Source organism: Rhodococcus cercidiphylli (assembly GCF_033042225.1).
Taxonomy (GTDB): Bacteria; Actinomycetota; Actinomycetes; order Mycobacteriales; family Mycobacteriaceae; genus Rhodococcoides.
In genome coordinates, this window is record NZ_JAWLKE010000002.1 from 173,015 (window position 1) to 230,685 (window position 57,671).

Below are 57,671 nucleotides of genomic sequence, written 5' to 3' on the forward strand. Positions count from 1 at the left end.
CCTGCGGCGTCGACTGCCGCGGCGAGTTCGGCGACGGTCGGTGCGTCGAAGAAGGACCGCACATCCACCGCAGTGCCCAGCTCGGCGTTGACCCGCGCGATCACGCGGGTGGCGTTGAGCGAGTTGCCGCCGAGTGCGAAGAAGTCGTCGTCGACGCCGATACGGTCGATGCCGAGCACGGTCTCGAAGATCGCGACCAATGCCGACTCGGTCTCCGTGCTCGGTGCGCGGTACTCCCGAGCCAGGGACGCGAAATCGGGAGCGGGCAACGCTTTTCGGTCGAGCTTTCCGCTGGCGTTCAGCGGGAACTCGTCCAGGACGACGAACACCGACGGCACCATGTACTCGGGCATGCGGCGTCTCACCGCGTCCGCGAGGCCGTCGTGGTCGAGATCGGAATCGGTACTGACGACGTAGCCGACGAGCTGTTGTTCCGACTGCTCCGACGAATGAAGCAGTACAGCCGCCTGGGTCACCTCAGGCTCGGCGAGCAGGGCCGATTCGATTTCGCCCAGCTCGATACGCAGGCCGCGCAGCTTGACCTGGAAGTCGGTGCGCCCGATGTATTCGATGAGGCCGTCGCCGCGTCGACGCACCAGGTCGCCGGTGCGGTACATGCGGTCACCCGGCTCACCGAACGGGTCGGCCACGAACCGATCGGCTGTCAGGTCGGTGCGTCCGAGGTATCCGCGAGCGAGCTGCACGCCCGCCAGATAGAGCTCGCCCTCGACTCCACGGGGCGATCGCCGCAGTCCTTCGTCGAGCACGTACAGATCGGTGTCGTCGACGGCAGCGCCGATGGGAACCGAGGCTTCTTCCACCTGCTGGGTTCGGTAGTACGTGACGTCGACGGCCGCTTCGGTGGGACCGTACAGGTTGTGCAGTTCCGCGTTCGAGATCTCGTGGAACGCGTTGACGGTGCGCGCCGGGAGAGCCTCGCCGGAGGCGAAGACCATCCGAAGCGAATCGGCTTGCGCAGCAGTGGGTTCGGCGACGTACACCGAGAGCATGGAGGGCACGAAGTGCGTCACGCTCACGCCGCGCTCGCCGATGACGCGGGCGAGGTAGGCGGGGTCGCGGTGGCCCTCGGGCTCGGCGATCACGAGCGTGGCACCGATCTGCAACGGCCAGAAGAACTCCCACACCGATACGTCGAACGTGAACGGAGTCTTCTGCAACACGACGTCGGCAGCACTCATCGAGTACTCCCGCTGACGCCAGGAGATGTTGGCGACGATGGCCCGGTGGCTCACCGCCACGCCCTTCGGGCGTCCCGTCGAACCGGAGGTGAAGATGACGTAGGCGAGGTCGTCCTCGGTCAGGGCGGAGAGCCGATCCGCATCGGTGATCCGTCCTCCCGGCACATCGGTCAGGTCGAGCTCGTCGACGAGAACGGTGGCGGTGCCCTCGGGCAACTGCGGTATGTCGTTCGTGGTCGTCAAAACCAGGACAGGTGTCGCGATGTCGAGAACGTAGCCGAGTCGGTCGACCGGATGATCCGGGTCCAACGGCACGTAGGCTCCGCCTGCTGCGGAGACGGCGTACATGCCCACCAGCAGATCGAAGGATCGGCGGATCGACAGTCCCACCGCTGAATCGGGGCCGACTCCCCGTGCGATCAGCACGCGGGCTAGACGCTCCACCGAGGCGGCGAACTCGGCGTAGGTTCGCGTGTCGTCGCCGAAGACGAGGGCAGGTGCGTCCGGGGTGCGCTCGGCCTGATCGGCGAACAGCGCGTACAGCGTGGCGGCTTCGGGATGGGCGGAGCTCGACGTCGACTCGTCGTCGCCGAGAACCGACACCGCATCCGCGACGACGGTGGACACGACCGCGTCCAGACCACCCTCGGTGGCCTCGATGAGGCCTGCAAGCGTGTTGGACAACACGACCGGAACCAGCGCGTCGGGGCCGAGGACGCCCCCCATGGCCGCATCGAGGGTGGTGATCTCCTCGTCCAGGCGGGCGTAGGTCAGTTCCGTACCGAGGTGCGTGAGAGCTACGCGGTCGGGTTCGACCGCTGCGACGCTCCGAACCAAGCGCGGAAGGTCCTCGACCGTCAGAGCTGCATCGCTTCGACGTCCTACCGCCATCTACCTTTTCCTCCTGATCGATCCACGTGCACAACCGGCGAGCTCGGCATTCGTCACGACGACGCGATCACCGACTCCGCCCGTTCGATCAACGATGCCAGAGCGGTGTTCAGCCCCTCCGCACCGAGGGCGGGCAAGATCCCCGGAACCAGTGCCGACAGAGTGACCGTCACCAGAGCCTGCGGCTTCATCGCCGAGCCCATCGTTGCCGACATCTGAGCCAGTTTGGCGTGCAGAGCAGCGAAATCGACCGTCGTCGACTCGTGTTCGAGTGCCACCGCATCGGGTGCGACGGCCGCTGCGCGGGCAACGAGATCGGGCAGATCGTCCACCGTCTTGGGCTTGGTTCGCGGTGCGAACTCCGCCTTCTCCTCGTCGGAGAGGATGTCGATGGACCGCAGCACCACATCAGGATCCGAGACCACGGCGTTCAGAATCCGCAGCAACCGATCTGCGAACGTCGCGATCGACGACTCGTCGAGGATCGCCGTCGCGTAGGTGAACGTCGCCTCGATGTCGCGCAGTGCACCGGTGTCGTCGAATCGTTCGACGGCGGTCAGCTGCAGATCGAACTTGGCCTGGTCGTCGCCCGCGGGCAAGGCCTGCACCTGCAGACCCGGCAACTCGAACGATCCGGTCACGTGGTTCTGGAACGTCAGCATCGCCTGGAACAGCGGAGTGTAGGCACTCGACCGCGCCCGGCCCAGCGCGTCGACGAGCCGCTCGAACGGGACGTCGGCGTGGCCGAACGCTGCCAGATCCTTGTCCTTGGCCTGCTGCAGCAGCTCGACGAACGTGCCGCTCTGATCGAGTCGAGTTCGCAGCACGAGCGTGTTGACGAACATGCCGACGAGCTCGTCGAGTTGCTGTTCACCGCGACCGGCAGTGGGTGTACCGATGCTGATGTCGGAGGAGTTGCTCAGCCTCGAGAGCAGCACGGCGAAGGCACTGTGCACCACCATGAACGTCGTCGCCGAGTGTTCGCGAGCGATCTTCTCGATCGCCGATGCGATGTCGGTGCCGAACGAGAACTCGTACGAGGCACCCTGCATCGTCGGCCGAGGCGGTCGCGGCCGATCCAGCGGGAGCGCCAACTGTTCCGGCGCACCTGCCAACTCGGTCGTCCAATACGCCAGTTGTTTCGCGAGTGGACTCTCGGGATCGTTCTCGCTGCCGAGCACGTCACGCTGCCACAGCGCGAAGTCGGCGTACTGGACCGGCAACGGAGTCCATGCCGGCATCTCCCCCGCAACCCGAGCGGTGTAGGCCACCATGACATCGCGGATCAGCGGACCCATCGAGAAACCGTCGGCAGCGATGTGGTGTGCCACCACGGCGAGCACATGCTCGTTGTCGGCGACCTGCAGCAACGCAGCGCGCACCGGAACCGACTTCGTGACGTCGAACCCGGCACCGAGGGTCTCGGTCAGGCGGGAGATCACTGCATCCGGTTCCACCCGCTCGGGCGTCAGATCGACCCCTACCTCGGCGACGGAAACTATCTGCTGCACCGGCCCGTCCACAGAATCGGGGTACGCCGTGCGCAGAATTTCGTGGCGCCCCAGAACGTCGTCGAATGCCCCACGCAGGGAGTCGATGTCGAGTGCGCCGGTCAGCCGGACCGCGACAGGAATGTTGTACGCCGAGGAACCGGGGTCGATCCGGTTGATCGTCCACATTCTTTCCTGAGAGATCGAGAGTGGAAGCAGATCGGGTCGCTCACGAACGGTCAGTTCTCGGCGCGCACCGCCCCCGACGAGCGGGGCGATGTGGGCGGCCAGGCCTGCGACGGTGGACGCCGCGAACACTGCTCGCACCGGAATCTGGGCGTCGAGAGCCTGGCCCAGCCGCGAAACCAATTGCGTTGCGACCAATGAGTTTCCGCCGAGCGCGAAGAAATCGTCGTCGAGTCCGGCACGGTCCAGACCGAGCAGTTCCGCCACGGTGGCCGCGACGATCTCTTCGACCGGAGTGACCGGGGCGCGGAACTCGGCAACCTCGAACTGCGGTGCCGGAAGTGCCCGTCGATCCAGTTTGCCGTTGGCGTTGAGCGGAAGGGCATCGAGGACGACGAACGCTGCCGGAACCATGTACGACGGCACGGCGCGGGCGAGTTCGGCTTCGACACTCGCCACGTCGAGTACTGCTCCGGACGTACCGACGACGTAGGCGACCAGCTGGTCCCCCATCGATTCGCCGGTGTGCACCACGACGGCGGTGTCGGCCACCGTCGCCTGTGTGCGCAGGGCTGCCTCGATCTCACCGAGCTCGATGCGGAAGCCGCGAATCTTGACCTGGAAATCGGCACGCTCGATGTATTCGAGGCGGGCCGCCGCGCTTGCGCCGTCGACGATCGGAATCCGCCAGCGCACGAGGTCGCCCGTGCGATACATCCGCGTTCCGTTCGCGTCGAACGGATTCGCCACGAACCGTTCGGCGGTGAGGTCCGCACGCCCGAAATATCCTCGCGCCAGCTGTGCACCGGCGAGATACAGCTCTCCCGTGACTCCGGCAGGAACCGGATGAAGGCGCGAATCGAGCACGAACACGGCGGTGTTTGCCTCGGGCACGCCGATAGGCACGGTGACGGTGTCGGCATCGGTGACCGAATGCGAGGTCACCGACACCGCAGCCTCGGTCGGGCCGTAGAGGTTGAACAGCTCGCCGGAACCGTTGTGCCGCCGGAAGTCCTGTGCCACCGCTGCGGGCAGTGCTTCACCGATGGCCAGGACACGTCGCAGATCGGGTGACAGCTCGCCCGCAGCAACGGTGCCGAGCATCGACAACATCGACGGCACCAGATGCAACGTCGTCACCGCGTGCCGACGGATCAGCGTGAGCAGGTAGTCGGGATCGCGATGACCCTCCGGGTTCGCGATGACGAGTCGCCCACCCGAGGTCAGTTGCGACCAGAACTCCCACACCGACAGGTCGAACGTCGCTGCGGTCTTGAGCAGAGACGCATCGGTCTCGTCGAGGCCGTACTCCGCACGCAGCCAGTTCAACTGGTTCACCACTGCGCCGTGCGAGACCGCCACGCCCTTGGGCCGGCCGGTGGAGCCGGACGTGAAGATGACGTAGGCCGTGTTGTCGGCGGAGAGTTCACGGCAGCGCTCGGAGGTCTCGACCGGCGCGGGCGAGTAGCCCTCGAGATCGAGTTGCGCCAGATCGACGACCGTTGCTGCAGAGGAGATCTCCGGGCCGACAGCACCGGATGTCAGTACGCACAGCGGAGCTGCGGTCTCCAACACCAGCGCGTTGCGCTCGGCCGGCTGATCCGGATCGATCGGAACGTACGCACCGCCCGCCACGGAGACGGCGTACATGCCGACGAGCAGATCCACCGATCGCCTGATGGCAAGGCCGACAGGCACTTCGGGTCCGACACCCAGACCGATCAGATGACGGGCCAGACGCGACACCCGCTCGGAGAACTCGCCGTACGTCAGTGTGCCGTCGTCGTGCACGAGTGCAACGGCGTCACCGTTGCGCGCTGCCGAGCCCGCGAACAGATCGGCGAGCGTGGTGCCATCTGCCGAGTCGAACTCACGGTCGGTGTCGTTCCATTCCTCGACGATGGCGGGCAGCTCACCGTCGAGGAACAGATCGAGATCGCCGATCGGGGTCGCCGGCGCCGCTGTGACAGCGTCGAGCACGGCCTCGAACCGGGCTACGAGCGAACGCGCGGTGCGCTCGTCGAACAGGTCGGTCGCGTAGGTCAACAATGCATCGGCCCCGCCCGACGCCTCGTCGCCGCTCGATGCGTCGGAGACGATCAGATGCAGGTCGAACTGCGACGTTCCGGTCTCGGTGTCCAGGGCCGAGATATCCAGTCCGTCGAGCTGGAATTCTCGGCGCGCGAAGTTCTGGAACGAGAAGCCGACCTGGAACAGCGGGTGACGCGCCGTCGACCGGGTGGGGTTGACGACCTCAACGAGCCGCTCGAACGGTATGTCGGAGTTGGCGAAAGCCTGCAGATCGGTTTCCCGAGCCGCGTCGAGGAGGTCCTCGAAGCTCGCTCCGCCCGCCACGTCGAGCCGCAGCACCAACGTGTTCACGAACATCCCGACGAGGTTCTCGATCTCCGCTTCGCCGCGACCCGCGATCGGGGTTCCGACGACGATGTCCGACGATCCCGACATGCGCGAGAGCAGCACGGCGAACGCCGCGTGCACGGCCATGAACACCGTCGCGTTGCGTGCGCGTGCCAGTTCGGTCAGTCGAGCGTGCGCGGCTGCGTCGATCCGGAAGTCGACGCGGCTGCCCCGGAACGTCTGCTCGGCGGGTCGCGGGCGATCGAGCGGTAGTTCGATCTGCTCGGGCAGCTCGGCCAGAGCACTTTCCCAGTACCGAATCTGCTGCGCAGCAATCGATTCCGAATCCTCCTCGGATCCGAGAACCTGGCGTTGCCACAGCGCGTAGTCGGCATACTGCACCGGCAGCGGTGCCCACGCCGGATCGGAACCACGGGTGCGCGCGGCGTATGCGGTCATGACGTCGGTGGACAACGGCATCACCGACAGACCGTCGGCGCTGATGTGGTGGATGACCATGCCGAGTACGAATTCGGTGTTCGAGACTCGGAAGAGTGCGGTCTTCAGCGGAACCTGGGTGGTGACGTCGAACGTCGCCGACAGGAGCTCCAGAACCCGCGCGGTCACCGACTCCGCGTCGGTGTCGATCACCTCGAGAGTGGTGGGCACCTGGGACATCGGCACGATCACCTGATGCGGGCCTTCGGGTGAATCCGGGTAGACCGATCGCAGAGTCTCGTGACGTTCGATCACGTCGGAGACGGCACGCTGCAACGCGTCGACGTCGAGACGCCCGCTGAGCCGAAGCGCGAACGGGATGTTGTACGCCGTGGACTCGGAATCGAAGCGGTTGAGGAACCACATCCGCTGCTGCGCGAGCGAGAGCGGCACTCGGCTCGGTCGCGTCGATGCCACCAGCGCCGGACGCGCGCCTGCGCCCGAACCCTGCTCGACCCGCGCTGCCAGAGCCGCGACGGTCGGGGCCTCGAACAGTGCGCGGACGGGGACAGTGGTGTCCGCTGCGGCTCCCAGCCTGGACACCACCTGCGTTGCCACCAGCGAATTGCCGCCGAGCTCGAAGAAGTCGTCGTCGAGACCGACGCGCTCCACTCCGAGAACCTCGGCGAACACGTCGGCGACCATTTCCTCCACCGGAGTGGTCGGTGGTCGGAACTCACGTGTGCGCACGGCCGGCTCGGGCAGCGCTCGTCGATCCAGCTTTCCGTTGCCGGTCAACGGAATCGCGTCGAGAACCACGAACGCCGAGGGCACCATGTACTCGGGAAGGTGCTCCCCGATCGCTGCCCTGACGACGTCGATGTCGACGGTCGACTCGGCCGCGGGCACGACGTAGGCAACCAGGCGTGCGGCACCGGGCGTGTCCTCGCGCACGATCACCGCGGCCTGCCCGACGGCAGGAGCGGACGCGACGGCGGATTCGACCTCGCCCAGCTCGATTCGGAAACCGCGGATCTTGACCTGATCGTCGGCGCGACCGACGAATTCGAGTTCGCCGTCGGTCGACCACCGTGCCACGTCGCCGGTGCGGTACAGGACCGATCCGTCGCCTGCGAAAGGATCGGCGACGAACCTCGTCGCGCTCAGTCCGGGCCGACCGAGATACCCGCGCGCGACCTGACCACCGGAGACGTACATCTCCCCCGGCACGCCTGCTGGCACCAGCGACAGTCGCGAATCCAGTACGTACACCGAGAGCCCCGAGATGGCGCGTCCCACCAGAGATCCCGAAGCCTGCGCTGCGGACTGCGCGTCCACGACGCGGTGCGAGACGTGGACGGTGGTTTCGGTGATGCCGTACATGTTGACCAGTTGCGGGGATTCGTCGCCGTGACGATCGAACCAACCGGCCAGTCGTCGCAGTTCCAGCGCCTCGCCACCGAACACGATGTACCGCAACGAATAGTCGCCTGTCGAGCCTGCGGTCCGATCGACCTGATCGAGCTGGTAGAACGCCGACGGAGTCTGATTGAGAACGGTGACGTGTTCACGAACGAGCAGCTCTCGCAACGCTTCCGGCGACCTGGAGGTGAAGTAGTCGACCACGACGACGCTGCCGCCGGTGGTGAGCGGGCCCCACAGTTCCCACACCGAGAAGTCGAACGCGAACGAGTGGAACAGCGTCCACACGTCGCCTCGACCGAAGTCGAAGTGCCGCTCGGTGTTCGCCAACAGCCGTACGACGTTGCGATGTGGAACGAGCACGCCCTTGGGCTTGCCCGTCGAGCCCGAGGTGTAGATCACGTACGCCGTCGCAGCCGCGGTCGCCGGAATCGGATCGGCCACCGACACGTCGCCCGGCATCGAGGCGGTGTCGATATCGATCCGGGGAAGCGCGGCGGGTAGCTCCACGTCCACACCGGTCCACGTCAGGACGGCCACCGGACGAGAATCGGTGAGTACGAACTCGATACGGTCGGCCGGGTAGGACGGATCGATCGGAACGTAGGCACCGCCGGCTTTGAGCACCGCGAGCAGTGCCACGACGAGATCGGCGGTACGCGGCAGCACGACGGCCACCAGCGACTCCGGCCCGACTCCCTGGCCGGCGAGAATTCTCGCCAGTGCCGTCGAGGACTCGTCGATCTCTCGGTAACTCCTGGAGGCACCCTCGAACACCACTGCGGGAGCGTCCGGGTCCTCGGCCACCCGAGCGGCGAAGAGATCGACGATCGTGTCGAGCGAATCGGCAACGGCAGGCGCGTCCTGGGCGAGTGCGAGAACACGGCCGCGTTCGGCGTCGTCCATCACAGGGACGTCGCCGATTCGCTGACCAGGATTGCTTGCCACGGACTCGAGGACGCGGATCAGGCGTTCCCCGATCACACGCGCTGTGCTGTCGTCGAACAGGTCGCGAGCAAAGGTGACGTCGACGGTCATGCCGCCGTCGACGTGGTTCTCGGTGAACGTGAACTGAACGTCGAACTTGGCCGTCTCGACGTCGAGATCGACTCCGCGCACGCTCAGTCCGGGGAGCTCGAGCTCGGTCTGCTCCATGTTCTGCACGGTGAGCATCACCTGGACGAGCGGGTGCCGAGCCGCCGACCGCGGTGGGTCGAGTACCTCGACGAGCCGCTCGAACGGCACCTCGGCATGGGCGAACGCCGACAGGTCGGTCTCGCGTGCCCGAGCCAGCAGCTCGGTGAACGCGCCGCCGTGATCGATGTCGGTCCGCAGTACCAGCGTGTTGACGAACATTCCGATGACGTCGTCGAGCGCGGCCTCACCGCGTCCTGCGACCGGAGTACCGATCGCGATGTCGGTCTCACCGGACAGCCGGGCCAACAGCACGGCGAGCGAGGAGTGCAACACCATGAACAGCGAGCTCTGGTTGGCGCGGGCCACGTCGCCGAGTCGTCCGTGCGTGGCTGCGTCGAGGGCCAGCGTGATGTTGCCGCCGCGATACGACGACCTGTCCGGGCGGACGCGATCGCCGGGGAAGGTGACCTCGTCCGGCAGCGAGGCCAATGCCCTCGTCCAGTGCCGAATCTGGTTCGAGACCGGTGACGACGGATCGTCCTCGGAACCCAGAACGGCCTGCTGCCAGAGGGTGTAGTCGACGTAGCGGACGGCGAGCGGAGCCCAACCGGGCTCGGTGCCCGCGCTCCGGGCCGCGTACGCGACCATCAGATCCCGAGTCATGGGGCCGATCGAGAAGCCGTCGGCAGCGATGTGGTGGGTGACGAACGCCAGAACGTGGTGGTCCGAGCCCAGCTCGAACAACGCAGCGCGCAACGGCGGCTCCGCGGTGACGTCGAACCCGCCCATCGCCAGCGCCGCCAGCGCCGACGGCAGTTCCGCCGTGGTGGTCGCAGCCGGTACCAGATCCGGAACCACCCGCTCCGCCGGAACGATCACCTGGGAGGCGACGCCGTCGACCTCCGGGTAGACCGTTCGCAGCGACTCGTGCCGCTCGATCACGTCGGCCACTGCTGCGCGCAGAGCGGGGATGTCGAGACCGCCACTGAGCTCGATGGCGACGGGGAGGTTCTCCGTCGCGGACTCCGGGTCGAACCGGTTGAGGAACCACATCCGGCGCTGCGCGAGCGAGAGCGGTACCAGATCCGGCAAATCGGTACGCACCAGCGGAATTCGACGGCCCGAACCCGAGAGCTCGTCGAGCCTGGCCGCCAGGGCGGACACGGTCGATGCCTCGAATATCGTCCGCACGGTCACCGTGGTGTCGAGTGCAGCGCCGATTCTCGACGCCACTCTCGTGGCGACGAGGGAGTTGCCGCCGAGCGCGAAGAACTCGTCGTCGACACCGACCACATCGATGCCGAGAACATCGCGGAAGACCTCGGCCACAACGGTTTCCGATGTGGTGGTCGGTGCACGGAACACACGCTGCTCGATGTTCGGCTCCGGCAGAGCGCGACGATCGAGCTTGCCGTTGGGCGTCAGTGGCAGCGCGTCGAGCACGACGGTCGCGGCCGGGACCATGTAGCTCGCGAGCGAACGCGACGCGAACTCCGTCAGTTCGGCGACGTCGACGGTCCCGCCGACCGTGGGTACGACGTAGGCGACCAGCTGATCGCCCGCGGCAACGGTCTGCCGAACCAGTACGACGGCGGATTCCACGGACGGATGCTTGCGCAGCACGGTCTCGATCTCGCCGAGTTCGATGCGCAGTCCTCGAAGCTTGACCTGGAAGTCGGTGCGGCCCAGGTACTCCAACCGTCCTGAACCGGGGGACGCCGCGCGCCAGCGCACCAGGTCACCGGTGCGGTACATGCGCGAGCCCGGTTCTCCGAACGGGTCGGGAAGGAATCGATCGGCCGTCAGGTCCGTTCGTCCGAGATATCCGCGGGCCAGTTGAACTCCGGCGAGGTACAGCTCGCCGGCAACCCCAGGAGCGACCGGAGACAGTCGAGCGTCGAGGACATACGTTCTGGTGTTCCACACGGGGACACCGATCGGGACGAGGTCGACGTCCGCCTCCGTCACTGCGTGGTAGGTGACGTCGACGGCCGCCTCGGTGGGGCCGTAGAGGTTGTGCAGAGCCACGCCCGGCAGGACGCGACGGAGCCGATCGCCGACCTCGGCGGGCAGCGCCTCTCCTGATGCGAACAGCGTCCGCAGAGAGCCGGCCGCAGGAGACGGCGCAGCCGCCACGACGGACACGAAGACCTCGAGCAACGACGGTACGAAGTGCGCCGTGGTGACCGACTGTGCCTCGATCGTCTCGAGCAGATACTGAGGGTCGCGATGGCCGTCGGGCTTCGCGATGACCAACGTAGCGCCGATCTGCAACGGCCAGAACAGTTCCCACACCGACACGTCGAACGTGACGGGGGTCTTCTGCAGCACCACGTCGTCGGGACTCAGCTCGTACTCCGACTGCATCCACAGCAGGCGGTTGACGATCGCCTCGTGTGAGACGGCCACGCCCTTGGGCTGCCCGGTCGAACCCGAGGTGAAGATGACGTAGGCGGTGTTGGACGGTGCCAGCGCACTGATTCGGTCCGCGTCGGTGATCGGCGCATCGGAGAAGCCGGACAGATCGAGGGTGTCGATATCGAGCACCTCGTAGCCGTCGGCTTCCACCGCGTCACGTGAGGTGGTCAGCACGCAGACCGGTTCCGCGGTTCCGAGAATGTGTGCGATCCGCTCGGTCGGCTGGTCCGGATCGATCGGTACGTACGCACCGCCGGCGGCGATGATCGCGTGAATGCCGACGAGGAGTTCCACCGAGCGACGGGCAGCGATGCCCACCGCGCTCTCGGGTCCGACACCGCGGGCGATCAGGAACCGCGCCAGACGGGAGACCCGTTCCTGGAATTCGCCGTAGCCGAGCGTGTCGCCCTCGAAAATCAGTGCGGCGGAGGTCGAGTCGACCTGTCCGGCGAGCGAGGCCAACGTCTGTGCCCGGTCGAGCTCGTGCGCGGTGTCGTTCCACTCGACCAGTACCCGGCTGCGTTCGACGGGCTCGAGCAGCTCGATGTCGCCGACCACGGTCGAGAGGTTGTCGGCGACGGCTTCGAGAACAGTGATCAACCGATCGCCAAGCGTGACAACCGTGGCTTCGTCGAAGAGATCGGTGGCGTAGGTGACGTCGACGGTCATGCCCTGCGGAGCACCGCTCGGTCCGATCGACTCGACGAACGTGAACTGCAGATCGAACAGCGCGACCAGCGTCTCGAAATCGACACCCGAGACCGACAGTCCCGGCAGTTCGAGATCCTTCTGTCCCAGGTTCTGGAACGCGAGTACCACCTGCACGAGGGGATGCCGAGCCGTGGATCGGGCGGGGTTGAGAATTTCGACCAGCCGCTCGAAAGGTACGTCCACGTGGGCCAGAGCCGACAGGTCGGTCTCGCGGGTGTCGGCGAGAACCTGGTCGAATCGCCGTGACGTGTCGATCTCGGTGCGCAACACCAGCGTGTTGACGAACATGCCGATCAAGTCGTCGAGGGCGGCCTCACCGCGACCGGCGACCGGGGTGCCGATCGCGATGTCGGCCTCGCCGGACAACCGCGACAGCAGTACGGCCAACGAGGTGTGCACCACCATGAACAGCGAGGCGTTCTCTGCTCTGGCGGCATCGATCAGCGCGCGGTGCAGATCTTCGTCGATGGAGAAGCGTACGAGCGCGCCACGGTTCGACGCCACGACAGGCCTCGGTCGGTCGGACGGCACGTCGAGCTGATCCGGTAGGCCGGCCAGAGTGGCTGTCCAGTAGTCGATCTGCTGCGAGACGACCGACTGCGGGTCGTCCTCGGAACCGAGTACTTCGCGCTGCCAGAGGCTGTAATCGGCGTAGTCGACCGGCAGCGGAGACCAGAAGGGCTCCTGGTTCAGCGAGCGAGCCGCGTACGCGTTCATCACGTCTCGGGTGAGCGGGCCCAGCGAGAACCCGTCGGCCGCGATGTGGTGGACGACGAACACCAGCAGGTGCTCGGTGGGGCTGACCTCGAAGAGCCTGGTTCGGAAGGGCAGGTCCTTCGACAGGTCGAATCCGGTGGTCGCCAGTTCTCGCAACGCATCCGCGACCTCGTGCGCGGCGATGTCGACGGGCGTCAGATCCGGTGTGGCCGTGGCTGCGTCGACGATCACCTGATGTGCGGTTCCGTCGGTCTCCGGGAACACCGTGCGCAGGGACTCCTGCCGAGCCACGACGTCCGCGACCGCGATCTGCATTGCGCGACGGTCCAGCAGACCGGACAGTCGCACGGCGATCGGGATGTTGTTGGCTGCGGATTCGACGTCGAACTTGTTCAGGAACCACATCCGCTGCTGCGCGAGCGACAACGGAATGTGTTTCGGCCGTTGCTGAGGCACCAGCGGCGGACGGCTTCCGGTGGCGACCAGTGTGCCCAACCGCGCGGCCAGATCGGCCACCGTGGAGGTGTCGAACAGCTCTCGAACCGCAATTCGAGTGTCCATGGCGACGCCCAGTCGTGACACCAGTTGTGTTGCGATGAGGGAGTTTCCGCCGAGCTCGAAGAAGTCGTCGTCGAGACCGACGCGCTCGACTCCGAGGACCTGGGCGAAGACCTCCGCAACGGTGCGTTCGATGTCGTTGGTCGGTTCCCGGTACTCGGTCACCTCGAAAGCGGGATCGGGCAGAGCCTTGCGGTCGAGCTTTCCGCTGGCACCGAGCGGAAACTCCTCGAGCACGATCAGCGTCGACGGCACCATGTACTCCGCGAGTCGAGAGCGCAGGGCACCGAGGACGGCTCCGGTCTCCACCGAGGCACCGGACGGTACGACGTACCCGACGAGTTGGTCGTTGCGGACCACGACGACTGCCTGAGAGATGGAGCGTTGTGCCAGCAATGCGGATTCGATCTCGCCGAGTTCGATGCGCAGGCCGCGCAGCTTCACCTGGAAATCCGAACGACCCACGTACTCCAGCTCGCCGTCACGGTTCCACCGCACGACGTCGCCGGTCCGATAGAGGCGCTGCCCGCCCGTTGCGAACGGATGCGCCACGAAGCGATCCGCGGTCAGGTCGGGGCGGCTCACGTAGCCGCGAGCCAGCTGTGTACCTGCGAGGTAGAGCTCACCTGCGACACCGACGGGAGTGGGATTCAGTCGCGAGTCGAGCACGTACACGGCGGTGTTCCACACCGGCGCACCGATCGGCATCACGTCCGAATCCTCGTCCGTGACAGCGTGATAGGTGACGTCGACGGCAGCCTCCGTCGGACCGTACAGGTTGTGCAGCTCGACTCCCTTCACCGCTCGGCGCAGTGCACGAGCCGTGGTGGGAGCCAGTGCCTCGCCGGATGCGAACACGAGCCGCAGTGTGGCACCCGATGCTCGGCGTCGCTCCACCTCGGGGACGAAGACGGACATCATCGACGGTACGAAGTGCACCACCGAGACATGTTCGCGCGCAATGACGTCGAGCAGATACATCGCATCGCGGTGACCGTCCGGAACAGCGATGGCGACCGATGCGCCGTTCTGCAGAGCCCAGAAGAACTCCCACACCGAGACGTCGAAGGTCGACGGAGTCTTCTGCAGCACCACGTCGTCGGCGTTCAATTGATACTCGTGCTGCATCCACAGCAGGCGGTTGACGATCGCCTCGTGCGAGACTCCGACGCCCTTGGGGCGACCTGTCGATCCCGACGTGAAGATCACGTAGGCGATGTTCGAGGGCCGCAGCGGGGCTGCACGGTCGGCGTCGGTCAACGGCGTCGAGGACAGGTCCGACACGTCGAGTGTGTCGATGTCGATCGTCTCGACCCCGGCGAACTCCACGTGATCTCGCGTGGTGGACAGCACTCGGACCGGTGCGGCCGTGGCCACGATGTATTCGTTGCGATCGGCCGGCTGCGTCGGATCGATCGGAACGTACCCGGCTCCGGCCTTGACGATCGCGTACATACCCACGAACAGGTCGAGGCTGCGTCCGATGGCGAGCCCCACGAGGGTGTCGGGCCCGACACCGGTCGACACCAGATGTCGCGCAAGACGATTGGCTCTCGCCGCGAACTCCGCATACGTCAGCCGCTCCCCCTCGAACACCAGAGCCGGTGCATCGGGGGTCCGGTCGACCTGACGATCGAACAGGTCGACCAACGTCACCTGCTTCGGCACGTCGTGTTCGGTCCGGTTCCACGCCGTGACGACGCGCTCGCGCTCGCCGTCGTCGAGAAGGTCGATGTCTCCCACCGACAGCGAGGGATCTGCGACCACGGCAGTGAGCATCCGCACGAAACGTTCGGCAAATCCTCGGACCGTCGCGGCGTCGAAAAGATCGGTCGCGTAGGTCAACTCGGCTGCCATGCCCTGTCCGCGACCGTCCACTCCGATGGACTCGGTGACGGTCAGCTGCAGGTCGAACTTCGCCACCTCGGCATCGAGGGCGACGCTGTCCACCGACAGTCCGGGTAGGTCCACGTGCGTACGGGTGAGGTTCTCGAACGAGAGCATCACCTGGAACAGCGGGTGCCGCGCCTGCGACCGGGACGGGTTCAGCACCTCGACCAAGCGCTCGAACGGCAGATCGGCGTGCCCGAACGCACCGAGCGCGACCTCGCGGGCGCGGCCGATCTGCTCCGAGAACGTGCGACCCGACTCGATGTCGGTGCGCAGCACGAGGGTGTTGACGAACATGCCGACCACGTCGTCCAGGGCTGCGTCGCCGCGGCCTGCGACCGGAGTACCGATCGCGATGTCCTCGGTGCCGGACAAGCGAGCGAGCAGTACCGCCAGAGCGGCGTGCACGACCATGAACAGCGATGCGTTGTGCGTGTGAGCCAGCGAGGACAGGCCTCGGTGGACCTCGGCCGGTACCTCGAATCGGATCGACGATCCCTGGTACGACTGACGATTCGGGCGCGGCCGATCGGTCGGCAGGTCCAGCTGGTCGGGCAGACCGGCAAGCATGTCGGCCCAGTAGTCGACCTGACCGGAGATCAGCGATTGCGGATCGTCCTCGGAGCCGAGAACCGAACGCTGCCACAGGCTGTAGTCGGCGTACTGCACCTCGAGCGGCATCCACGCCGGGTTCTCCCACGCGGTGCGTGAGGCGTACGCGATCATGAGGTCGCGGGCCAGTGGACCCATCGACCAGCCGTCGGCCGAGATGTGGTGCACCACCATGGCGATGACGTGCTCGCGGGGACCGATCTCGAAGAGGCGAGCCTGAATCGGAACGTTGACCGTCACGTCGAACGTCGTCGACGCGAGCGTGAAGACCTGCCGCTGGATATCGGTCGCGGACGTCGGAACGGGCATCAGGTTCGGCACCGTCTGCGCGGCATCGAGGATGGTCTGCTGCGGGCCGGCCGCGGTGTCGGGGTAGACCGTGCGCAGCGATTCGTGACGGTCGATGACGTCCATGATCGCCACCTGCAACGCGGCGACGTCGAGTTCGCCGGTCAGTCTCAGTGCGAACGGAATGTTGTACGCGGTCGAATCGGCGTCGAATCGATTGAGGAACCACATACGCTGCTGCGCGAGCGAGAGCGGAATGCGCTCGGGCCGCACGGTTGCGACGAGCGCGACGCGGCCGCCCTCCCCTGCGGCCTGCTCCACCCGTACCGCGAGCAGCGCTACGGTCGATGCCTCGAACAGCATGCGCACCGGCACGGTCGCATCGAGAGCGACTCCGAGGCGCGAGACCACCTGCGTGGCGATCAGCGAGTTACCGCCGAGCTCGAAGAAGTCGTCGTCGAGACCCACGCGTTCCACGCCGAGAACGTCGGCGAAGACGTCGGCGACGATCTCCTCGATCGGTGTGGTCGGGGCGCGGAACTCGCGCACCTCGAACACCGGAGCCGGCAGTGCCCGGCGATCGAGCTTGCCGTTGACGGTCAGTGGGATCGCCTCGAGCACGACGAAAGCCGACGGCACCATGTACTCGGGAAGTACCTCTGCGATACCGGTTCTGATGTCTTCGATGTCGACGATCGGCCTGCCCTCGACCGCGGCGGACACCACGTAGGCGACCAGTCGAGCTGCACCGGGCGAGTCCTCGCGCACGACCACGGCGGCCTGGGTGACGGTGGGCTGCGCGGACACCGCCGCCTCGACCTCACCCAGTTCGATGCGGAATCCGCGAACCTTGACCTGGTCGTCGGAACGTCCGAGGTACTCGAGTTCGCCTGCGGAGTTCCACTGTGCGAGGTCACCGGTTCGGTACAGCAGCGATGCCTCGTCGGCTCCCGACGCGAACGGGTTCGCCACGAAGCGGACCGACGTCAGTTCCCGGCGACCGAGGTAACCGCGGGCGAGTTGTCCACCGGCGACATACATTTCGCCGGGCACCCCGACCGGAACCGGGTGCAGGCGAGTGTCCAGTACGAATACCCGCAGCCCGGCGATCGGCTTACCGACCACCGACGCACTGGTCTCGACGGACGCGGCATCGAGCGCACGGTAGGACACGTGGACGGTCGTCTCGGTGATGCCGTACATGTTGACGAGCTGGGGCGCACTGTGCCCGTGCCGTTCGAACCAGCCGGTCAGCCGTCGTTGTTCGAGGGCTTCACCGCCGAAGATCACGTACCGCAGCACCAATTCGCCGTGCGCGGTCGCCGTCGTGCGATCGGCCTCGGAGAGCTGATAGAACGCCGACGGCGTCTGGTTGAGCACCGTGACCTGCTCGTCGACGAGCAGTCGGTGGAATGCCTCCGGCGACCGTGAGGTGAAGTAGTCGACGACGACCAACGTGCCGCCGTACAGCAACGGTCCCCACAGCTCCCACACCGAGAAGTCGAATGCGTAGGAGTGGAACATCGTCCAGACGTCGTCGGCACCGAAGCCGTAGACCGAATCGGTGTTGTCGAGCAGCCGAACGACGTTGCGATGCGGAACCATCACGCCCTTGGGACGCCCCGTCGAACCCGAGGTGTAGATGACGTAGGCGACGTTGTCGGGCCGCAGCGGAGCAGTCCGATCCTCGTCGGTGACGGAATCGTCGGACACCGAGGACAGATCGACAGTGTCGATATCGAGCAACGCTGCGCCGGTACGTGATTCGACGTCGGACGGCAGTTCGACTCGGTCCGAGCCGGACAACAGAACGGTGGTGGGCCGAGCATCGTCGAGCATGTACTCGACCCGGTCGAGTGGGTAGCTCGGGTCGACGGGGAGGTATCCACCGCCGGCCTTGATCACCGCGACGAGCGCGACGACCAGTTCCGCCGACCGAGGAAGCGCTACGGCGACCAGACTTTCGGGGCCGACGCCGTGCGAGACGAGAACGCGCGCAAGGCGATTGGACTGCGCATCGAACTGCGCGTAGGTCATCGACGAGCCACCGAACCGCACAGCGACGGCGTCCGGGTGATTCGCGGCAGCTGCATCGAGCAGATCCACCAGGGTCAGCTCTCGTGAGACGTCGTTTCCCGAGACGTTCCATTGCGACACCACGGCACGGTGCTCCGCGGCGTCGACGATCGTGACATCACCGACCGGCACTGTCGCGTCCGTGGTGACCGCGTCCAGAATCGCCAGGAAGCGACGCGCGAAACTCTCGACGAGATCTTCGTCGAACAGATCCGTTGCGTACTCGAACACCGCATCGATACCCGCGGGCGCTCCGTCGTCGAGGTGCTCGGTCAGCCACAGCTGTATGTCGAATTTGGCGATGGGAACATCGAATTCGGCGGCTTCCGCGCGCAGACTGCCGACGGTGAGTTCACGAGACATCGCCGATTCGAGTGAGATCGCGACCTGGAACAGCGGGTGCCGAGACGTCGAGCGGACCGGGTTCAGCACCTCGACGAGGCGCTCGAACGGCACGTCTGCATGCGCGAACGCGGACAGATCCGTGTCACGTACGCGCGAGAGCAGATCCTCGAACGTCAACGCCGGGTCGACCTCGGTACGCAGTACGAGCGTGTTGACGAACATGCCGACCAGGTCGTCGAGTGCGGGTTCTCCCCGACCGGCCACGGGCGCACCGATAGCGATGTCGGTGGTACCACTGAGCCGGGCGAGCAGCAGCGCGTACGCCGATTGCATGACCATGAACAGCGAGGCGTTGTTCGCTCGGGCCAGGTTCGCCAGCGAGGCATGCAGATGCGCCGGAACGTCCACCCGGAGTTTGCTGCCCGCATTCGAGGACACGGCGGGCCGTGGCCTGCTCGACGGCAGCGCCAGTTGATCGGGCAGATCTTCGAGAGTCGCGCTCCAGTAGGCGATTTCGCGAGACGCCAGAGACAGCGGATCGGTCTCGGGACCGAGCACCGCTCGCTGCCACAACGCGTAGTCGGCGTACTGGACCTCGAGAGGGGTCCACTCGGGTGCGCGCCCCTTGACGCGGCTCGAGTACGCCACCAGCACGTCCCGCGCCAGTGGGCCGAACGACGCACCGTCGGCGGCGATGTGGTGGAGCACCATCGCGAGTTCGTGTTCGGTCGGTGAGATCTCGAAGAGTGCGATGCGGAACGGTGTATCGACCGTGACGTCGAATCCCTTGGCGACCAGTTCGTGCAGCCGGCCACCCAGTTCGTCGCGTTCGATGCGGACCGGCAGGATCGTCGCCGGTGTCCGTGCGGCCGTGAGTACGACCTGTTCCGGTGAGCCGTCCACTTCGGGGTAGACGGTGCGCAGCGTTTCGTGTCGATCGACAACGTCGGCGAATGCGGCAGACAGCGCCACCACGTCCAGCGGGCCGGTCAGACGAACGGAGAACGGCAGGTTGTACGCCGCAGTGGTCGGGTCGAAGCGGTTGAGGAACCACATACGCTGTTGCGCAGGTGAGAGCGGAATACGCTCGGGGCGTTCCCGCGACTCCAGAACCGGGGTGTCCGCCCCGAGCCGGGCCGCCGATTCGGCCCTGGCCGCGAGTGCGCCGACCGTGGGAGCCTCGAACAGCTCACGGACACCGAGGCGCACACCGAGAGCGCTGCCGACTCGCGTCACCAACTGCGTGGCAATCAGAGAGTTACCACCGAGCTCGAAGAAGTCCTCGTCCAGACCGACCTTGGAGGCTCCGAGCAGATCCTCGTAGATGCCCGCGACGACGTACTCCGCTCGGCTCTGCGGAGCCCGGTACTTCTTCGCACTGCTGAACACCGGTTCCGGCAACGCTTTTCGGTCGAGCTTGCCGCTGGTGTTCAGCGGCAGGGCGTCGAGGACGACGACCGCTGCAGGCACCATGTACGACGGTAGGGCGTGACCGGCGAACTCGATCGCCGCGGCCGACTCGATGGATCGTCCGGGAGCGGCGACCACATACGCCACCAACTGATCACCGGTGACCGTCTGGACCACCAACACCACTGCCTGCGAGATGGATTCGTTGGAGAGCAGAACCGTTTCGATCTCACCGAGCTCGATGCGTTGGCCGCGGAACTTGACCTGGAAATCGGTTCGTCCGATGTAGTCCAGCACTCCGTCGCTACGCCAGCGCACGAGGTCACCGGTGCGGTACATCCGCTCGCCGCCGGTGCCGAAGGGGTTGGCGACGAAGCGATCCGAGCTCAGATCCGGTCGGCCCACGTAGCCGCGCGCCAACTGGACTCCGGCAAGGTAGAGCTCGCCCGATTCGCCGATCGGGGTGGGCCGCAGCCGACCGTCGAGAACGAAGGCCCTGGTGTTCCACTCGGGGACACCGATCGGAACGGTGCGGGTGTCCTCCGGTCCGCTGGGGTGATAGGTGACCGAGACCGCGGCCTCGGTGGGGCCGTAGAGATTGTGCAGCCCCGCCGAGCACAGCGCGCGGAACGACGCTGCCGTCTCGACCGGCAGTGCCTCACCGATGACGAACACGTGGCGCAGCGAACTGCAGGTGCCCATCGGCGCGTTGGCCACGAACACCGTCAGCATCGACGGCACGAAATCGGTGATCGTGACCCGATGTTCGGCGATCTTGTTGGCCACGTAGACCGAGTCTCGATGCCCGTCGGGGGTGGCGAGCACCATCGTCGCGCCGACGCGCAGCGGCAGGAAGAATCCCCAGAGCGAGACGTCGAAGGTGGTGGCCGTCTTCTGCAGATAGACGTCGGATGCGTCCATCGGATACTCCGAGAGCATCCACTCCATCTGGTTGTGGATGGCCGCGTGTTCGACCGCGACACCCTTCGGCCGTCCGGTGGAACCGGATGTGTAGATCACGTACGCAGTATTCGAAAGTCGAAGTGGCGCAGTGCGTTCGACATCCCGAACGGGTGCCGTGGACCTCGCGGCACAGTCGACGAGATCGACCGCAACCGTCTCGGTTCCCTCGGGCAGCGCCACGTCGTCGCGGGAGGAGATCAGCACGCACCGCGGCTGTGCGGAATCCAGAATGTAGGCCGTGCGATCCGCGGGGTGGTCGGGGTCGATCGGCACCCACGCACCGCCTGCCGCGACGATCGCGTACATGCCGACGACGAGGTCGAAAGAACGGCGAATCGACAGTCCGACGAGCGTCTCGGGACCCACACCCATATCGATCAGGTGGCGAGCGAGGCCGTTCACCCGCGCCGAAAGGTCGCCGTAGGTCAGCGCCTCGCCCTCGTACACCAGGGCTGTCGCATCCGGGTTCGCGGCCGCGGCTGCCTCGAATGCAGAGAGCAGAGTCCGCGGTTCGGTCTCGTGCTCGGTGTCGTTCCACCGGTCCACGACCTGCTCGCGTTCGAGACCGTCCGTCAGTGCCAGATCCCATACCGCGTCCTTCGGTCCCGACGCCACGAAACGGGCGAAGAAATCGACGAAGCGTTCGTGGTTCCGGCCGGCTTGTTCCGGTCCGTACAGATTGGGGTTGGACTCGAAGTCGATGTGCGTGGTGGACCCGGCGACGCTGGTGTAGAGATTGAGCCCGAAATCCTCGATGAGGCCGGTCGAGAGAATGTTGATGCCGCCGACCATCGAACCGAGGCGCACCTCGCCGAAGAACAGCATGATGTTGACCCACGGGCCGAAGAACGAGGCCTGACCACTGGCCGAGCCTGCATCGCGCCGGATGTCCTCGTGCCGGTAACGCTGGTGGCGCAGGGCCCCGGAGACCTCGGCGTTGACGCGCGCGAAGAGCGTCTCGACGGTGGTGTCTCCCGACACGTCGAGCCGCAGGGGAACGACGTTGGAGACCATGCCGCCGGAACGGCGAAGTACAGCGGTGGTGCGTGCGGTGACCGGCAGCGACAGTACGACGTCTTCTCGTCCGGTCATCTGGGCGAGATAGGCGGCGAAGCCGGCGATGACGATGGTTGCCATCGTGGTGTCCGTCTCGGCACGAAGAGCCTCGAGCCGTTCCATCGTCTCGGTGGACAGAGCTGTGCTGTCGATCTGGCTCTTCGCTGCGGGCGGAGCCGTGTGCCCGGCGAGAGTGGTGACTCCGTCGATGCCGTCGATGCGTGACGCCCAGTACTCGCGGTCGGCCTCGAAACGGGTCGAATCACGGTATGCCACGTCGATGTCGTAGACCTTGGTCAGGTCCGATGCCAGGTTCTTGCTCGGCTCGGTGCCCTCCACCGCTGCGGTGTACAGCTCCGCCGCACGGTTCATGAACGTGACGGCACCGAAACCGTCGAGCACCACGTGATGCACGCGCTCGTACCAGAACCACACGTCGTCCTCCAGGCGCAGGACGGTTGCCGCGATGAGTCGGTCGCGGAGAATGTCGATCGGCGCGCTGTAGTCGCCGTGCATCCACGCCAGGGCGGCTGCCCTCGGATCGGCCTCACCGCGCAGATCGAGGTAGTTCAGAGAGTCGTCGAGAGTGGGGTCGACGATCTGACGGGGCTCGGCGTCGACCTCGACGATGCGCACGAATCCGGATTGCAGTTCGAGTGCCGCCTGCGAGGATGCTCGGCGAAGCAGCTCCACGTCGAGGTCGCCGTGAAGTTCGATGTACTGGGCGATGTTCGCGGGTACCGAGGGGTCCACGTGCTGTGCGAACCACATTCCCAATTGGGCCGGTGACAGTGGGAACGACGAATGCTCGGAACTGCCGACTCCGTCGTCGTGTCCAGCACCTTCCACACCTAGCGGGTCCAATCGAAGCCTCTCTTTCCCACAATCACACGCGCCCCCACCGGCTGCCACACGAGCAGCGATCGGCAGGCACCGAACACATCGAGCAAGTTGCTTACTTCGTTCTCTATTTTCTCACCGGAAACAACTCGAAGTTACCTTTCAGTACATATCCGTCCGTATGTACCGGACCGTTACAAGTCGATACCCGATCCGAGCTCACCCGACACACTCCGACTCGATTCGGCACCCGGTCAATCTACAGTGCCGACCGGGCGAAGACCGTCGGTCGTCATGCCGTCATGTCGAAAGCGGCGATCACCTTGTTCGGTGTCACCCGAACGATCAATTCGCCCGGAACACCGTTGCGTGCGCCGAACTCCTCGGCGCGATCGCGGCCCATGTACCGAGCCCCCAGCTCGGTGGCGGTGCGGAGCAACTCGGCGGGATCCTCGTCGACCGACGCGATGCCCTGCACCTGGACGAATCCGTACGGCGGCTCTTCGAGATCGACGGTCAGCACCACGCGGGGATCACGGCGAATCGACTTTCCCTTCGCGGTGTCGGCCCCCGTGTTGAACACGATCTCGTCGCCCTCGACGATGAACCAGACGGGGGCCACCAGGGGCCTGCCGTCGGAGGCCAGGTATCCGAGCTTGCCGGTGCGGGTACCCGTGGACAGAAACTCGCGTACGCGCGGATCGGTGATCGACGTCATCGCAGACACGCTACGCGGGTGATCCGACAGAATCGGCGATCGCGGACACTTCGGCAGGTCCTCGAGATCCATTCACGCTGCTCCGGCCTCACCGGCCGAGAGTCGCTCCGACCAGAAGCAATCTCATGGCTCGCTCCGTGGCGTCGGTCAGGAACTCGGCACCCCGTTCGAGCGCCTCGACCAACTCGACCGGTGAGGGCAGGATGCCGGCGAAGGCGTCGATACCCGAGTCGTAGTTGGCGCGGGCGTCGAGCCCGATGGTTCCCGCGAGCGCCACCACAGGTTTGCCGTGAAGCTTGGCTCGGCGGGCGACCTCCGTCGGGATCTTCCCCTTCGGCGTCTGCTTGTCGATGGACCCCTCGGCGGTCAACACCAGGTCTGCTGTCGCGATGAGGCTGTCGAGGTCGACATGATCGAGCATCACCTCGAAGCGCGGTAGCAGCTCGGCCCGCAGGACCGCTGCCACGCCTGCCCCCATCCCGCCGGATGCGCCGGTACCGGGCCCGGTGCGGAGGTTCAGACCGGCCGGCCGCGTCGATACGTCACGCTCCAACACCTCGGCCCAGCGGTCCATCGCAGCCGACAGGATCTCCACTTGCGTCGCGGTGGCCCCCTTCTGCGGTGCGAAGACCCGGGCGACTCCGCCGGGCCCACAGAGAATGTTGTGTGGGTTGCATGCGACCCTGATCTCCACACCGCTTCCCGGACTCAGCCGTGAATCGAGGCCGGATACATCGATGTGGTCTAGCCGAGTCAACTCGCCTCCGCCGTCGCCCAATTCGAGGCCTTCGGCATCGAGGAGTCGCACTCCGAGCGCCTGCAGGAGCCCCGCACCGCCGTCCGAGGTGCCGGAGTCGCCGCAGCCCAACAGGATTCGTTCGGCACCGTAGTCGAGGGCGGTGCGGATGAGCTCACCGACTCCGCGGCTCGTGGTCACCGTCGGGTCGCGCATGTCTCGCGGAACCAGCGACAGACCGGCCGCTGCTGCCATCTCCACGACCGCGGTGACCGGCCCGTCCGTTCCCAGCAGAGCGAAATGGGAATCGACCGGCTTGCCCACCGGCCCGGTCACGACGGTGTCGATCACCTTGCCCATCGTGGCACCGGCAAGGGCGCGAGCGGACCCCTCACCCCCGTCGACGAGGGGGACCGAGTTGACGATGGCCCCGGGCACCACCCGGCGAATACCAGCGGCAATGGCCGACGCGACCTCGTCGGCACCGAGAGATTCCTTGAACCCGGACGGGGCGACGACGAACCGGAGTGGGGTGGAAGACGGCATGGTGATCGATTCCTTTTCGAGGGTGGGAGATCAGGAGATGGGGGTGCCGAGCAGCGGCCACACGAACACGGCGAAGAACAGCACGGTCCCTGCGGTCAGCGGCGCGAGAAAGGCGGACAGGCGTAGCAGGTCCTTCGGTGAATACGTCTCCACACCTTCGGCTTTGCCGAAGATTGCCACCGGCTTCGCCGAGGACGGCATGGTGTGGCAGAAGCCTGCTGCAGCCGTCGACGCGAAGGCCGCGGCCATGGGGTCGACTCCGAGCGCCGAAGCCGTGGTGACGACGAGCGGAACGAGGACGGACGAACGTGCCGAGCGAGATTGGATGAGAAGGTGCGAGGCCACGGACAGCACGATCACCACCGCGATGAACACCCAGGGCGGTGCCGAGCCGATCGGAACCACCGTGAACAGCCCGTCCGAGAGCCACCCTGCCGCACCGGACGTCGTCAGCGCGGTCCCGAGGGCCAGCGTTGCCGCCATGAACAACAGCAGCGACCACGGCACGGTAGCGAGCGCCTTTCCGAAGTCGGTGGTACCCACCCGCGGTGAGGTGGAGATCAAGGCACCCAGCAGGGCGATGATGGCGGGGTGCACGCCGTGCAACGGTTCGGAGCACCACAGCACGATGACGACGGCCAGCAGCGTCGCGGCCCGGTTCTCCGCGATGGTCAGCGGTCCCGTCACCGGTGTCGGGAGTCGCGATGCCATGTCGGATACGTTCACCGTCAACGGTATTCGGCGATCCTCCCGATCGGTGAACAGCACCAGTACCAGTTCGGCGGCGCAGTGGCTGCTGACCACGGCCAGCGGCACACCGAGCAACAGCCACGCGGTGAAGCTGATCCCGGTACCCGTCGCACTCTCGAGCACCTGGCTGGTGATCAGATGCGCCCCCGCCCCGATGAGCGTCGCCACCGCGGACAGCAGGATGACGGTAGGAAACAGGATTGCCAACGCCCGCACCACCCGCTTGCGCTCGGCGAGCGCCTGCGCCAACGCCAAGAACACCGGCAGCGCAAGGGCGGCGCGACCCGAGGTGGCGGGAATCGCGAAAGCGGTCACGATCAACGCGGCCGTCACCAGATGGGTGAGCTGGCGTACGCTACGCGCGCCACTGACGATGAACACTGCTGCGCGCGTTGCCAAACCGGACTCACGGACTCCCGCGGCGATGATGAATGCCGCGATGAGAAGCCAGATGGTCTCCTCGCCGAGAGTGTCGAACAGTGCGTCGGTGCTCACCACACCGGTCAGTACCAGAGCAAGTGCGGCACCGAGAGCTACGTAGGTGTCGTCGATCTTCGTGAACACCCAGAGCGCGACAGCTGCGGTGAAGACCACGAGCGTGGTCCGCCCGGCGCTGGGCAGCCCTTGCGCCGCGCCCGCGAGTACGGCCAGGAGTACCAGCAGCGCAACCGAACTCATGACGCCCTGGACCAGTCGGCGGGTCAACAGATCGCGAAAGCGCCACGAGCGCATCGGTTCCGGGACAGGAGGTGGCTGCGTTCTGTAGCTGACCGTGTTCATGGTGACCAGTCTCGGTCCGTCCGATGAAACGTCGATGAACGTTCTATGAGCGTTCTTTCATGTGCCGTTCCACTGCCGTGGGTGACGTGGAAACATTTCTGGCAGAACGAAATCGTCGGTCGCTCACCGTGCCGGCAGGTCGAGCCCGAATGTCGCACCGGCACCGGGCCGACTGTCGAGTGTCGCGGCACCGTGATGCCCGTCGGCGATCGCTCGCACGATACTCAGGCCCAGACCCGCTCCGCCGTTGTCCGAGCGAGGCGAAGCACTGGTGCCGCGCGCGAATCGTTCGAAGATGGTCGGCGCGTCCTCGCTGGACACACCGGGACCGGTGTCGCTCACCCACAACAGAACTCGGTCCAGGGCGAGCTCGGAGCCCACGACGATTCGGTCACCGGGGCCGGTGTGCGACACCGCATTCTGCGCCAGCTGAAGCACTGCCTGCGTGACTCGTTGTGGATCGACCCGCACCGAGCCCGTGCCGACGTGCCCCAGTATCCAGTCGCGGTCGGCGAGCGCGCGTACCTTCGCGTCGATGTCGCGCGTGAGGGTCTCGAGATCCACCGGTTGCTTGTGCACGAAATCCGGCCGCTCGGCTTTGGCGAGGAGCAACAGGTCTTCCACGATCCGGTTCATTCGGTCCAACTCGTCGGTGACGAGCCGGACCGTCTCTTCGCGCTCGCGTGGATCATCACCCATCAGTTCGAGATGCCCCAGCACGATCGTGATCGGCGTACGAAGCTCATGGCTCGCGTCGTCGACGAATTGTCGCTGCGCGGCGAACGCGGACTCCAATCGATCGAGCATGTCGTTGAAGGTGTCGGCGAGTTCGGCGACGTCGTCTCGGCCGTCCACTTCGATCCGCCTGGAGAGGTCGTCGGTGGTGATCTGGGCTGCGGTCCGCCGAACCAGACGCACGGGCGCAAGGATCTGCCCGGCCACGACCCAGGCGATGCCGCCGGTGAACAGCAGCGCCATCAGTGACACTCCGATCACCACACGAACGGTGTCGGACACGTCCGCGCGTTCGCGGTCGACGAGGATTCCGATCGCGAAAGTTCCGGCCTGGCGGCCGCCGGAAGGTTCGGCGACCTGTTTCGCCCAGGCGACTTCGCCTTCCGAAGTCTGCGTCGATCCCACACTGTCGGGTGAGTCCACGATCGCCGATACGACGGCCGCGTCGGCGACCAGATCTCCCGGGCCGCTGCGCTCCTGACGCAGCAGTCGGTCGGTGTAGCCGAACAGGATCTCGTCGTCGTCCGGGTATTGGCGCTGCAGGTGCAACTGGAGCAGATCGGCGACATTGCCGAACGGCAACCCGTCGTCCGGATCCCGGCCGGTCGCAGCGAACTCGCTGAACTCGCCGATCTCTTGCTCGAGCGCCACCGCGGTGTCTCTCTCGACATCGGCGAGGAGGATCGTTCGGACGGCAACCCCCACGGCCAGCATGGCCAGTGCCATGACGAACAACAGCCAGCCGAGGATGCGCACCCGCGCCGGAACACGGGTTCCCACCCGGGGACGACGAGGCGCAGGCTCGGGCACAGGGCCCTTCCGAGCGAGCACCTCGGTGCGGGCATCACTGCCGTCGATCAGTTTCTCGGTCGAATTCACCCGTCGTCGTCTTCCACATCGTCGTCGCCATCCGCATCGTCCTGGCCACCGACGTCGTCATCATCGTCATCACCGTCCGGAATGACTTCGACAGGCGGAGGGGCAGGGACGACGATGGACTGCGGTGCTGCCGGCGGCTCCGCTGCAGCAGGAGCCGTACCGCCCACCGGGCCCGTGGCCGCGGGAGGAATTTCAGCCACCGAGGGGGCCGCGGTCGAGGGTGCAGCGGTCGGGGGTACAGCGGTCGGGGGTGCAGCGGTCGAGGAGGCCGATGGGGGCGATGGGGGCGGTGCCTCGCCGGAGGTCTCGGATGCGCTCGGTGCCGCGACTCCGACGGTGACTCGCGGCTCGAAGCTCGGTGGCTGTGGGGTGTCGGCAAGTACGGTGCTCGCCAGTGCCACGCCCACCGGAACGATCACCACGGCCGCCAGGACGGCGATCTTGGGTGCGAACTTCACATCACCACACTGTCTCGAACGAGTGAGACGCCAATGAGGGCAACATGAGTGAGTTCTCATGTCCGGCTATGGACCGAAATCGTCGTCCGCGAACCCGGTGCCTAACCAGCGGACGCGTGGGTCAGCGCGCCGGCGCAGATCGTCGCTCGGATCTCGGTGTCGGCCAGATCGTGTGCCGATCGGTGCACGGGATGCTCGACGAGAACGACGATGTCCGCCGTATCCCCCACGCGGAGTATCCCGCGGCCACCGCACGCCGCCCGCAGTGCCACCTCGAGAGGTACGGCTTCTTCGGGGTGCCACGGGGGTCGGTCGTCGTCGGTACGGAACACCGCCGCGGCGACTCCGGCCAACGGCTCGGGCGGACTGACCGGGGCGTCGGAACCGAACAGCAGCGTCGCCCCGCTGCGGTGCAAGGTTCCGTATCCGTACGCCACCGAGCGCCGTCCGGCCCACAGATCCTCGGCGATCTCGCGATCGGCCATCGCGTGCTGCGGCTGCACCGATGCCGCGACGCCGAGCGCTGCGAAACGCGTGATGTCCTCCGGCAGGATCTGTTGCGCATGTTCGATTCGACCACCGCAACCGGCACGCTCGAACGCATCGAGAGCAATCCCGTTCGCGCGGTCACCGATCGCGTGGATCGCCGGAACGATGCCGCCGCGCGATGCCCGCGACACGAGCTCGAACAGACCCTCGCGGGTCTCGAGCAACAGACCGTACGCGTCGTCACCCTCGATGCCCGGGTATCGGTCGTGGCAGCACGCGGTTCGGGTGTTGAGCGAGCCGTCGAGCATCACCTTGAGTGGTCCCCGCCGGATCAGTTCCGACAGAGCCGAGACGTCTCCGGTCCGCTCGCCGCGCTCGAGTGCTTCGTCGAGCCATTGCGGCCACACGGTCGTGTCGACGCGTACCGCGGGAGAGCCGGCCGTCAGGCGTCGATCCCAGACCGTCTTGTTGTCGGCGAACTCGAAATCCACGACGCCGGTGACTCCGCGGACCGCCAGTGCCGCGGTCGCGTCGAGCACGGCTCGATCGAGTTCGGCCGGGTCCTCCTGCTCTTCGAGAGCCATGACCGCTTCGAGGCCGTCGACGTCACGCAACACACCGGTGGGGTGGTCGATACCCAGGTCGTCGAGCAACGCCGGGCTCAGCCACAGCGTGTGCAGGTCCATGCTCGTCATCGCCACGCGGGCACCGGGCAGCGCATTCTCTAGCAGGTCCTTGTGTGGCTCCTCCGGCCACTGTGCATCGCGGAAACCGTTGGCGCGCACCACGGATTCACCTGCCGTACGCGCGTAGGGGTACACCAGCGCGACGGCGTCGGCCGCCGACATCGCCGGCCCGACGTCGATTCGCCTACGGGCCGCCGCCCACTGCGTCAGATGCACGTGAGAGTCCACGAATCCGGGTAGCGCCACCCCGCCCCCACCGTCGAGCACCTCGTCACCCGCTGCGCGTCGAGTACCTGCGGGGGTGATCGCCGCGATGACCGACCCTGCCAGTTCGATGTCGAAGAGCACGCCGGAACCATCCAGTGCGACATTGGCGATAATCACTCCTGGGACTCTAGAGCGTCGACTTCACGGGCGCGCATGCCATCCTCTAGCAATGAAGACAGAGCCTGTTGCGATGCAGACAGAGCAGACCGGTCCCGTCGGATATCACGCGAGCGTGACGGTGCGCTGGTCCGACATGGACGCCTTTGCGCACATCAACCATGCACGAATGGTCACCCTGCTCGAAGAAGCGCGCATCGAATGGCTGCTGAGCGAGGGCGAGGCCAACGAGTCTCTGATCAAGAGTGCGTTGATCGCCAACGTCACCATCGCGTACAAGAAGCCGCTCCGACATTCGGACGGTCCGCTGGACGTCACGCTGTGGTTCGAGAAGGTGCGCGCTGTCGATTTCACCATCGGATACGAGGTGCGGGCCGCGGGCGCGGCACCCGATTCGCCGCCCGCCGTGGTGGCGACGACTCGGATGGCGATGGTCGACGTCGGTGCCGAGACACTGCGCCGCATCGCGCCGGAGGAGAAGGCCTACCTGGCCCGCTGGACGCGCTGAAACTCGGTCGCCCGATCGACGAACCATGCCAACGCGACCGGATCGTCGACCGCACTGGCATCGAGAGTGCCTGCGGCAGCAGCACCTTGGAAGAGTCGTTTGAGTGGAACCTCCAGCTTCTTCCCGGTGCGCGTGTGGGGTATCGCCGGCGTGGCGATGATGTCGTCGGGAACGTGGCGCGGCGACGCCTCCGTTCTGATGACGGATTCGATACGTGCGCGCAGTTCGTCGGTGAGTTCGTTCGGGACCATGACGAACAGCGGCATCCAATATCCCCCGTCGGGTAGCTCGATGCCAAGGACGAGCGCCTCGGTGACCTCGTCGAGTGATTCGACGGCCTGGTAGATGTCGGCACTTCCCATCCGAATTCCGTTGCGGTTGAGGGTCGAATCGGATCGCCCGTGGACGACGACACTACCGTGGTCGGTCAGGGTGATCCAGTCGCCGTGACGCCAGATTCCCTGGTACGCATCGAAGTAGGCGTCCCGGTAACGAGATCCGTCGGCGTCGTTCCAGAAGTACAGCGGCATCGACGGCATCGGCTCGGTGACGACCAGTTCGCCGACGGTGCCCCGGACTGCCTCGCCGTCCTCGTCGTAGGCGTCGAGCGCGACACCGAGAAAGGGCACCGACAGTTCCCCAGCCCAGACCGGAGCGGTTCGCACTCCCCCGGCGAACGCCGACACCACGTCGGTGCCGCCCGAGATGGAGAAGACCGGCGCGTGTGCTCCGATGTTCTCCGACAACCAGATCGACGACGATGCAGGCATTGCGGACCCGGTGATGCCGACGGCCCGCAGCGCCGACAGATCGTGGTCGGCACCCGGGTGTGTGCCTGCCTTGATGCACGCGAGCACGTAACCCGGACTCGTTCCGAGGTACGTCACCCCCAGCCGACCAGCGATGTCCCACAGCGCATCCGGCGTCGGGAACGCCGGATTGCCATCGGCGCACACGATCGTGGCACCGGTCAGCAGGCCTGCGATCTGGAAGTTCCACATCATCCAGCTGGGGCTGGTGTACCAGAAGAACACGTCCTCGGGACCCAGATCGGACTGCAGTGCAACGGATTTGAGGTGTTCGAGCACTACACCGCCGTGACCGTGCACGATCCCCTTGGGTAGCCCCGTGGTACCGGATGAGAACACGACCCACAGGGGATGATCGAAAGGTACTGCCGCCGGGGTCAGTTCACGACTCTCGGCGGTGGCGTCCGACCAACTCAGTGCGCTTCCCGACGGTTCGCCGATCGTCACGACGACGCGCACGGTCGGCAAAGCGTCGACCAGCGCGGTGACATCACCGGACTTGTCTCTGAACTGCCCTCCGTACACGTATCCGGAGGCAGTGATCAATGCTGTGGGTTCGAGTTGTCCCAGTCGATCACGCGCGGCCGAGGCCGAATAGTCCTGCCCACATGCGGACCACACCGCACCCAGGCTCGCGGTCGCCAGGAACGCGATCACCGCCTCCGGGATGTTCGGTAGATACCCGACGACGCGATCGCCGCGCCGGACTCCATTGTCGGAGAGCGTCCCTGCCAATGCCCCGGCCTGTTCGATCAAGTCGTCCCACGTCACGATCCGCGTCGAACCGTCTTCCCGGGCATGGACGATCGCGGCGCGATCAGGGCGAGCGTGCCTGATCACCTGGTCGACATAGTTCAGCTCGGTCCCCGGAAACCACTGCGCGCCCGGCATGGTGCGACTGTCGAGGACCGTCGTCGGATCGAAGACGGCGCGAATCTCGAAGAAATCCCACACGGCACGCCAGAAGGATTCGAGCTCGATCGTCGACCACCGCCACAGCGCCTCGTAGTCCGGCAGCTCGACGTCGTGACGTTGCTCGACGAATCGCGCGAACTCGGTGACCCTGGCCTCGGCGACGTCGGCATCCGTCGGTGTCCACAACGCACTGATCATGTACGCGAGTATGTCAGCCGAACGGCGATATTCAGATCAATCCCAGTGAGCGTTCGCGCATCTCCACCTTGCGCACCTTGCCGGTCACCGTCATCGGGAACTCGTCGACGACGTGCACGTATCGCGGAATCTTGTAATGCGCGAGCCGTCCGTCGCAGAAGGCGCGCACCGCAGCCGAATCGAGCGGAGCGGCACCGTCTCTCATCCTGATCCACACCATGAGCTCTTCACCGTACTTCGGATCGGGCACACCGATCACCTGGGCGTCGAGGATGTCGGGGTGGGTGTAGAGGAACTCCTCCACTTCGCGGGGATAGACGTTCTCACCGCCGCGAATCACCATGTCCTTGATCCGTCCGGTGATCGCCACGTAGCCGTTCTCGTCCATGACTCCGATGTCGCCGGTGTGCATCCACCCATCGCCGTCGATCGCCTCCGCTGTCTTGTCGGGCTGCTCCCAGTAACCGAGCATCACCGAGTAACCACGAGTGCACAGTTCACCTGCCTGGCCACGTGGCAGCGTCTCACCGAGGACCGGGTCGACGATCTTCACCTCCAGATGAGGGCCGACACGTCCCACGGTGGACACCCGCTGTTCGATGGTGTCGTCGCTGCGAGTCTGCAGGGATACCGGCGAGGTCTCGGTCATGCCGTAGCAGATCGACACCTCCGTCATCCCCATTCGCTCGATGACCTGCTTCATCACCTCGGTCGGACATGGCGATCCGGCCATGATGCCGGTACGCAGACTGCCGAGGTCGAAGTCGTCGAAGTTCTCCAGTGCCAGTTCGGCGATGAACATCGTCGGGACTCCGTACAGCGATGTGCACTTCTCCGCGGCGACGGCCGTCAGCGTCGCCACCGGATCGAACGAGGGACCGGGAATCACCATCGCTGCGCCGTGCGAGGTGCACGCGAGATTGCCCATCACCATGCCGAAGCAGTGATAGAACGGCACCGGAATGCATACGCGGTCGGCGGCGGTGTAGTGGCAGAGCTCGCCGACGAAGAAACCGTTGTTGAGGATATTTCGGTGACTCAGCGTCGCACCCTTCGGGAAACCCGTTGTTCCCGAGGTGTACTGAATGTTGATCGCATCGTCGGCACCGAGTCGCTCCGACACATCGGAGATCATCCGTGGAGTCTTCGCCAACGCTCTGTGACCGCGATCGGTCATCGCTTCCCACTGGATGCTCCCGATGAACAGCACCTCACGCAGGGACGGCACCTCGGGGCGGGCGTCGTCGATCATCGCCGCGTAGTCCGACCCCTTGAACTCCCTGGCCGACAACAACACCGACACCCCGGCCTGCTTCAGCACGAATTGCAACTCGTGCGAACGGTACGCGGGGTTGATGTTGACCAACACGGCACCGACCTTGGCCGTCGCATACTGCGCCAGAACCCATTCCGGGCAGTTCGGTGCCCACATTCCGACGCGATCCCCCACCTCGACTCCGGCAACGAGCAACCCGGCCGCCAACAGATCGACGTCGGCGACGAACTCCGAGTAGGTCCACCGTCGCCCGGACGCAACATCTATCAGCGCGTCGCGATCCGAGTACCGCGCCGCAGTTCGATCCAGATTCGCACCGATCGTGTCGTCCAGCACCGCTGTGTCCGACTCACCGGAAGAGTAACTGTCCATACGGCCACGGTAGTGAGCCCGGTCACCGTCGGCCACCCCCGAATAGGGGGATGTCACTCGAGGGTGAGGGCCTCGCCTGCCTCGAGCACATCGGCTCGCGAGGTGTCCTTCAACGCCACACCCGACCGCCCGAGCTTCCTGGCACCGGCCAACAGACCGGCCACGATTCGTGCCGACTGCGCATACCCCTGGCCTTCCGGCGGATGGATGTTGGATACGCAATTGCGATCGGCGTCGGTGCACCCGGGTCTCGGCAGATGCGTCAGATAGATACCGAGACTGTCGGCGACCGACAACCCCGGACGCTCCCCGATCAGCACCAACACCGTCCGCACACCCATCGCAGCCGCGATGTGGTCACCGAGCGCCACCCGCGCCTCGGTGGCAATGACCGGAGCCGCGATCGAATAACTATCGGAGAGCTCTGCTTTCAGCGCCTCCAGCATCGGCACGCCGTGATCGGCGAGCGCACGTGGGGACAACCCGTCGCCCAGCACGATGCCGATCTCGCTCTCGGAATTCACCACCTCCGACAGATCCTTCGGTTGCCGACCGAGATCTGGCCGTCGCAGATACTCCGCGCGACTCGTCGCCAACGACGTCACCACCGACGGCGCACCGAGACCGACCTGCTCCACCCGGCCCACGAACTCCTCGACCTCGAGCGGCATGTGCACAGCATCGCGCGCCGCAGCATGCGCCGAGCGAAACTCGAGCACCCGCGTGGTCGGCAACGAATCACCGATGCGGCCCAACCCGATTCGAGCCTGCGTCATCGCGCGCAACTCGCCCCAGAACTCTGTTTCCGGTCGTTCCGCTGGCGTGCTCATCGCGCACTCATCAACGCGCGCAGCGGCGATCCCGCGGCATCGACGTCGAGGACTCTGCCGTCGGCGTCTACCATGCCCAGTCGGGAGAGCCACGACTCGAATTCCGGTGCGGGTCGCAGACCGAGAACCTGCCGAACGTAGAGCACGTCGTGAAAGCTCAACGACTGGTAGCCGAGCATGACGTCGTCGGCACCCGGCACCGCGATGACGAACGCGACCCCGGCGGTGCCGAGGAGCGTCAGCAGGGTGTCCATGTCGTCCTGGTCGGCCTCGGCATGGTTGGTGTAGCAGACGTCGACACCCATCGGCAGTCCCAGCAGCTTGCCGCAGAAGTGATCTTCGAGGCCCGCCCTGATGATCTGTTTGCCGTCGTAGAGGTACTCGGGCCCGATGAATCCGACGACGGTGTTGATCAGCAGCGGCTCGAGATCGCGGGCCACCGCATACGCACGCGTTTCGAGGGTCTGCTGATCGACGGGGCGGTCGCCGGTACCGATGTGCGCGCCCGCCGACAACGCCGAACCCTGGCCTGTTTCGAGATACATGACGTTGTTCCCGACGGTTCCGCGGTGCAGCGATCGGCCGGCCTCGTTGGCTTGCCGAAGCAGCGGAATGTTCACTCCGAAGCTCGAATTGGCTCCTTCGGTGCCCGCGATGGATTGGAACACCAGATCGACCGGAACGCCCTTGTCGATCAGTTCCATCGTCGTCGTCACGTGCGAGAGCACGCACGATTGTGTGGGAATCTCGAAGCGCTGCCGGATCTCGTCGAGCAGGTGCAGCAGTTCGGCCGTCGCCTGAGGCGAGTCGGTCGCCGGGTTGATCCCGATGACCGCATCACCCGATCCGAGCAGCAACCCGTCGAGCGTGGCCGCGGCGATTCCGCGGGGGTCGTCCGTCGGGTGATTGGGTTGGAGCCGGGTGGTGAGTGTTCCGGGCAGTCCCACCGTCGTACGAAAAGCCGACGTCACCTGCACGGCTCGAGACACCGCGATGAGATCTTGGTTTCGCATGATCTTGCTGACTGCTGCCACCATCTCCGGAGTCAGTCCGGCGGCCACCGACCGCAACGTCGCGGCCGCGTCCGGCCTGGCGGTGACCTGGAGAAGCCAGTCCCGCAGGCCGCCGACGGTCAGGTGCGACACCGCTCCGAAGGCGAGGCGGTCGTGTGAATCGATGATGAGCCGGGTGACCTCGTCGCTCTCGTACGGCACGAGCAGATCCTGCAGGAAGACGTCGAGCGAGACCTCCGACAATGCCCACTGGGCTGCCGCGCGCTCGGCATCCGATTCGGCTGCGCAGCCTGCCAATTCGTCGCCCGATCGAAGCGGTGTCGCCTTGGCCATCAAGTCCACCAACCCGTCGAAGGTGTAGGTGGTGCCCGAGACCTGCTGGGTGTAGATCGTCATTCCAGCTCGGCCTCGGCCTTGGCCAGCGCAGCGAACTCCTCGTCCGGCGAGTTCGCGACCAGATGATGCCTGCTGTAGATGCCGAAGTAGGCCATGAACGCGACGAACACGCCGAGGCACCACAGTGCCGCGGTGGAATCGACGACGAACGTGGCCACCACGGCGAGCGCTGCGACGATCAACGCGAATCCGGTGGTCACGACGCCGCCGGGGGTTCGGTACGGGCGTTCCATGTTCGGCTCCTTGCGACGGAGCACGATGTGGCTGACCATCATCAGTACGTAGCTCAGCGCCGCGCCGAACACGGCCATGTTCAGCAACATTGCGCCCTGACCGGTCAGTGAGAGCAGGAAGCCGATGACGCCGGGGACGATCAAGGCGAGCGTCGGGGCCTTGCGAGAGTTGGTGATTGACAGTGTCTTCGGCAGGTATCCGGCACGCGAGAGCGCGAAGAGCTGGCGCGAGTACGCGTACATGATCGAGAAGAAGGAGGCAACCAGTCCGGCGAGGCCGATGTAGTTGACGATCTTGCTCGCGGTTCCGTCACCGAGGGCTTCCACCAACGGATTTCCCGATTCCTTGACGGCGTCGGCACCGCCTGCGCCGGTCACCAGGAGCAGCACGACAGCACCGGTGACGAGCAGCACGCCCATGGCGGCGATGATGCCGCGTGGGACGTTCTTGGTCGGATCCTTGGCCTCTTCTGCGGCCAGCGGAACGCCTTCGATCGCGAGGAAGAACCAGATGGCGAACGGGACGGCAGCCCAGATGCCCAGGTAGCCGAACGGCAGGAATCCCGAAGCTCCGGCTGCGTCGGTGGGCGCGATGTCGGTCAAATTGCTCGCGTCGAATTGTCCGATGGCGGCGACGGCGAACACGATGAGTCCGACCAAGGCGATCGCGGTGATGACGAACATGATCTTGAGGGCTTCGCCTGCGCCGGAGAGATGGATTCCGATGAACACCGCATAGACCACCAGGTAGACCCACCACCCGTCGGTGATGCCGAACAGTCCGAGGGATTCGACGTAGGCACCGATGAACGTCGCGATGGCGGCGGGAGCGATGGCGTACTCGATGAGAATCGCTGTACCGGTGGCGAATCCGCCCCACGGTCCGAGAGCGCGGCGGGCGAAAGTGTAGCCACCGCCTGCGGCGGGCAGCGCCGAGGACATCTCGGCCATGCCGAGGACCATGGCCAGGTACATGCCCGCGATGATGATCGCCGCGATGAGCAGACCACCGAAGCCACCCTCGGCGAGACCGAAATTCCATCCGGAGTAGTCGCCGGAGATGACGTAGCTGACTCCGAGGCCCGCCAGCAGGACCCAGCCTGCCGTCCCCTTCTTCAGGGTTCGCTTGGCCAGGTAGTCACCGCCCTCGACGTGTGACTGAGTGCTCTCGTGGGAGCCCGATTTCGGAGGAGACGACTGGGGGTCTACTACGGACATTGCAAGCCTCTCGTAGCCATAACGCTCGGGACGACGGTCACGCCCGAGGGGACGATTCACAACAGGTGTGGCGCGCGAATCGGTTCACGATAGGCGCGTGATGTAAGCGGCGCGTCATCGATGAATGACGGGCGAATTACGGCTGGTACCCGACGGCGTTGACGTCGCCGAGGTCTCCCTCGTCCGGTTCGGCGACTGTCAGTACTGCGTCCACCACAGCTCTGTTGGCTTCCAACTCACGCTCCAGCCGCCGGAGCGTGTGCGCGATGCGTGATTCTGCGAAATCACCGACGAGATCGACACTCGCCACCACGTAGAGCTGTTTGGGACCGACGAACTCGATGCGAACGAACCGGACCGACGCCACGTCGGGAAGTTCCTCGAGCCGCTGCACCACCGCGTTCCATAATGCTCTCGATCCCGGTTCGCCGGTGAGGAATCGGCGGTTTCGATCGATGAGTACGAACGCGACGATTCCGAGCAGCACACCCACCAGAATCGAGCCGATGGCGTCGAAGGCAGCGTTACCGGTGAGCTGATGCAATCCGATTCCGGCACCGGCGATGACGATGCCGATCAGTGCGGCACTGTCCTCGGCGAACACCGCGCGCAGTGTCGGATCCGACGTCTCGAGTGCGTAATCGAGAAAGTCTCTGTGGTACTCGGCTGCCTCGCCGCGAATCTGTCGAACCGATTGCAGAAACGACACTCCCTCGAGCAGAAATGCGATGCCGAGCACCACGTATGCGACGAGGTAGTTCTCGCTGCTCGATTCGCCGGCGAACAGCGAGGTGATGCCGTGCCACACCGACACCGCCGCACCGGCGACGAAGAGTCCGACCGCTGCGAGAGTCGACCAGAAGTAGGTCTCCCGCCCGTACCCGAGAGGCCGTCGATCGTCCGGTCCGCGCGATCCCCGGCGATTGGCGACGAGCAGAAAGATCTCGTTCCCGGTATCGGCCCACGAGTGCGCGGCTTCGGCAACCATCGACGCAGATCCGGTGAACACCGCTGCAAAGGTCTTCGCGATCGCGACGCCGAGGTTGGCGACGAAAGCGATGACCACGGTGCGCAGGCTCTCGTCACCCTCGACGTGGTCGGACTTCGGTGCGCTCTTCATCGTTTGCACTGTATGCGCTGCGCGCAGTGGTGCGGTTGAGTGCCGCCTGGGGCTCTCAGCCGCACCACTGCCGCAGGCATTCAGCCCTGGAGCATCCCCGGAACGGGACATGCGTCGACGGCCTCGGCGACCACCAGGGGATCGTCGGGGATCTCCGGCCGTCGGCCTTCTTCCCAGTCGACGCCCACGAGCGGTGGGTGCTCGGCGAGGATGTCGTTCTCCTCGGCGGTGTACGCACGTCCGCGGCTGAGGAAGCGCACTCCCTCGGGCGATTCGAGCGAGAACCCACCGCCGCGGCCGGGAACCACGTCGAGCACGAGTTGCGTGTGCTTCCACGCCTGGAATTGAGACCCCGAAATCCACACCGGTACACCGTCGCTCCCGCTCGGGAGATCCTGTGGGACCTCGCCGACCCCGAGCCTGAGGTCGATGTACCCCAGAAGAACGTCCCGGTCGCCGACGATGAATTCGCCCGCGGGATAACACATCGGCGACGACCCGTCACAGCATCCCCCGGACTGATGCATCATCAGTTCGCCGTGGATACCGCCGAGGCGACGGAGCAGGTCCATCGCCTCGACGGTGGTCTTCAGCCGCGCAGGCGGCCGAGGGGCATTCATCAGAAGAAGCCCTGTGCCTTCTGCGCGTAGCTGACCAACAGGTTCTTGGTCTGCTGGTAATGATCGAGCATCATCTTGTGGTTCTCGCGGCCGATACCCGACTGCTTGTAACCACCGAAGGCCGCGTGCGCGGGGTACTGGTGATACGTGTTGGTCCACACACGACCGGCCTGGATATCGCGGCCGGCGCGGTAGGCAATGCCGCCGTCCCGCGACCAGACGCCTGCGCCGAGCCCGTACAGGGTGTCGTTGGCGATCTCGATGGCGTTGTCGTAGTCGGTGAACGACGTGACCGAGACGACCGGGCCGAAGATCTCTTCCTGGAAGATGCGCATGTTGTTCTTGCCGGTGAAGATCGTGGGCTGCATGTAGTAGCCGCCGTTGAGGTCGCCGCCCAGCTGTGCACGCTCGCCGCCGGTGACGACCTGTGCGCCCTCGCCCTTGCCGATCTCGATGTACGACAGGATCTTCTGGAGCTGATCGTTCGAGGCCTGTGCGCCGATCATGGTCTCGGTGTCGAGCGGATCTCCCTGTCGCACAGCCTTGGTACGGATGGCTGCGAGGGCGAGGAACTCGTCGAAGATATCGGCCTGGATCAGCGAGCGCGACGGGCAGGTGCACACTTCACCCTGGTTGAGGGCGAACATCGTGAAGCCCTCCAGCGCCTTGTCCTGGTAGTCGTCGTTGGCCTGCAGCACGTCGGAGAAGAAGACGTTGGGGCTCTTGCCACCGAGCTCGAGGGTCACCGGGATCAAGTTCTGCGACGCGTACTGCATGATCAGGCGGCCGGTGGTGGTCTCGCCGGTGAACGCGATCTTGGAGATACGCGGGCTCGATGCCAGCGGCTTGCCTGCCTCGACGCCGAATCCGTTGACGATGTTGAGCACGCCCGCAGGCAGCAGATCGCCGATGATCGAGATCAGGTGCAGGATCGACGCGGGGGTCTGCTCGGCGGGCTTGAGCACCACTGCGTTACCGGCCGCGAGGGCGGGGGCCAGCTTCCACACGGCCATGAGGATCGGGAAGTTCCACGGGATGATCTGCCCGACGACGCCGAGCGGCTCGTGGAAGTGGTAAGCGACTGTGTCGCTGTCGATTTCGGAGAGCGATCCCTCCTGCGCGCGGATGCAGCCGGCGAAGTATCGGAAGTGATCGATGGCCAGCGGGATGTCGGCGTTCAGTGTTTCGCGGATCGGCTTGCCGTTGTCCCAGGACTCCGCCAGCGCGATGGACTCGAGGTTGTCGGCGATGCGGTCGGCGATCTTGTTCAGGATCACGGCACGCTCGGCCGCGGAGGTCTTGCCCCATGCGGGGGCTGCGGCATGTGCGGCGTCGAGCGCGAGCTCGATGTCCTCGGACGTGGAACGGGCGACCTCGCAGAAGTTCTCACCGGTGACGGGAGTCGGGTTCTCGAAGTACTGGCCCTTGACCGGCGGTACCCACTCGCCGCCGATCCAGTTGTCGTAGCGCGACTGGAACGACATGACGGAATCGGCGGTACCTGGACGGGCGTAGACGGACATTGAAAATCCTCCTGATCGACACGTGCTTCACAGTTGATGCGGTGTGTGATTCAGGACACTAGGGCTTGCAACGTTGCAACTACGTTGCCGATTCCGAGGACGGCCTGGAGCGACCGGTTCCTCAGATGCCGAGATCGCGGTCGAGAAGGTCGATACGCGCACTGACCTGCCCGTAGAGCGCGGAGTCGCGGCTGAGCGTGGCACGGTACGCCTCCCATGCGATGACGTCCGTGCGCCCGTGGATGGACGAGGTCCACTGCGCCAGCAGCACCGGATCTCCGAGTCGGAGCAATGCGGCCTGCATCCGAGACCGCAGTTCCTCGCGGATCTCCTCGATTCCCGGCGCGGACGACCCGGGAAGCACCGGGCCCGAATAGATGCGCAGAGCAGCGTCGACGTCGCCTCGATCCAGGGCTCGTCGGATATCGCCGACGTCGGAGGACAACTCGCCGACCAGCCGGTAGGGCCGCGATGCCAGGCCTGCAGTACCGAAGGCCTTGCGCAGCCTCGACATCTCGGCGCGAATGGTGACCGAGTCGAGTTCCTGCTCGTCGAGCAGTACGGCGAGGTGGTCGGAGCTCAGGCCTTCGGGATGCTCACCGAGCAGAAGCAGAATTTCGGCGTGCCGCTGAGAGAGCGGTATCCGGCCGGATCCGCGCACCACTCCCGGCCGTCCCGATCCCAGGACCTCGAGCCGGGGAGCTGTGTCGCCCAACGATTTCGGCGAGTTCATCAGATGCAGGCGCAGCTCGGATTCAGCAGCGGCGACCGTTGCGCGCACCAACGAGAGCACCTCGGGCACCGCTACCCGCGGGCCACCGGTGATGTCGATGGCACCCAGGATGTGACCACTGGTGGGGTGGTGCACCGGTGCCGCCGAGCAGCTCCACTCGTGCACCGACCGCGAGAAGTGCTCGGATGCGAAGATCTGCACGCTGTGATCGACCGCGAGCGCAGTGCCGGGGGCGTTGGTGCCTTTGCTCTCCTCGCTCCAATCGACCCCCTCGGCGAAGTCCATCGCGAGTGCTCGGTCCTTGGCCGCGGAATCACCCTCGACCCACAGCAGGCGTCCCTCGGCATCGGAAATCGCAACGAGCAAACCGGTGTCGGACGCGTCCTCGACCAGAAGCTTTCGAATCACCGGGCGGATGATGGCCATCGGGTGTCCGTTGCGGTAGCGCTCGAGGTCCGCACCGGTCAGCGCAGGAGTGTCGTTGCCACCGTCCGGGTCGACACCCTTGGTTCGGCTGCGCATCCACGAATCGAGAACGACGGACCGGACGGCCGAACCGTGGGTACGAACATCGTCGACGAAAGATTGATGGGCACTGGACATCTGGCGCGCGAGCACAGCGACGTCCTCGCCGGGGCGCACTGCGACCCAGGGGTTGCCACCACTGTCCGATCGGCTTGCCATTCGACGCTTCCTCCGTGACCTGTCCACATCGTTGTAACCCAGCTCACACGCAAGGATACAGCCGTGGCCGACGCGCGCGGCCGTGGCCGGTTGCGCCGACCCCCAGTGCCTACTTCTTCTTGACGGCCGTGGTGATGATGTCGTTGCTGGTGTCACCACTCGATTTGGCCCGCTTGTCTGCGCGCTTGTCCTTGAGCGATTTGCCGGATTTCTTGGTCATCGTGTTGCGGGGCGATTTGTCCGACATGGCAGTAACCCATCTATCGGGGAACCTGAACGGTCCCCAGACCACGAACGCTACGCCTACACGCCCCACCGTGGTCTGCAACAGTCACCGGTCATTGCGCCTGGTCCCCTCCCATCAACGCCGCGGCGCGCTCGGCGAACATGATCGCCGTCGCATGCGGGCCGCGGCTGGGCACCACCGGGAACGCCGAAGTATCGATCACGAAGACTCCGTCCACTCCCCGCACGCGACAGTGATCGTCGAGCACCGACCCCGGATCCGACTCGGGACCCATCCTGGCGCTACCGGACAGGTGCAACGACGTGCCCAGTGCCGCGAAAGGGTCGTCGGTCGCAGGGACTTCAGCGCAGGCCATGGACGGCGATGCGATCAGATCTCGCACCAGTGCGACGCCACCTCGCATCGCCTGCCGATCACCCTCCGATTCGAGGTAGCGGTAGCGCACGTCCGGAGCCTCGAACGGATCCGTGCTGCGCAGCGCGATGCTCCCTCGCGCCGTCGAGCGCATGAGGCCGACACCGAACACGTGCGGACCTGCGGGGAGCCCGGAAATGAGTCGGTCGAATCTTCTGGTGTAGGGCCTGATCTCCACGTCGCCCGCATGCAGCACCGCTTCCAGAGCACGAGATGCCGTCGGGAATTCGTTCGTCGTGACGACGGGAACGGCAACCTCGGGATGGTCACTGAAACCCTGGCCGACTCCCGGACTGTCGGCGATGACCGAAACACCCAGCGCAGCAGAACTTTCCGACGGTCCTACGCCGGATCGAAGCAGCAGGGCGGGCGTCTGCACCGCGCCGGCCGAGATGACAACGGTGTCGGACTCGACGACACTGCGTACACCGTCGGCGATGATCTCGACCCCGATCACCTTGCTTCCCTTGAATATCAACGACGCGGCCGTCGTATTCCCCTGTACCCGAAGGTTCTTCTTTCCGACAACTGGCAACAGATATGCCAGAGCAGCACTTACGCGGACCCCGTCACGGATATTCGAGGGCACGACGCCCACTCCCCCCACGGCCGCGTCGGGAGCATTCAGGTCCTCGTGGAACAGAAAGCCCGCGTTCGTCGCGGCCTCGACGAATGCTGCCGTCACGGGATGTCGGTCCTGCACGCGAGTGCGCGAGACCGGCATCGGTCCGCGGGAACCGTGCCACTGCCCGGTCGCCCCGACGTCGAGATCGGTTTCGGAGCCGATGTAGAACGGCAACACCTGATCGAAGGACCACACCGACTGCGGCCAGGCGTCGAAGTCACCCGGCGTGGCGCGGACGAAGTAACCGCCGTTCACTGCGCCGGAGCCCCCCAGCACCCGGCCCCGCGCGATCGTCCGAGACACGTCCGCCGCGAGTTCGGCCGCATAGGTGCCCACCCATTCGCTCCCGGGACCGATGGGAAGCGTCGACGCGTCGAGCAAAGCCGCCGGAACGTCGGCGACGCCGGAGAACGCAGGCCCGGCTTCGAGCAACAGCACCGACCGATCCGGATTCTCACTGAGCCTCGACGCAACGACGCAGCCGCAGGATCCGCCTCCCACGACGATGACGTCCGCGTGCTCGATTCCGATCACACCGTCTGCGGGGCGGGCCCGGCTCGCACCGCGTCAGCCGTCCAGGCGAGGCTTGAGCGCGTCCATGCTGCGCGCGGACAGTGCACCGCGCCACAGGCCTGCGCCGTACGCAACATCATCGGCACGTTTGTAGAACGCATACCGCACCGGGTCGAGGCCGCCGAGTTCCCGATGCTTGTACCAATCCGAAAACGCCTCTGCAACAGCCAATCCCAGCGCTATTCTACGAATACGACTCGACAGCAGCACAGCGAGCAGAGTGATCGGCCAATAGTGTCGACACAGGGCCGACGCCAACTGCCACAACCCCGCCACGAAACCCTCGGCAGCGAGAATGGCCGCGATCCGCGTGGGCTGATCCAGACCGACGAACATCTTGCGCAGGCGGACGATCGTGACACCGAGTGTGGCGGCGGCACCGACGAGTCCGATCCTCGTCAGACTCGCGGCGAGCAGACATGCGACCAACGTCCACGGCGACATTGCGATGGGCGGCACCATTCCCGGATGACGTGCCGACAACGGTGTGGCACCGGTCCCGTAGAACAGCTTGCGGGCGAACCACTCGACGAAGGTGACGCGATGCTCGTGCGCGACGTGAGCGACCGGTTCGTAGCGCAGTCGCCAACCCGCCTCCTGCAGCCGCCAGCACAGGTCCACGTCCTCGGCCACGTGCATCGACTCGTCGAATCCCTCGCAGTCCATCGCCACCGACCGACGAATCAGCATTGCCGCACTGGGCACGTAGGAGACCGAGCTGCCTGCGCGTACCGCTGCTTCCCTGCGACCGAGATCGAGGGACGAGCGCGCGTGTTCGTACCTGGCCAGGGCGCTGCCCTCGGGCTCCAGCGCGACGATTCGGGGTGCCACCAGCGCCACGGCCGGATCCGAGAAGTGCCCCAGCATCACCTCGAGCCATCCCTTGCGCGGAACGACGTCCGAGTCCAGGAAAGCAACAAAATCTGTTGTGGCACATCGCAATCCCGTGTTTCGCGCCGCAGCGGGTCCGCGCGAGTGCTCGTGCCGGAGCACCGTCACGCTGCCCACACTCCACGAGACCCGCGGCACTGCGACCGGAACGTCCGACCCGTCGTCGACGATGATGACGTGCAGACCGTGAAGTGCTGCGATCAAGCGCTCCAACCCGGCCTCGTTGTTCTTGAGCGGTACGACCACAGTGACGTCGCTCGGCGACGGGATCGACATAGGGCGCGGGTTCCCGACACCCGAGTCGAGAAGTTTGCGAGCAACGAGAGCGGACTGCGAGTCGGTCACTTCGATGAAACCGTCACCGATCATCGCCGCTGCCGTCGGTGCGAGCTTGAGCATGCGTGTCGGTGAACCACCGATCAGGACTCGTCCTTCGGAGAATGTGCGTACGCGTGGATCGACTCGCACCCCGAAGCCGTCAGGCAACCGACCTTCACCCATCAGGAGATCGTAAGCGGAGGAGACGCCGAAGTGTCGGCCACCCGTGAAATCGGACGGAACATACCCACGCCCCGTTTTTCCGGAATCGTCGGACGGCCCCTCAGCAGGCATTCCATCGAGCTCGTTCATGTGATCACTCCGTGCTCGGAGGGACTCCATCTCTGCACAGCGTCGCCGGCGCGGGTGCAGAGCTGCTCGAACATCCGACGCCCCTCCTCCGGATCGGCCCCGGTGGGATCACCGAGCACCCCGTTCGCAGTGATCGGTGCCATGCCGTCGACGCGAAGCGCAGGCAACAGGTCGGCGATGTCGGCGACATTGCCCACCTCGGCCTTGCTCATGTTCACCACCTCGGGCGAAAGGTGCAGCAGCAACGACGTTTCGGTGCGCCCGGCGTGAGCATCTGCTCCCGGTATCGCGCACGGAAACCACACGACGTCGCGGCCCTCGTAGCGCAGCAGCAGTACGGCAGAGCGCACGGTGGGGCCGTTGCCTCCGTGTCCGTTGACGAACACCACACGCTCGGCCCAGCGGCACGCGGAACGCCCGTACTCCACCAGAACCGATTCGAGAGCTGCGGCCCCGATCGAGACGGTGCCGGGAAATCCCTCGTGCTCGCCACTGGCTCCGTACGCGATCGCGGGGGCCACGAGAGCATCCGCGATGGTGTGCGCCACGGCGGTTGCGATACGAGTGTCGGTATCGAGCGGGAGGTGCGGACCGTGCTGCTCGATCGAGCCCACCGGTACCACCAGGGTGCGAGACCCGTCCAGGTCCGGCCAGTACTGCGTACCGAGGGGGTCCGTGGCCATAAGTGCAGATGCTATCGGATGGAACGAGGACGTCACGCCGCCGAAACACTGCGACGATAATCTTCGATTCGTGCCACCCCGTCGCCGATCCATATTGCTCTCGCAATTGTCGATATCGGCACCCGGCGGCCCGCAACCGACAATTCTGCAAGAGTTGCGCCGAGTCATTCTTGCCGGCGATGCGCCGCCGAATACGCCGATTCCGCTCAATGAAGTAGCGGAACTCTTCGGGGTGAGCAGAATTCCGGTGCGCGAATCCCTCAAGACACTCATCGGCGAGGGACTGGTCGATCATCGACCGAATCTGGGCTACACGGTTGCTCAGTTGACCGCAGCCGAACTTCGCGAAATGTACATCGTGCGAGAGGTATTGGAGACGGCTGCACTACCGTCCGCGGTCGAGCTCGCCACCGAGGCCGACCGGGCCCATATCGTCGAGATCAATCGTCAACTCGAGGCCTCGCTTGCCCAGGACGACTCGCGAGAATACCACCGCCTCTCGCGTGAGTTCCACCTGTCCCTGACCCGTCCGTCCCGCATGCATCGATTGCTGCACATGCTCGAATCTGCCTGGAACATCACCGAACCCGTGCAACCCATGGTGCATGTCGCCGGGTCGGACAGGGCTTCGCTGCACAGCGATCACGCCGAAATGCTCGCGGCATTTCTGGCCGGCGATTCCGCGGGCTTGCTGCGCGCCGCGCAGCATCACCACACGCGTCTCAATTCGGTCATTTCGACACTGTCGAACGATCACGGATTGTTCGCCGATCCGTCGTCGGAATAGGGCCACAGGAACGACCGGAAAAGATACGGGAGTGGAGCCTGCAGGAACGACCGAAAAGATATATCGCTCTCGTCACGAGTGCGCAACACTTCGCCGCTAACTTTTCCTCATTCGCTCGTTCACCTCCTTCGTTCGTCTCATACGCCATGCCGTCAGGAGCATCGATGACAGATACAGCGCACGGTCCCGCTCAAACGGGAGATCTCGTGGAAGCCGCGGGCCACCCCGTCGGTGGTGGACTGATCAAGGACACCTATGACCCACGGCTGACCAACGAGGATCTCGCTCCGCTGAAGAAGCAGACCTGGACTTCGTACAACCTCTTCGCCTTCTGGATGTCGGACGTGCACTCGGTCGGCGGTTACGTGACGGCGGGCAGCCTGTTCGCGCTCGGGCTGGCCAGTTGGCAGGTGCTGATCGCGTTGCTCGTCGGCATCACGATCGTCTACTTCTTCTGCAATCTGGTCGCCAAGCCGAGCCAGGTGACGGGGGTTCCGTATCCGGTCATCTGTCGCAGCGTGTTCGGAGTACTCGGTGCCAACATCCCGGCGATCATCCGTGGCCTGATCGCGGTGGCCTGGTACGGCATCCAGACATTCTTGGCATCGGCTGCCCTCGACATCGTGCTGATCAAGCTGTTCCCGTCTCTGGCTCCGTACGCCGTTACCGCGGACTACGGTTTCGCCGGACTGTCGCTGCTCGGTTGGGCGAGCTTCCTGTTCCTCTGGGTCGTTCAGGCTGCGGTGTTCTGGCGCGGGATGGAGTCGATCCGCAAGTTCATCGACTTCTGCGGCCCTGCCGTCTACGTCGTCATGTTCATGCTGTGCGGCTACCTGATCTGGAAAGCCGGCTGGGGCGCAATCGATCTCACCCTCGGCGATGTCGAGTACACCGGCTTCAGCGCCGTTCCCGTCATGCTGGGAGCCATTGCGCTCGTCGTCTCGTACTTCTCCGGTCCGATGCTCAACTTCGGTGACTTCTCTCGGTACGGAAAGTCCTACGCTGCCGTCAAGAAGGGCAACTTCCTCGGTCTGCCGGTCAACTTCCTGGTGTTCTCCATCCTCGTTGTCGTCACCGCCTCGCTGACTCTGCCGGTGTTCGGGGAGCTGATCACCGACCCTGTCGAGACGGTCGCCCGCATCGACAGCACCTTCGCCATCGTCCTCGGTGCCCTCACCTTCGCCATCGCGACGGTCGGCATCAACATCGTCGCCAACTTCATCGCTCCGGCGTTCGACTTCTCCAACGTCAGCCCGCAACGCATCAGCTGGCGCGCCGGTGGCATGATCGCCGCAGTCGGTTCGGTACTGATCACCCCGTGGAACCTGTACAACAATCCCGAGGTCATCCACCTGACGCTCGAGACCCTCGGCGCGTTCATCGGGCCTCTGTTCGGAATCCTGATCGCCGACTACTACCTGATCCGTAAGCAGCACGTGGCGGTCGACGAACTCTTCTCGATGTCCAAGACCGGCCTGTACTGGTACTCGAAGGGCTACAACCCGGCGGCGGTGTACGCGACCGTCGCGGGCGCAGCGGTGGCGATGTTCACCGTGCTGTTCAACGGAGCCGTCGACGGCCTGGAGATCGCCGGTATGTCCACGGCGTCGAAGTACAGCTGGTTCATCGGCTGCGGCATCGGATTCGCCACGTACTACTTCCTTGCGACGCGAACCAAGCTGGCTGTCACCAACTTCGACGTTCCAGCGAAGGCATAGGATCTCTTCCGTGCTCATCAAGGTCATCAATCCGAACACCACCAGTTCGATGACCGCAACGATCGGTGACTGTGCCCGGGCCGTGGTCGGCCCGGGCACGGTCGTCGACGCGGTCAGCCCCGCGATGGGGCCCGTTTCGATCGAGAGCCATGTCGACGAAGCCCTCAGCGTCCCAGGAATTCTCGCCGAGATCGCCAGTGGCGAGGCCGAGGGGGTCGACGGCTACGTCATCGCCTGCTTCGGTGATCCCGGCATCGACGCGGCTCGCGAACTCGCGGCCGGGCCGGTCATCGGTATCGCCGAGGCGGCCATGCACGCCGCGAGCTTCCTGGGCCGAGGCTTCAGCGTCGTCACCACACTCGGACGCACCGTCGGGCGTGCCCAGGATCTGGCGAACCACTACGGCTTCGGACGCCACTGCCTCGGCATCCACGCGTGCGACCTGCCGGTCCTCGATCTCGAGACGGACCCCGACGCCCGCAAGATCGTCACCGAGGCGTGTCGCATCGCAGTGGAGACGGACGGTAGCGATGCCGTGGTCCTCGGATGTGCGGGGATGGCCGATCTGTGCCAACACATTTCGGCCGAGATCGGCGTACCGGTGGTCGACGGCGTCGCCGCGGGAACACTGTTCGTGCAGTCACTGGTCTCGCTGGGACTGGGTACCGGAAAGAGGGGCGAATTCGCCGCTCCGCCGCCCAAGCGCTACACCGGGATGCTGGTGGGATTCAGCCGACCGATCCCTGATCCTTAGCCCTGGCTCCGCGGTCGATCAGGTCTCGCACAACTGCCGATACGGCACCCCGGGCAGGTAGCGGTCCCATTCGGCTTCGGTGACCACCGAGCCCCCGGATTCGCACAGGCGACTGCGGACCTCGTCCGGCTCGGTCTGCCACATGCGGAGGTCGCGGGCCGAGCCACCGCCGAAGAGCACCTGTCCGCCCGCGCCGAACACCGCGGTGTAGACACGCTGGCCGTACGCGGTGAGTGCGGCATACTCCTCGGGTGCGTAGCGGTCCCCCACGTTCCACAGCCAGAGCGTCGATCCCCCCTCACCGGCGGCCAGCCGCGTACCGGATCGATCGAACGAGAGCGACCAGATCGGGCTGGACGGTCCGACGATGCGCGAGAGGTGCTGTGGGTTGTCCGGATTCTCCATGTCCCACAGTCGAATCGAGCGATCAGCACTGCCTGCGGCGAGTGTTCGCCCGTCCGGTGAGATGGCCACGGCCTGCACGTCACTTCCGAAACCGCCCAACGTGGTCCTTCGACGCGGATCGGTGGGGTCGGAGATGTCCCACAGTTCGACCACGCCACCGACACTGGCGATGACGAGTACCGAACCGTCGGGTGACAGCGCCATACCCGCGGGGTAGTTACCCGCCTCCAGGGTCGACAACGCTCGCGGGGTCGTTGGGTCGGCCAGCGACCACAACGACACGTCGTTCGAGTTCTGGCCGGAGACGACCAGAAGGGTTCCCGTTCCGTCGAAGACCAGCCCCGCAGTCAAGCTGGTCGTTGCCTCCCGAATGCCACCGAGGGCGACCGGATCGGTGAGATCGGTTGTGTCCCAAAGCTGAAATCCACCGGTGGTGATACCCACAGCAGCACGGGTGCCGTCTGCGGTCAGTGCTACCGCCCCCGTCTGCTGGGCACCGTCGCCGATCACCAACGGTGCCGACGCCACCGGATTCTCCACATCCGTGACGTCCCAGACGATCGTGGCCGGGGCTCGGCTACCGGCACCGACGAGCATCCGGGTGTCCGACGCACCGATGGGGTTCTGATAGATCGTGTCGCCGGCATCGACCAGGGCCGGTCCGGGAAGTGGCCAGATCCGCGTGATGCCATCGCCACTGGCCGTCACGATCGACGAGCGATCCGGTGAGAACGCGAGCGAAGTGACCTCGATGGGGCCGGGCAGTGTCCGCTGCAGCGTTCCCGAGTCGGCGTCCCACACCTTCGTGGTGTTGTCCGAACTCGCCGCAGCGATCAACACCCCGTCCCCGCTGAACGCGACGTCGTTGACGTAACTGGTGAATCCAGTCAACGCCGGTAGTGCAGTCAGCCGACCGCCGTCGACCGCCCAGCGTAGAACCTCGCGACCGGCGGTACCCGCGATCAACGTGGTGCCGTCGGGAGAGAATGCCAGCTGTAGCGCGGTGTAGGTCGATCCGTCCGAGGGGACGTCGATCAGCGGAACGACAGGGGCTGCTGGAGACGCGGTCAGTCGGGTCGCGTCCCACAGCCGCATCGCGCGCCCCGGACCGGCCGTCACCAGGTATCGACTGTCGGGACTGAATTCCGTCGCTGTCGGCGAACCAGGTTGAGAGACTTCACCTATGGTGCGCGGCGCGGTGGGATCTGCAACGTCGAGGAGAGGCAGTTTGTCATCTTGGGTTCCGACGAGGAGCAGCCGGCCGTCGGGAGAGTACGACAGGCTACTGACGCCAGTTGCGTCGATGCGCGACAACAACATCGGCGCAGACGGGTTCGCCACATCCCACAGCTCGACGCCGTACGATCCTCCCACAGCGAGCACGCTCCCCTGCGGATCGAACGTCAACACCCGGGCGTCACGCAAGACAATTTCACCGAGCTTCGCGTGCCCGTCTGCGAGCGACCACATCCGCACGTGTCCGTCGGAACCGGCTGTCGCCACGATGTTTCCGCGCGGCTCGACCGCGGTCACCGCCCCGCCCTCCACTCCGAGCAGCCGCACAGGAGTGTGGATCGCAGATGAATCGAGTAGCGATGACCGCGCCTCCGTCGTGCGGTCCACCTCGTACGACGCCAACGCGAAATATGCCGCCAGCCCGGGATCTCGAGTCCTCAATTGCTCTGCGACACCGGCGATCTGACGTGAGACAGGCTCTGCCTCCGCGCGCTCGGCCTCGACCCGTCGGTTGTTCGCGTCCGACCGAGCAACGAACGCGGTCACTGCCAGTGTCACAGCCAGTACGGTCAGCAGCGCGAGTGCAGTGACGAGCGTTTCGAGGGTGCGTCGCCGACGTCGGTCGCTTCGGTTCTGTTGCTCGATTCGGTTCGCACTCGCGTCGAGATACCGCCTCTCGACCGAGTTGAGATCTCGCCGACGTACCGGACCGAGGGATTCCTGCACCAGCGCCAACCTCGATTCCGGCAGCAACGAACCGTCGTCGCGATCGTTGTTCTCCCACAGTTCTGCGGCCTGGGTGAGTCGACGGTGCTCGACGAGCCACTGACGATCGTCGTCGAGCCACTCGCGCAGCCGCTGCCACGCCGTCAGCAACGCCTCGTGGGTGATCTGGACGGTCTCTTCTCCGACGGTCAGCAGTCTGCGTGCGGCAAACCGTTCGACGACGATGTCGACGTCGGTGACCGCGACCTCGTTCTCGTCTCCGTTGAACAGCTTCACGCGATCGACGCGGCGACGAGTGACGACCTCGTCGTCGAGATTGACCAACCGCATGAAGATGCGTCGTGTCTCGCGCTGCTGTTCGGCGGTCAAAGCCGAGAACACTTCCTCGGCGCTCTGCCCCACGGCACCGCCGATCCCGCCGGTTGCGAGGTAGTCCGAAACAGTCAACGTTCTGCCGCTCGACACCTGCCACGTGGTGAGCAGGGCATGGGACAGCAGCGGCAGGGCACCGGAGTCGTGGGCGAACTGCGATCCGCGTGGACCCAATTCGCCGACCAAGACCTGCACGAGGGCGGCCTCGACGGAGACACCCGCCTTCGCGGCAGGCGACAGGATGACCTCCCGCAGTTGTGACTCGGTGAGACGCCCGACAACCACCGGGTTGTCGGACAGGCCGGCGAGCAGCGCGTCCTCGGACACGGCGTTCTGGTAGAAATCCGCCCGCAGTCCGACCACGAGAACCGACCCGGCGCTCGGCAACGCCGCTGCCGCACGCAGAAAGTTCTCGCGCTCCAGCGGTGTCGCCAGTGTCCACAACTCCTCGGCCTGATCGAGGACGAGAACCGATCCCGGCGCAAAGGATTCGGCTCGCTCGGGGAAGGCACGAATATCGCCGACGCCGGAATGGACTTCCGAACCGGGGAATCTCGATGCCAGCCCGGCACGCAGGAGCGAGGTCTTGCCGGAGCCCGAAGCACCGACGACGAAGACGATGCCTCCACCGGAGCCGAGGGCTTCCCGGACGCGCGTGCTCAGACGCTCGATCACGTCGTCACGTCCGAAGAACCACTCTGCATCGGCCGGCTCGAACGCCTCGAGACCCTTGTACGGAGGGTCGCCCTTCACCGGATCGACGGTCCGCCTGCCCGGGATCGACCGCACCCTCGACACCGCGTCCCACCACAGAGCGCGCTCGTCCTCGTCGGCTACGCCGCATGCGATCAGTACGGCAGCGAACATTTCGGCGCTGGCTTTGGTCGGGACGTGATGTCCGGAGAACCAGCCACTGATGGTGCCGTGCAAGCCACCGGAACGCTCTACGATCTCCCGGACCGTGGCACCCGCCTCGGTCCTGATCGCACGCAATGCTGCCGCGAATTCCGTGCGGTCCGTGATCGACGAAGGATCCGGACGGTCGATGGTCATGAGCGAGAACTATAGAACCGGGAAAACCTCGATAGAGGCACTCAAGCATCGCGCTGAGCTGCACGAACAGCAAATTGATGCGTTTGAATGACGCTCGTACGGAGTCCGTGGCCGTCCGTATTGACCTTGTACGGACATGCTCGTTCAGCTGGATCCGCGACGAAGTCCAGTCGACGATGGACGGTGTGGTCGGGGCAAGTGGACACTCCAGGGGGGGAATTTTCGTGCTCGAACGAACGCTGGCATCGGCAGTGCATCACCCGTTCCGAAGGCCGGCACAGCGGGGACCCGGTGCAGTCCCGACACCGCTCGAAGCTCGCCACCGCAAGCCTGCGTTGAGCGCCCGCGAGATCGAGGTCATGCTCGCCTGGTTCGCCTCCGACTCGAAAATGGTCGCAGCTCGGTCCGTCTACATCTCGGTGGGCACGATCAACACCCACATCACCCGCATCCGGCAGAAATACGCGGCGGTGGGACGCAACGCGCCGACGAAGGCCGCCCTGTTCGCTCGCGCACTACAGGACGGCCACACTCACCTGTCCGAATGGTGACTGTCGATTCGTCTCCCTGCGGCGGCCGTCCAGGTCGAATCGGCCCCTCGGTTCTGGATCCCGGACTCCGATCGGCGTCGGTTATCCCAGACCTGGGAGCTGATTCGCCGGCGTGAAGCCAGGCGGCACCAGGACATCCGACGGTGACAGTTCGTGGACCGACGTGCGACCGAGACCGAGTACGGCGGAGTCCAGGCCGCCGCGCAGGATGTCGAGGACGTTCTCCACTCCGGCCTGACCGTTCGCAGCAAGACCCCACAGATACGCTCGCCCGATCAGCACTGCCCGCGCACCGAGCGCGAGTGCCTTCGCCACGTCGCTTCCCCGACGCACACCACCGTCGAGGGTGATCTCGACCTGATCGCCCACGGCCTCGGCGATCGCAGGCAACACCCGAATCGACGCCGGGGAACCGTCGAGATTGTTACCACCGTGATTGGACACCGAAACCGCGGTGACGCCTGCGTCCACGGCCCGCAGCGCGTCGTCGACCCGCGAGATGCCCTTGAGCATGAACGGCCCGTCCCACTGCTCGCGCAACCACGCGATGTCATCCCATGTGGGAAGCGGGGTCGCCTTCCACTCTCGATAAGCAGCGAAGAACGTCGGCGCAGGCCCATCGGGCGGCGCGAGGTTCGGGGCAGTCAGATCAGGGAACGCGCCCGACCTGGCCCACTGCGTCAGCCACCGTGGCCGACACAGCGCTTCCGGTGCGAACCGGATCATCGCCCTCGGATCGAGGCGTTCGGGAATCACCGGGCTACCCCAATCTCGGCCCTCGGAGAACGACCAATCCATCGTCAGAATCAACCCGACCGCGCCCGCGCTGCGCGCGCGATCGAGCATGTGCGCCAACATCTCCCGCGAACCCACCCAATGCAGCTGAAAGAACGTCTGCGGATTGGCTGCGACGACCTCCTCGATGGGTTTGCTCGCGAACAACGACAACCCCATCGAAATCCCCCGTGCCGCTGCCGCTCTCGCGACGGCGACCTCACCATCGGGATGTACGGCCTGCACACCCGTCGGAGAGATCATCGCGGGAAACGCCAGCGGCTGCTCCATCAGCGTCGTCGACAAATCACGGGCATCCGACAACCCTGCCACGTGTGGGGCGAACCCGAGTTCACCGAACGCGGTGGTGTTGTCCGCCGCAGTCAGACCACGTTCGGAACCCGCCACCAGCGCCGAGTACACCGACGGCGGTAGACGCTTCCGCGCTCGCCGCTGGGCTTCGGCAACGGTCTCGAACCACACGCGCTCGCTCAGACTCCGAGCTTGCGGTCGAACCCGGGCGGCATCACCACATCCGACGGCGAGAGATCGTGTACCGAGGTGTGTCCGAGTCCGAGGACGGCGGAATCGACTCCGCCGCGCAGAATGTCGAGCACGTTCTCCACACCGGCCTGACCGCCGGCCGACAGACCCCACAGGTACGCCCGCCCGATGAGCACCGCACGCGCACCGAGTGCCAGCGCCTTCACCACGTCGCTGCCGCGTCGGATTCCGCCGTCGAGGGTGATCTCGATCTGATCGCCGACGGCCTCGGCGATCGCAGGCAACGCCCGGATCGGTGCCGGGGTGCCGTCGAGATTGTTGCCGCCGTGATTGGAGACGGAAATAGCGGTCACGCCCGCGTCGACGGCTCGTTTGGCGTCGTCGACCCGCATCACTCCCTTGAGCATGAACGGCCCACCCCATTGCTCACGCAGCCACGCCACGTCCTCCCACGTCGGCAAGGGGGTGCCCATCCATTCGCCGTACGCACCGAAGAACGTCGGCGCAGGACCGCCGGTGGGTGGCGTCAGGTTCGGGGTCGTCAGGTCGGGAATCTTGCCGGTCTTGGCGAACTCCCACAACCACTTCGGTCGCATGATGCCCTCGGGGGCGAATTGCACCATTGCCTTGAGGTCCATCTTCTCCGGAATCGACGGGCTGCCCCAATCACGGCCGTTGGAGAACGACCAGTCCAGGGTCATGATCAATCCGACGGCCCCCGCGGCGCGTGCCCGCTCCATCCGCTGCAGCAGGATCTCACGCGAGCCCACCCAGTACATCTGAAAGAACGTCTGCGGATTCGCCGCAGCGACCTCCTCTACGGACTTGCTGGCGAACGAGGACAGTCCGATCGGAATGCCCCGCGCTGCAGCAGCTCTCGCGACGGCAACCTCACCGTCGGGATGAACCGCCTGGACACCCGTCGGGGAGATCATCACCGGGAACGACAGGGGTTGCCCCATCACCGTCGTCGACAATTCCCGCTTGTCCGACAGACCGGCAACGTGCGGGGCGAACCCGAGTTCGCCGAATGCTGCCATGTTGTCGTCGATCGTCAACCCGCGCTCGGACCCCGCCACGAGTGCGGCGTACACGGACTTCGGTAGACGTTTCTTCGCACGCCGCTGCGCTTCGGCAACGGTCTCGAACCACGCACTCTTGGCCATCAGTGTTCCTGTTCCATTCCTGCGAGCGGGTTCTCGTCGCAGATCTTCGCCGGGGGACGCATCATCAGCGTGAGCGGGACCGACTTTCGTGGGGTCTTGCGCTGCCCGGTACGGGAATGGTCGACGCTGGACTTGGGGATCTCCCCCGCCGCCGCCAACGCCATTTCGCCGTTACCGATGACGCATTCGGGATCCGGACCGTCCATCGGCAGGCCCGTGAAGAATTTCGCCGCCATGCATCCACCGCGGCACGCATCGAAATGAGCACACTTGGTGCACGCACCCGAAGTCTGCGGAGACCTCAACTCCTGGAACAATTCCGAAGTCTGCCAGACGGATTGGAACCCGCCCATGCCGTCTTTGGCGTCTCGCACGATGTTGCCGGCGAGGAAGTTCTCGTGGATGGCGAACGGGCATGCGTACACGTCGCCGATCGGGTCGATCAGACACACCACACGCCCGGCACCGCACAGGTTCAGTCCGGGCAGGGCATCACCGAATGCCGACAGGTGGAAGAACGAATCACCGGTCAACACCCCCTCACCGTTCGCGACGAGCCAGTTGTAGAGCTCTCGCTGCTGCCCCGCCGTCGGATGCAGATCGTCCCAGACATCCGCGCCACGTCCCGACGGCCGAAGCCGCGTGATGCGCAGTGTCGCAGCGTATTTGTCGGCCAAGGCCTTGAAGTCGTCGAGCTGAGAAACGTTGTGCCGGGTGACGACCACCGAGATCTTCGCGTCCCGGAAGCCCGCCTCCTTCAGATTCTCCAATGCACGGCAGGCCATGTCGAACGAGCCCGGCCCGCGGACCGCATCGTTGACCTCTGCCGTCGCGCCGTCGATGGAGATCTGCACATCCACGTAATCCGACGCAGCCAAACGCGCCGCGACCTTCTTGTCGATCTTGACCCCGTTGGTGGAGAACTTCACCCCCACCTGATGCGCAGTC

Annotated in this window: 30 protein-coding genes (2 of these 30 running past the window's edge); 5 read left to right on the top strand and 25 right to left on the bottom strand. The window is 65.5% G+C overall.

Annotated features, from left to right (window positions below; translation table 11 throughout):
• From R3P95_RS04505 to R3P95_RS04540, 8 genes are all read right to left on the bottom strand, one after another.
• Window positions 1-2,090, bottom strand: the beginning of a protein-coding gene (locus R3P95_RS04505) for a non-ribosomal peptide synthase/polyketide synthase (protein WP_317547402.1). The gene continues 19,663 nt to the left of window position 1, outside the view; only the first 2,090 of its 21,753 coding nucleotides appear in the window; the start codon lies at window positions 2,088-2,090; its stop codon lies beyond the left edge, outside the window.
• Window positions 2,091-2,143: 53 nt separating this feature from the next.
• A complete protein-coding gene (locus R3P95_RS04510; RefSeq protein ID WP_317547403.1) occupies window positions 2,144-23,014 on the bottom strand; it encodes a non-ribosomal peptide synthase/polyketide synthase in 20,871 nt (6,956 codons plus the stop codon).
• A 283-nt stretch (window positions 23,015-23,297) separates the two neighbouring features.
• Window positions 23,298-23,723, bottom strand: a complete 426-nt coding sequence (locus R3P95_RS04515) for a PPOX class F420-dependent oxidoreductase (RefSeq protein WP_068051470.1) — start codon at window positions 23,721-23,723, stop codon at window positions 23,298-23,300.
• 88 nt (window positions 23,724-23,811) lie between these two features.
• Entirely contained in the window at window positions 23,812-25,005 is a 1,194-nt protein-coding gene (locus R3P95_RS04520) for a glycerate kinase family protein (protein ID WP_149405326.1), read from the bottom strand.
• A 30-nt stretch (window positions 25,006-25,035) separates the two neighbouring features.
• Window positions 25,036-26,535 (bottom strand): SLC13 family permease, encoded by a 1,500-nt coding sequence (locus R3P95_RS04525; protein ID WP_317547404.1) that lies wholly within the window; start codon window positions 26,533-26,535, stop codon window positions 25,036-25,038.
• Window positions 26,536-26,658: 123 nt separating this feature from the next.
• Entirely contained in the window at window positions 26,659-28,149 is a 1,491-nt protein-coding gene (locus R3P95_RS04530; protein ID WP_317547405.1) for a sensor histidine kinase, read from the bottom strand.
• Complete coding sequence (locus R3P95_RS04535; RefSeq protein WP_317547406.1) at window positions 28,146-28,607, bottom strand: hypothetical protein; 462 nt, start codon at window positions 28,605-28,607, stop codon at window positions 28,146-28,148. Before R3P95_RS04535 ends, R3P95_RS04530 begins: the two co-directional genes overlap by 4 nt.
• A gap of 101 nt (window positions 28,608-28,708) precedes the next feature.
• Window positions 28,709-30,166 carry an amidohydrolase gene (locus R3P95_RS04540; protein WP_317547407.1) on the bottom strand — a complete coding sequence of 486 codons (1,458 nt, stop codon included), beginning with the start codon at window positions 30,164-30,166 and terminating at the stop codon, window positions 28,709-28,711.
• A gap of 52 nt (window positions 30,167-30,218) precedes the next feature.
• Here R3P95_RS04540 and R3P95_RS04545 point away from each other — a divergent pair, with 52 nt between their 5' ends.
• Window positions 30,219-30,674 (top strand): acyl-CoA thioesterase, encoded by a 456-nt coding sequence (locus R3P95_RS04545; protein ID WP_256980686.1) that lies wholly within the window; start codon window positions 30,219-30,221, stop codon window positions 30,672-30,674.
• Here the strand turns inward: R3P95_RS04545 and R3P95_RS04550 are convergent.
• The 13 genes from R3P95_RS04550 to mftE all read right to left on the bottom strand — a co-directional run bounded on the left by R3P95_RS04550 (window position 30,650) and on the right by mftE (window position 46,677).
• Window positions 30,650-32,596, bottom strand: coding sequence for an acetoacetate--CoA ligase (locus R3P95_RS04550; RefSeq protein WP_317547408.1), 1,947 nt, complete (start codon window positions 32,594-32,596; stop codon window positions 30,650-30,652). The genes R3P95_RS04545 and R3P95_RS04550 overlap by 25 nt on opposite strands.
• A gap of 31 nt (window positions 32,597-32,627) precedes the next feature.
• Entirely contained in the window at window positions 32,628-34,244 is a 1,617-nt protein-coding gene (locus tag R3P95_RS04555) for an AMP-binding protein (protein ID WP_317547410.1), read from the bottom strand.
• A 53-nt stretch (window positions 34,245-34,297) separates the two neighbouring features.
• Window positions 34,298-35,074, bottom strand: coding sequence for an ethanolamine ammonia-lyase subunit EutC (eutC, locus tag R3P95_RS04560; protein ID WP_317547411.1), 777 nt, complete (start codon window positions 35,072-35,074; stop codon window positions 34,298-34,300).
• Window positions 35,071-36,483, bottom strand: coding sequence for an ethanolamine ammonia-lyase subunit EutB (locus tag R3P95_RS04565; RefSeq protein WP_317547412.1), 1,413 nt, complete (start codon window positions 36,481-36,483; stop codon window positions 35,071-35,073). Before R3P95_RS04565 ends, eutC begins: the two co-directional genes overlap by 4 nt.
• Entirely contained in the window at window positions 36,480-37,934 is a 1,455-nt protein-coding gene (eat, locus tag R3P95_RS04570) for an ethanolamine permease (protein ID WP_269594359.1), read from the bottom strand. The genes R3P95_RS04565 and eat overlap by 4 nt, the downstream gene beginning before the upstream one ends.
• A gap of 136 nt (window positions 37,935-38,070) precedes the next feature.
• On the bottom strand, window positions 38,071-39,054 hold the full coding sequence (locus tag R3P95_RS04575) for a cation diffusion facilitator family transporter (protein WP_317547414.1): 984 nt from the start codon (window positions 39,052-39,054) through the stop codon (window positions 38,071-38,073).
• A gap of 80 nt (window positions 39,055-39,134) precedes the next feature.
• On the bottom strand, window positions 39,135-39,674 hold the full coding sequence (locus R3P95_RS04580) for a DUF779 domain-containing protein (protein ID WP_300514581.1): 540 nt from the start codon (window positions 39,672-39,674) through the stop codon (window positions 39,135-39,137).
• Window positions 39,674-41,197: an acetaldehyde dehydrogenase ExaC gene (gene exaC / locus R3P95_RS04585; protein WP_068051492.1), complete on the bottom strand. Its 1,524-nt coding sequence runs from the start codon at window positions 41,195-41,197 to the stop codon at window positions 39,674-39,676. Before exaC ends, R3P95_RS04580 begins: the two co-directional genes overlap by 1 nt.
• A 121-nt stretch (window positions 41,198-41,318) precedes the next feature.
• The gene (locus R3P95_RS04590; protein ID WP_068051494.1) at window positions 41,319-42,614 is read right to left on the bottom strand and encodes a sigma-54-dependent transcriptional regulator family protein; all 1,296 of its coding nucleotides are present in this window, start codon (window positions 42,612-42,614) and stop codon (window positions 41,319-41,321) included.
• 109 nt (window positions 42,615-42,723) lie between these two features.
• Window positions 42,724-42,861 carry a hypothetical protein gene (locus tag R3P95_RS04595; RefSeq protein ID WP_176460347.1) on the bottom strand — a complete coding sequence of 46 codons (138 nt, stop codon included), beginning with the start codon at window positions 42,859-42,861 and terminating at the stop codon, window positions 42,724-42,726.
• A 91-nt stretch (window positions 42,862-42,952) separates the two neighbouring features.
• The gene (mftG, locus tag R3P95_RS04600) at window positions 42,953-44,434 is read right to left on the bottom strand and encodes a mycofactocin dehydrogenase MftG (protein WP_394855387.1); all 1,482 of its coding nucleotides are present in this window, start codon (window positions 44,432-44,434) and stop codon (window positions 42,953-42,955) included.
• A 33-nt stretch (window positions 44,435-44,467) separates the two neighbouring features.
• Window positions 44,468-45,865 (bottom strand): mycofactocin biosynthesis glycosyltransferase MftF, encoded by a 1,398-nt coding sequence (mftF, locus tag R3P95_RS04605; RefSeq protein ID WP_317547794.1) that lies wholly within the window; start codon window positions 45,863-45,865, stop codon window positions 44,468-44,470.
• A gap of 125 nt (window positions 45,866-45,990) precedes the next feature.
• Window positions 45,991-46,677 (bottom strand): mycofactocin biosynthesis peptidyl-dipeptidase MftE, encoded by a 687-nt coding sequence (gene mftE / locus R3P95_RS04610; RefSeq protein ID WP_149405319.1) that lies wholly within the window; start codon window positions 46,675-46,677, stop codon window positions 45,991-45,993.
• A 70-nt stretch (window positions 46,678-46,747) separates the two neighbouring features.
• Between mftE and R3P95_RS04615 the strand changes: the two genes are divergently transcribed.
• From R3P95_RS04615 to R3P95_RS04625, 3 genes are all read left to right on the top strand, one after another.
• Window positions 46,748-47,464, top strand: coding sequence for a GntR family transcriptional regulator (locus tag R3P95_RS04615; RefSeq protein WP_317547415.1), 717 nt, complete (start codon window positions 46,748-46,750; stop codon window positions 47,462-47,464).
• A 164-nt stretch (window positions 47,465-47,628) separates the two neighbouring features.
• Window positions 47,629-49,182 (top strand): NCS1 family nucleobase:cation symporter-1, encoded by a 1,554-nt coding sequence (locus R3P95_RS04620; protein WP_149405318.1) that lies wholly within the window; start codon window positions 47,629-47,631, stop codon window positions 49,180-49,182.
• Window positions 49,183-49,192: 10 nt separating this feature from the next.
• Window positions 49,193-49,936 carry an aspartate/glutamate racemase family protein gene (locus R3P95_RS04625; protein ID WP_317547416.1) on the top strand — a complete coding sequence of 248 codons (744 nt, stop codon included), beginning with the start codon at window positions 49,193-49,195 and terminating at the stop codon, window positions 49,934-49,936.
• Window positions 49,937-49,954: 18 nt separating this feature from the next.
• Here R3P95_RS04625 and R3P95_RS04630 read toward each other — a convergent pair whose 3' ends face one another.
• The gene (locus R3P95_RS04630) at window positions 49,955-53,728 is read right to left on the bottom strand and encodes a WD40 repeat domain-containing protein (RefSeq protein ID WP_317547417.1); all 3,774 of its coding nucleotides are present in this window, start codon (window positions 53,726-53,728) and stop codon (window positions 49,955-49,957) included.
• A gap of 224 nt (window positions 53,729-53,952) precedes the next feature.
• Between R3P95_RS04630 and R3P95_RS04635 the strand changes: the two genes are divergently transcribed.
• A complete protein-coding gene (locus R3P95_RS04635) occupies window positions 53,953-54,279 on the top strand; it encodes a LuxR C-terminal-related transcriptional regulator (RefSeq protein ID WP_317547418.1) in 327 nt (108 codons plus the stop codon).
• Between the two features lie 81 nt (window positions 54,280-54,360).
• Here R3P95_RS04635 and mftD (R3P95_RS04640) read toward each other — a convergent pair whose 3' ends face one another.
• The 3 genes in view from mftD (R3P95_RS04640) to mftC are tightly spaced (each overlapping or abutting the next) and all read right to left on the bottom strand, a layout consistent with a single transcriptional unit that may run on beyond the window.
• On the bottom strand, window positions 54,361-55,548 hold the full coding sequence (gene mftD / locus R3P95_RS04640; protein ID WP_317547795.1) for a pre-mycofactocin synthase MftD: 1,188 nt from the start codon (window positions 55,546-55,548) through the stop codon (window positions 54,361-54,363).
• Entirely contained in the window at window positions 55,545-56,723 is a 1,179-nt protein-coding gene (gene mftD, locus R3P95_RS04645) for a pre-mycofactocin synthase MftD (RefSeq protein WP_317547419.1), read from the bottom strand. Before mftD (R3P95_RS04645) ends, mftD (R3P95_RS04640) begins: the two co-directional genes overlap by 4 nt.
• On the bottom strand, window positions 56,723-57,671 hold the 3' portion of the coding sequence (gene mftC, locus R3P95_RS04650; RefSeq protein ID WP_037188381.1) for a mycofactocin radical SAM maturase. The gene runs 284 nt beyond the window's last position; 949 of the gene's 1,233 nt are visible here — the last part of the coding sequence; its start codon lies off the right edge, out of view; its stop codon occupies window positions 56,723-56,725. The genes mftD (R3P95_RS04645) and mftC overlap by 1 nt, the downstream gene beginning before the upstream one ends.

Coding starts and splice junctions, on each gene's coding strand:
- R3P95_RS04515 (WP_068051470.1), bottom strand. CDS start 23,723: ATGACGTCGATCACCGATCCGCGCGTACGCGAGTTTCTGTCCACGGGT.
- R3P95_RS04590 (WP_068051494.1), bottom strand. CDS start 42,614: ATGGCAAGCCGATCGGACAGTGGTGGCAACCCCTGGGTCGCAGTGCGC.
- mftD (WP_317547419.1), bottom strand. CDS start 56,723: ATGGCCAAGAGTGCGTGGTTCGAGACCGTTGCCGAAGCGCAGCGGCGT.
- R3P95_RS04520 (WP_149405326.1), bottom strand. CDS start 25,005: ATGCCGTCTTCCACCCCACTCCGGTTCGTCGTCGCCCCGTCCGGGTTC.
- R3P95_RS04630 (WP_317547417.1), bottom strand. CDS start 53,728: ATGACCATCGACCGTCCGGATCCTTCGTCGATCACGGACCGCACGGAA.
- exaC (WP_068051492.1), bottom strand. CDS start 41,197: ATGTCCGTCTACGCCCGTCCAGGTACCGCCGATTCCGTCATGTCGTTC.
- R3P95_RS04550 (WP_317547408.1), bottom strand. CDS start 32,596: ATGATCAGTGCGTTGTGGACACCGACGGATGCCGACGTCGCCGAGGCC.
- R3P95_RS04575 (WP_317547414.1), bottom strand. CDS start 39,054: ATGAAGAGCGCACCGAAGTCCGACCACGTCGAGGGTGACGAGAGCCTG.
- R3P95_RS04595 (WP_176460347.1), bottom strand. CDS start 42,861: ATGTCGGACAAATCGCCCCGCAACACGATGACCAAGAAATCCGGCAAA.
- mftE (WP_149405319.1), bottom strand. CDS start 46,677: ATGGCCACGGACCCCCTCGGTACGCAGTACTGGCCGGACCTGGACGGG.
- mftF (WP_317547794.1), bottom strand. CDS start 45,865: ATGGGTGAAGGTCGGTTGCCTGACGGCTTCGGGGTGCGAGTCGATCCA.
- R3P95_RS04555 (WP_317547410.1), bottom strand. CDS start 34,244: ATGGACAGTTACTCTTCCGGTGAGTCGGACACAGCGGTGCTGGACGAC.
- R3P95_RS04525 (WP_317547404.1), bottom strand. CDS start 26,535: ATGAACACGGTCAGCTACAGAACGCAGCCACCTCCTGTCCCGGAACCG.
- eat (WP_269594359.1), bottom strand. CDS start 37,934: ATGTCCGTAGTAGACCCCCAGTCGTCTCCTCCGAAATCGGGCTCCCAC.
- R3P95_RS04580 (WP_300514581.1), bottom strand. CDS start 39,674: ATGAATGCCCCTCGGCCGCCTGCGCGGCTGAAGACCACCGTCGAGGCG.
- eutC (WP_317547411.1), bottom strand. CDS start 35,074: ATGAGCACGCCAGCGGAACGACCGGAAACAGAGTTCTGGGGCGAGTTG.
- R3P95_RS04620 (WP_149405318.1), top strand. CDS start 47,629: ATGACAGATACAGCGCACGGTCCCGCTCAAACGGGAGATCTCGTGGAA.
- R3P95_RS04545 (WP_256980686.1), top strand. CDS start 30,219: ATGAAGACAGAGCCTGTTGCGATGCAGACAGAGCAGACCGGTCCCGTC.
- R3P95_RS04565 (WP_317547412.1), bottom strand. CDS start 36,483: ATGACGATCTACACCCAGCAGGTCTCGGGCACCACCTACACCTTCGAC.